General features: G+C 57.5%; 50 protein-coding genes and 1 pseudogene (1 of these 51 running past the window's edge). 27 read left to right on the top strand and 24 right to left on the bottom strand.

Annotation, left to right across the window (positions count from 1 at the left end; translation table 11 throughout):
- Window positions 1-122 precede the first annotated feature (122 nt).
- The 5 genes from ACR0AZ_RS20230 to glyA form a co-directional block, all read right to left on the bottom strand.
- Window positions 123-545, bottom strand: a complete 423-nt coding sequence (locus ACR0AZ_RS20230) for a universal stress protein (RefSeq protein ID WP_480659608.1) — start codon at window positions 543-545, stop codon at window positions 123-125.
- A gap of 78 nt (window positions 546-623) precedes the next feature.
- Window positions 624-1,997: an alanine/glycine:cation symporter family protein gene (locus ACR0AZ_RS20235; protein WP_480472021.1), complete on the bottom strand. Its 1,374-nt coding sequence runs from the start codon at window positions 1,995-1,997 to the stop codon at window positions 624-626.
- Window positions 1,998-2,022: 25 nt separating this feature from the next.
- Window positions 2,023-2,967 (bottom strand): lipoyl synthase, encoded by a 945-nt coding sequence (gene lipA, locus ACR0AZ_RS20240; RefSeq protein ID WP_480472022.1) that lies wholly within the window; start codon window positions 2,965-2,967, stop codon window positions 2,023-2,025.
- Between the two features lie 14 nt (window positions 2,968-2,981).
- Entirely contained in the window at window positions 2,982-4,361 is a 1,380-nt protein-coding gene (lpdA, locus tag ACR0AZ_RS20245) for a dihydrolipoyl dehydrogenase (protein ID WP_480472023.1), read from the bottom strand.
- An 11-nt stretch (window positions 4,362-4,372) separates the two neighbouring features.
- Window positions 4,373-5,626: a serine hydroxymethyltransferase gene (glyA, locus tag ACR0AZ_RS20250; RefSeq protein ID WP_480472024.1), complete on the bottom strand. Its 1,254-nt coding sequence runs from the start codon at window positions 5,624-5,626 to the stop codon at window positions 4,373-4,375.
- Window positions 5,627-5,773: 147 nt separating this feature from the next.
- Between glyA and ACR0AZ_RS20255 the strand changes: the two genes are divergently transcribed.
- Together ACR0AZ_RS20255 and speB are read left to right on the top strand one after the other, a co-directional pair.
- On the top strand, window positions 5,774-6,376 hold the full coding sequence (locus ACR0AZ_RS20255; protein ID WP_480472025.1) for a helix-turn-helix domain-containing protein: 603 nt from the start codon (window positions 5,774-5,776) through the stop codon (window positions 6,374-6,376).
- A gap of 349 nt (window positions 6,377-6,725) precedes the next feature.
- Window positions 6,726-7,691: an agmatinase gene (gene speB, locus ACR0AZ_RS20260; RefSeq protein WP_480472026.1), complete on the top strand. Its 966-nt coding sequence runs from the start codon at window positions 6,726-6,728 to the stop codon at window positions 7,689-7,691.
- Between the two features lie 131 nt (window positions 7,692-7,822).
- Here the strand turns inward: speB and ACR0AZ_RS20265 are convergent, their stop codons facing one another.
- The 5 genes from ACR0AZ_RS20265 to ACR0AZ_RS20285 all read right to left on the bottom strand — a co-directional run bounded on the left by ACR0AZ_RS20265 (window position 7,823) and on the right by ACR0AZ_RS20285 (window position 14,233).
- Entirely contained in the window at window positions 7,823-9,157 is a 1,335-nt protein-coding gene (locus tag ACR0AZ_RS20265; protein WP_480472027.1) for an NAD(P)/FAD-dependent oxidoreductase, read from the bottom strand.
- 199 nt (window positions 9,158-9,356) lie between these two features.
- Window positions 9,357-10,658 carry an NAD(P)/FAD-dependent oxidoreductase gene (locus ACR0AZ_RS20270; RefSeq protein WP_480472028.1) on the bottom strand — a complete coding sequence of 434 codons (1,302 nt, stop codon included), beginning with the start codon at window positions 10,656-10,658 and terminating at the stop codon, window positions 9,357-9,359.
- A 13-nt stretch (window positions 10,659-10,671) separates the two neighbouring features.
- A complete protein-coding gene (locus ACR0AZ_RS20275; protein ID WP_480472029.1) occupies window positions 10,672-12,066 on the bottom strand; it encodes an aspartate aminotransferase family protein in 1,395 nt (464 codons plus the stop codon).
- A 14-nt stretch (window positions 12,067-12,080) separates the two neighbouring features.
- A complete protein-coding gene (locus ACR0AZ_RS20280; protein WP_480472030.1) occupies window positions 12,081-13,460 on the bottom strand; it encodes a glutamine synthetase family protein in 1,380 nt (459 codons plus the stop codon).
- Window positions 13,461-13,582: 122 nt separating this feature from the next.
- Entirely contained in the window at window positions 13,583-14,233 is a 651-nt protein-coding gene (locus tag ACR0AZ_RS20285) for a GntR family transcriptional regulator (protein ID WP_480472031.1), read from the bottom strand.
- Between the two features lie 140 nt (window positions 14,234-14,373).
- On the opposite strand from ACR0AZ_RS20285, the gene ACR0AZ_RS20290 reads away from it, so the two are divergent.
- The 12 genes from ACR0AZ_RS20290 (at window position 14,374) to ACR0AZ_RS20345 (ending at window position 26,190) form a co-directional block, all read left to right on the top strand.
- Window positions 14,374-15,462, top strand: coding sequence for a polyamine ABC transporter substrate-binding protein (locus tag ACR0AZ_RS20290; protein ID WP_480472032.1), 1,089 nt, complete (start codon window positions 14,374-14,376; stop codon window positions 15,460-15,462).
- A 73-nt stretch (window positions 15,463-15,535) separates the two neighbouring features.
- On the top strand, window positions 15,536-16,675 hold the full coding sequence (locus tag ACR0AZ_RS20295; RefSeq protein ID WP_480659599.1) for an ABC transporter ATP-binding protein: 1,140 nt from the start codon (window positions 15,536-15,538) through the stop codon (window positions 16,673-16,675).
- A gap of 12 nt (window positions 16,676-16,687) precedes the next feature.
- Complete coding sequence (locus ACR0AZ_RS20300; protein ID WP_480472034.1) at window positions 16,688-17,584, top strand: ABC transporter permease subunit; 897 nt, start codon at window positions 16,688-16,690, stop codon at window positions 17,582-17,584.
- A complete protein-coding gene (locus ACR0AZ_RS20305; protein ID WP_480659598.1) occupies window positions 17,581-18,399 on the top strand; it encodes an ABC transporter permease in 819 nt (272 codons plus the stop codon). Before ACR0AZ_RS20300 ends, ACR0AZ_RS20305 begins: the two co-directional genes overlap by 4 nt.
- Window positions 18,396-19,736, top strand: coding sequence for a glutamine synthetase family protein (locus ACR0AZ_RS20310; protein WP_480472036.1), 1,341 nt, complete (start codon window positions 18,396-18,398; stop codon window positions 19,734-19,736). The genes ACR0AZ_RS20305 and ACR0AZ_RS20310 overlap by 4 nt, the downstream gene beginning before the upstream one ends.
- 166 nt (window positions 19,737-19,902) lie before the next feature.
- Window positions 19,903-20,634 carry a type 1 glutamine amidotransferase gene (locus tag ACR0AZ_RS20315; protein ID WP_480668139.1) on the top strand — a complete coding sequence of 244 codons (732 nt, stop codon included), beginning with the start codon at window positions 19,903-19,905 and terminating at the stop codon, window positions 20,632-20,634.
- Between the two features lie 176 nt (window positions 20,635-20,810).
- Entirely contained in the window at window positions 20,811-21,362 is a 552-nt protein-coding gene (locus ACR0AZ_RS20320; protein WP_480472038.1) for a TetR/AcrR family transcriptional regulator, read from the top strand.
- Window positions 21,363-21,394: 32 nt separating this feature from the next.
- Window positions 21,395-22,498 carry a mandelate racemase/muconate lactonizing enzyme family protein gene (locus tag ACR0AZ_RS20325; RefSeq protein WP_480472039.1) on the top strand — a complete coding sequence of 368 codons (1,104 nt, stop codon included), beginning with the start codon at window positions 21,395-21,397 and terminating at the stop codon, window positions 22,496-22,498.
- Between the two features lie 10 nt (window positions 22,499-22,508).
- On the top strand, window positions 22,509-23,603 hold the full coding sequence (locus ACR0AZ_RS20330; protein WP_480472040.1) for an alcohol dehydrogenase family protein: 1,095 nt from the start codon (window positions 22,509-22,511) through the stop codon (window positions 23,601-23,603).
- Window positions 23,600-24,724, top strand: a complete 1,125-nt coding sequence (locus tag ACR0AZ_RS20335; RefSeq protein WP_480472041.1) for a mandelate racemase/muconate lactonizing enzyme family protein — start codon at window positions 23,600-23,602, stop codon at window positions 24,722-24,724. The genes ACR0AZ_RS20330 and ACR0AZ_RS20335 overlap by 4 nt, the downstream gene beginning before the upstream one ends.
- Window positions 24,725-24,727: 3 nt before the next feature.
- Window positions 24,728-25,459 carry an SDR family NAD(P)-dependent oxidoreductase gene (locus ACR0AZ_RS20340; RefSeq protein ID WP_480472042.1) on the top strand — a complete coding sequence of 244 codons (732 nt, stop codon included), beginning with the start codon at window positions 24,728-24,730 and terminating at the stop codon, window positions 25,457-25,459.
- Entirely contained in the window at window positions 25,456-26,190 is a 735-nt protein-coding gene (locus tag ACR0AZ_RS20345) for an SDR family NAD(P)-dependent oxidoreductase (RefSeq protein WP_480472043.1), read from the top strand. Before ACR0AZ_RS20340 ends, ACR0AZ_RS20345 begins: the two co-directional genes overlap by 4 nt.
- 10 nt (window positions 26,191-26,200) lie before the next feature.
- On the opposite strand, the gene ACR0AZ_RS20350 is transcribed toward ACR0AZ_RS20345, so the two are convergent.
- Genes ACR0AZ_RS20350 through ACR0AZ_RS20365 form a run of 4 tightly spaced genes read right to left on the bottom strand, consistent with a single transcriptional unit; the run spans window position 26,201 to window position 32,513 of the window.
- Window positions 26,201-27,439 carry an NAD(P)/FAD-dependent oxidoreductase gene (locus tag ACR0AZ_RS20350; protein ID WP_480472044.1) on the bottom strand — a complete coding sequence of 413 codons (1,239 nt, stop codon included), beginning with the start codon at window positions 27,437-27,439 and terminating at the stop codon, window positions 26,201-26,203.
- An 11-nt stretch (window positions 27,440-27,450) separates the two neighbouring features.
- Window positions 27,451-28,464 (bottom strand): Ldh family oxidoreductase, encoded by a 1,014-nt coding sequence (locus tag ACR0AZ_RS20355; protein WP_480668140.1) that lies wholly within the window; start codon window positions 28,462-28,464, stop codon window positions 27,451-27,453.
- Window positions 28,465-28,523: 59 nt separating this feature from the next.
- Window positions 28,524-30,044, bottom strand: a complete 1,521-nt coding sequence (locus tag ACR0AZ_RS20360) for a trimethylamine methyltransferase family protein (RefSeq protein ID WP_480472046.1) — start codon at window positions 30,042-30,044, stop codon at window positions 28,524-28,526.
- Between the two features lie 15 nt (window positions 30,045-30,059).
- Window positions 30,060-32,513, bottom strand: coding sequence for a GcvT family protein (locus tag ACR0AZ_RS20365; protein ID WP_480668141.1), 2,454 nt, complete (start codon window positions 32,511-32,513; stop codon window positions 30,060-30,062).
- Window positions 32,514-32,776: 263 nt separating this feature from the next.
- Here ACR0AZ_RS20365 and ACR0AZ_RS20370 point away from each other — a divergent pair, with 263 nt between their 5' ends.
- On the top strand, window positions 32,777-33,661 hold the full coding sequence (locus ACR0AZ_RS20370) for a LysR substrate-binding domain-containing protein (protein WP_480668142.1): 885 nt from the start codon (window positions 32,777-32,779) through the stop codon (window positions 33,659-33,661).
- Window positions 33,662-33,686: 25 nt separating this feature from the next.
- Here ACR0AZ_RS20370 and pbfA read toward each other — a convergent pair whose 3' ends face one another.
- From pbfA to ACR0AZ_RS20405, 7 genes are all read right to left on the bottom strand, one after another.
- The gene (gene pbfA, locus ACR0AZ_RS20375; protein ID WP_480668143.1) at window positions 33,687-35,042 is read right to left on the bottom strand and encodes a (R)-1-hydroxy-2-aminoethylphosphonate ammonia-lyase; all 1,356 of its coding nucleotides are present in this window, start codon (window positions 35,040-35,042) and stop codon (window positions 33,687-33,689) included.
- A gap of 98 nt (window positions 35,043-35,140) precedes the next feature.
- On the bottom strand, window positions 35,141-36,583 hold the full coding sequence (phnY, locus tag ACR0AZ_RS20380; protein WP_480668144.1) for a phosphonoacetaldehyde dehydrogenase: 1,443 nt from the start codon (window positions 36,581-36,583) through the stop codon (window positions 35,141-35,143).
- A gap of 17 nt (window positions 36,584-36,600) precedes the next feature.
- The gene (gene phnA, locus ACR0AZ_RS20385) at window positions 36,601-37,848 is read right to left on the bottom strand and encodes a phosphonoacetate hydrolase (RefSeq protein WP_480472051.1); all 1,248 of its coding nucleotides are present in this window, start codon (window positions 37,846-37,848) and stop codon (window positions 36,601-36,603) included.
- A gap of 22 nt (window positions 37,849-37,870) precedes the next feature.
- Window positions 37,871-39,058, bottom strand: coding sequence for a 2-aminoethylphosphonate--pyruvate transaminase (locus tag ACR0AZ_RS20390; protein WP_480472052.1), 1,188 nt, complete (start codon window positions 39,056-39,058; stop codon window positions 37,871-37,873).
- Between the two features lie 207 nt (window positions 39,059-39,265).
- A complete protein-coding gene (locus tag ACR0AZ_RS20395; protein ID WP_480472053.1) occupies window positions 39,266-40,954 on the bottom strand; it encodes a Na/Pi cotransporter family protein in 1,689 nt (562 codons plus the stop codon).
- Window positions 40,955-41,039: 85 nt separating this feature from the next.
- Window positions 41,040-41,816, bottom strand: coding sequence for a DeoR/GlpR family DNA-binding transcription regulator (locus tag ACR0AZ_RS20400; protein ID WP_480668145.1), 777 nt, complete (start codon window positions 41,814-41,816; stop codon window positions 41,040-41,042).
- Between the two features lie 181 nt (window positions 41,817-41,997).
- A complete protein-coding gene (locus ACR0AZ_RS20405) occupies window positions 41,998-42,948 on the bottom strand; it encodes a GlxA family transcriptional regulator (protein ID WP_480472055.1) in 951 nt (316 codons plus the stop codon).
- A gap of 234 nt (window positions 42,949-43,182) precedes the next feature.
- Between ACR0AZ_RS20405 and ACR0AZ_RS20410 the strand changes: the two genes are divergently transcribed.
- The 5 genes from ACR0AZ_RS20410 (at window position 43,183) to ACR0AZ_RS20430 (ending at window position 49,553) form a co-directional block, all read left to right on the top strand.
- Window positions 43,183-43,893: a GntR family transcriptional regulator gene (locus ACR0AZ_RS20410; RefSeq protein WP_480668146.1), complete on the top strand. Its 711-nt coding sequence runs from the start codon at window positions 43,183-43,185 to the stop codon at window positions 43,891-43,893.
- An 8-nt stretch (window positions 43,894-43,901) separates the two neighbouring features.
- Window positions 43,902-44,819: a dihydrodipicolinate synthase family protein gene (locus tag ACR0AZ_RS20415; RefSeq protein WP_480472057.1), complete on the top strand. Its 918-nt coding sequence runs from the start codon at window positions 43,902-43,904 to the stop codon at window positions 44,817-44,819.
- 5 nt (window positions 44,820-44,824) lie between these two features.
- Window positions 44,825-46,321: an aldehyde dehydrogenase gene (locus ACR0AZ_RS20420; RefSeq protein ID WP_480472058.1), complete on the top strand. Its 1,497-nt coding sequence runs from the start codon at window positions 44,825-44,827 to the stop codon at window positions 46,319-46,321.
- Window positions 46,318-47,658, top strand: coding sequence for an NAD(P)/FAD-dependent oxidoreductase (locus ACR0AZ_RS20425; RefSeq protein ID WP_480472059.1), 1,341 nt, complete (start codon window positions 46,318-46,320; stop codon window positions 47,656-47,658). The genes ACR0AZ_RS20420 and ACR0AZ_RS20425 overlap by 4 nt, the downstream gene beginning before the upstream one ends.
- 68 nt (window positions 47,659-47,726) lie before the next feature.
- On the top strand, window positions 47,727-49,553 hold the full coding sequence (locus ACR0AZ_RS20430; RefSeq protein WP_480472060.1) for a BCCT family transporter: 1,827 nt from the start codon (window positions 47,727-47,729) through the stop codon (window positions 49,551-49,553).
- A 121-nt stretch (window positions 49,554-49,674) separates the two neighbouring features.
- On the opposite strand, the gene ACR0AZ_RS20435 is transcribed toward ACR0AZ_RS20430, so the two are convergent.
- Window positions 49,675-51,228 carry a trimethylamine methyltransferase family protein gene (locus ACR0AZ_RS20435; RefSeq protein WP_480668147.1) on the bottom strand — a complete coding sequence of 518 codons (1,554 nt, stop codon included), beginning with the start codon at window positions 51,226-51,228 and terminating at the stop codon, window positions 49,675-49,677.
- Between the two features lie 368 nt (window positions 51,229-51,596).
- Here ACR0AZ_RS20435 and ACR0AZ_RS20440 point away from each other — a divergent pair, with 368 nt between their 5' ends.
- The 3 genes from ACR0AZ_RS20440 to ACR0AZ_RS20450 all read left to right on the top strand — a co-directional run bounded on the left by ACR0AZ_RS20440 (window position 51,597) and on the right by ACR0AZ_RS20450 (window position 53,933).
- Complete coding sequence (locus ACR0AZ_RS20440; protein ID WP_480472062.1) at window positions 51,597-51,896, top strand: DUF2218 domain-containing protein; 300 nt, start codon at window positions 51,597-51,599, stop codon at window positions 51,894-51,896.
- 12 nt (window positions 51,897-51,908) lie between these two features.
- Complete coding sequence (locus ACR0AZ_RS20445) at window positions 51,909-52,967, top strand: DUF3500 domain-containing protein (protein ID WP_480668148.1); 1,059 nt, start codon at window positions 51,909-51,911, stop codon at window positions 52,965-52,967.
- Between the two features lie 423 nt (window positions 52,968-53,390).
- Entirely contained in the window at window positions 53,391-53,933 is a 543-nt protein-coding gene (locus tag ACR0AZ_RS20450) for a cytochrome b (RefSeq protein WP_480668149.1), read from the top strand.
- A gap of 90 nt (window positions 53,934-54,023) precedes the next feature.
- Here the strand turns inward: ACR0AZ_RS20450 and ACR0AZ_RS20455 are convergent, their stop codons facing one another.
- Window positions 54,024-54,929, bottom strand: a complete 906-nt coding sequence (locus ACR0AZ_RS20455) for a LysR family transcriptional regulator (RefSeq protein WP_480668150.1) — start codon at window positions 54,927-54,929, stop codon at window positions 54,024-54,026.
- A 97-nt stretch (window positions 54,930-55,026) separates the two neighbouring features.
- Here ACR0AZ_RS20455 and ACR0AZ_RS20460 point away from each other — a divergent pair.
- The 3 genes and pseudogenes from ACR0AZ_RS20460 to ACR0AZ_RS20470 all read left to right on the top strand — a co-directional run.
- Window positions 55,027-55,200: pseudogene (locus tag ACR0AZ_RS20460) on the top strand (putative quinol monooxygenase); the annotation flags it as partial.
- Between the two features lie 151 nt (window positions 55,201-55,351).
- Complete coding sequence (locus ACR0AZ_RS20465; RefSeq protein ID WP_480472066.1) at window positions 55,352-55,900, top strand: thioredoxin family protein; 549 nt, start codon at window positions 55,352-55,354, stop codon at window positions 55,898-55,900.
- 3 nt (window positions 55,901-55,903) lie between these two features.
- Window positions 55,904-56,281, top strand: a complete 378-nt coding sequence (locus ACR0AZ_RS20470; RefSeq protein ID WP_480472067.1) for a VOC family protein — start codon at window positions 55,904-55,906, stop codon at window positions 56,279-56,281.
- 117 nt (window positions 56,282-56,398) lie between these two features.
- Here ACR0AZ_RS20470 and ACR0AZ_RS20475 read toward each other — a convergent pair whose 3' ends face one another.
- The gene (locus tag ACR0AZ_RS20475) at window positions 56,399-57,055 is read right to left on the bottom strand and encodes a GntR family transcriptional regulator (RefSeq protein WP_480472068.1); all 657 of its coding nucleotides are present in this window, start codon (window positions 57,053-57,055) and stop codon (window positions 56,399-56,401) included.
- A gap of 136 nt (window positions 57,056-57,191) precedes the next feature.
- Between ACR0AZ_RS20475 and dctP the strand changes: the two genes are divergently transcribed.
- Window positions 57,192-57,671, top strand: partial view of a TRAP transporter substrate-binding protein DctP gene (dctP, locus tag ACR0AZ_RS20480; RefSeq protein WP_480472069.1) — the 5' end (the start) only. The gene runs 507 nt beyond the window's last position; the window shows 480 of its 987 coding nt (coding positions 1-480); the start codon lies at window positions 57,192-57,194; its stop codon lies off the right edge, out of view.

A 57,671-nucleotide genomic window follows, 5' to 3' on the forward strand; every position in this document is an offset into this window, starting at 1 on the left:
TCCCCAAGGGATACTGAACAGGCATCTCCCAACCAGCAAAATCAACCAACTTACCTCCCAACTCAACATGCAACGCGTGAAGGGGAGTGCGCTTAATCTCTGTCATAACTTGCGCCTTTCAATCAGCGGGACTGGTCGCGAACGACCGTGACGGTGCAATGCGCGTTGCGCACGACACGGGCGAGGTTCGGGCCGATCTCATAGTTCGGGAAATCGCCTTTGGTCGACGCCATGACGATCAGGTCAAAGCCGTCCTTGTAGGCAAGCTTCAGGATCTCGCGGTAAACGCTGCCTTCTTCGACGTGGATTGTTACGTCAGAGGCATCGCCATGATCCAGAATGGCCTGAACCGCATTGCGCACGTGCTCTTTCGCGCCAGCGCCATAATTGGCGGGCAGGTTCGGCAGCTGGATGATCTCAGGGATGACGGCAACCGCGTGCAGCTCAGCCCCGTAGAATTTCGCCTGTTCCAGTGCGAGAGGCAGGGCATTCTTCCATGAGCGGTCGTCGGTATGATCAATAGGCAGCAGGATTTTCGTGGCCATCACGTCTCTCCTCGAGATAGGGAATTCGGTTTCAAACCGGAGGGCCGAGATGGCCCTCCGCATTCTTTAGACCCGAGATTACTCGGCAGCCGTTGCGCCCGGCTCTTCGGACTTGCCGCCCGAGGCGAAGAACTCTTTCGTCAATTTAAAGACGATTGGGCTCAGCAACGCGAGGGCGATCAGGTTCGGAATGGCCATCATGGCGTTCAGCGTATCCGCCAGCAGCCAGATGAAGCCCAGATCTGCAGTTGCGCCGAAGTAGATCATGACGATCCACAGGACGCGGTAGGGCATCAGGGATTTCACACCCAGCAGGAACTCCACACATTTCTCGCCGTAGAACGACCAGCCCAGGATGGTGGTGAAGGCAAAGATCGACAGAGCGATGGCGATCAGATACCCACCGATACCCGGCAGCGACAGTTCGAACGCGTGGCTGGTCAGCGCCGCACCGGATTCACCCGATGTCCACGCACCCGAAGCGATGATTGCCAGACCGGTGATCGAGCAGACGATGATGGTGTCGATGAACGTACCCAGCATAGCGATCAGGCCTTGGTTTACCGGACCTTTGGTCTCGGCGGCGGCGTGCGCAATCGGTGCCGAACCCAAACCGGCTTCGTTCGAGAAGACACCACGTGCCACACCGAAGCGGATGGCGGCCCAGACGGCTGCGCCCGCGAAACCACCTTCGGCGGCCGATGGGGTGAAGGCGTAGGTAAAGACCAGCGACAGGGCGGAACCGATATTGCCGATGTTAATCAGCAGAACCAGCAGACCGGCGATTATATAAGCGACCGCCATGAAGGGAACCAGCTTACCGGCAACCGCACCGATGCGGGTGATACCACCCAGAATCACGGCTGCGGTGAGGACCATCAGCACGACACCGGTGACCGAGGTGTTGAGGCCAAAGTTGGCTTCCAGTACCTGCGCCACACCGTTGGCCTGTACGCCGTTGCCGATGCCGAAGGCAGCGATCGCGCCGAACAGAGCGAAAGCAACGCCCAGCCAGGCCCATTTCGCGCCCAGACCGTTCTTGATGTAGTACATCGGGCCGCCGACATAGTTACCAAGCTCGTCCTTTTCGCGATACTTAACCGCGCAGACGGCTTCGGCATATTTGGTGGCCATGCCCACCAGGGCGGTCATCCACATCCAGAACAAGGCGCCCGGACCGCCCAGGAAGACAGCAGTGGCCACACCGGCGATATTACCCGTACCGATGGTCGCCGACAGCGAGGTCATCAGCGCGTTGAACGGGCTGATTTGCCCTTCGCCCTGACCTTCACGGCCTTTGAACAGCAGGCTGAAACCTGTGCCGACGCGCAGGATCGGCATGAATTTCAGGCCGACCTGCAGGAAGAAGCCGACGCCAAGAATGAGAACCAACATCAGCGGCCCCCATACGACGCCATTGATGGCCCCTACGATTGAGTTTAACGCTTCCATGGATTTCCTCCCATATGCGTTAGAGTTATGCCCAGTTCGCCAAAGCCCGTTGGCGGGCTTGCTTTAGGGCGACAAAATCTTCGTCCGCGTGGAACGACGAACGGGTCAGCGGAGTCGCCGACACGTGCAAGAAGCCCTTGGAACGCGCGATCTGTTCCAGTTGGGCAAATTCTTCCGGTGACCAGAACCGGTCGATCGGATGATGTTTCGTGGTGGGTTGCAGGTACTGGCCGACGGTCAGAAAATCGACATTGGCAGCACGCAGGTCGTCCATGACTTGCCGCACGTCGTTCAAGCTTTCGCCCAAACCAACCATCAGGCCCGATTTCGTGAAAATCTCGGGATTGGTGCGCTTTGCATCGTCGAGCAAGCGGAGCGACGTGTAATAGCGAGCACCCGGGCGCACCGTCGGATAGAGATGCGGTACAGTTTCCAGATTGTGGTTGAAGACATCCGGTGCCGCTTCAAATACAATATCTGAGGCGCATCCTTTTCCCAGAAAATCCGGTGTCAGAACTTCGACTGTGGTTCCCGGATTTTGATGGCGCACGGCGCGGATGGTTTGCGCGATATGCTCGGCGCCGCCATCTTCCAGATCATCCCGGTCAACTGACGTGATCACCACATGGCGAAGACCCAGCTTCTTGACGGCGGCAGCAACTCGGCCCGGTTCGAATACATCCAACTTATCTGGCCGACCGGTGGCTACATTGCAGAAGGAACAACCACGCGTACAGATCTCGCCCATGATCATCATCGTGGCATGGCGTTTGGACCAGCATTCACCGATGTTCGGGCACGCGGCCTCTTCACAGACCGTTGCCAGATCATGCTCGCGCATCAGGCGTCGGGTTTCATAGTATTCTGCGCTGTCGCCCTTTTTCTTGCGAATCCACTTAGGCTTGCGCGGGATTACACTGTCTGCCTTCTTGGCTTTTTCCGGGTGGCGAGGACGAAGCTGGACGGTCATCTGGCTATTCCCCCTTACGCGTGGATCGCGCGGCCCATGGCGTCGAGGCAGGCTTCTTTCACCGCCTCTCCCATGGCCGGATGTGCGTGACAGGTTGCGGCTACTTCGGACACGGTTGCGCCCTTGGTCATGGCCAGAACTAGTTCGGCAATCAGATCACCGCCATGTGCACCGCAGATATGAGCGCCCAGGATTTTGCCGTTCGGGTCAGCCAAAACCTTGACCGCCCCATCGGTTTCTCCGGTAGAACGCGCGCGAGAGTTGGCCATGAAGGCAAACTTGCCCACCAAATACTCGGCTCCGGCCTCTTTAAGCGCCTCCTCGGTCAATCCGACAGAAGCAACCTCAGGATCGGTGTACACGACGCCGGGCACAGTGTTGTAATCCACGTGACCGCCCTGCCCTGCCAGCATCTCGACACAAGCAACACCGTCCTCTTCAGCCTTGTGCGCCAGCATCGGGCCCGGAACACAATCGCCGATGGCATAAACACCCGGCACCGATGTCTGAAAGGCATCATCAACCTCGATAAACCCGCGCGCGTCTACCGCAACACCAAGGTCCGCAAGACCAAGACCCCGGGTCACCGGCCGACGACCAACTGCGATCAGGACTTTATCGGCCTCGATCACTTCTTCTTTGTCCTTGCCTACACGATCCACGGTCAGGGCCAGGCCCGCATCCGTTTTCTCGACCGATTTCAGAGCACGGCCCAGCTGGAACTTCAGCCCGCGTTTGGACAGGGCGCGCTGCGCCAGCTTGGCAATTTCGCCATCGATGCCCGGCAGCACACGGTCCAGATATTCAACAACCGTCACTTTGGCGCCCAGACGGGCCCAGACCTGCCCCAGTTCCAGCCCGATCACACCAGCACCGATCACCACCAGATGCTCGGGCACAACGTCCAGCGCAATCGCGCCGGTTGAGCTGAGGACGTCCTGCTCGTCAATCTCGATCCCCGGCAGCGAGGTGGGTTCGGAACCGGTGGCGATCAGTATATTCTTTGCCTCATGGACGTCATCCCCCACCTTGACCTGCCCGACCGCCGGAATGCTGGCCCAGCCCTCGATCAGATCAATGCCGTTTTTCTTGAACAGGAACGCGATGCCATTGGTCAGATCGCCGACGATCTTGTCCTTGCGCCCCATCATCGCGGATACATCAATGCTGGCCCCCTCGACCGCAATACCGTGGGAGGAGAGATGTGCAAGTTCGGCATATTTGGCCGAAGAGGTCAGCAACGCTTTGGAGGGGATGCACCCCACATTCAGACAGGTTCCACCCAGTGCCCCGCGCCCTTCGACGCAGGCCACCTTCAAGCCCAACTGAGCCGCGCGAATGGCTGCAACATAGCCGCCCGGGCCGCCGCCGATGACGATAAGATCGTAAGTCATCTGGTCTTCTTTCAGTAGATCGGGTGGTTTGCACAGAGGGCGTGAACCTTCTCGCGGGTTTCTTTTTCGACAGCTTCATCTCCGCCTGGGGATTGTGCCAGTGCGTCCAACACATCTCCAATCAGGTGGCCAATCTGCTTGAACTCTTCCGGTCCAAAGCCGCGGCTGCATCCGGCAGCGGTGCCCAGACGGATACCACTGGTGATGGTCGGCTTCTCAGGATCGCCGGGAACGCTGTTCTTGTTGCAGGTGAACCCGGCGCGTTCCAACGCGGCCTCGGCGTCCTTGCCCGTCACACCGATGGGGCGCAGATCAACCAGCATCAAGTGGTTCTCGGTGCCACCCGAAACGATGTCGCAACCACGTGCCATCATCACGTTAGCCAACGCGGACGCACTGTCGACGACGCGCTGCATGTATTCCTTGAATTCCGGCTTCAGAGCCTCGCCAAAGGCAACTGCCTTGCCCGCGATCACATGCATCAGAGGGCCGCCTTGCAAGCCGGGGAAAACTGCCGAATTGATCTTCTTCGCCAGCGCTTCATCATTGGTCAGAATGATGCCGCCGCGCGGGCCACGCAGAGTCTTGTGCGTGGTAGAAGTAACCACATGAGCGTGTCCAATCGGCGAGGGGTGCAGACCCGTGGCTACCAACCCAGCGATATGCGCCATGTCGGCCAGCAGCCACGCCCCGACCTCATCAGCAATTTCGCGGAATTTGGCAAAATCGATTTTCTGAGAATAGGCCGATGCCCCGGCGATGATCAGTTTGGGTTTCTCAGCCCGGGCCAGCTCTGCAACCTGATTGTAGTCGATCAGACCTGCATCGGTCAGACCGTACTGTACCGGACGAAACCACTTGCCTGATTGCGCGGGCTTTGCACCATGGGTCAGGTGACCGCCGGCATCCAGCGACATGCCAAGGATCGTGTCTCCGGGGCTAAGCAGCGCCAGCTTCACCGCGCCGTTGGCTTGCGCGCCCGAATGCGGCTGAACATTTGCATATTCGCACCCGAAAAGTTTCTTGAGGCGATCGATCGCTTCGCTTTCCACTTCATCCACATATTCGCACCCGCCATAATAACGGCGACCGGGGTAACCTTCGGCATATTTGTTTGTCAGAACAGAGCCTTGTGCGTCGATGACAGCCTGCGAAACGATGTTTTCCGACGCAATCAGCTCAATCTGCTCTGCCTGACGTTTGCCTTCACGCGCAATTGACGCAGCAATGACCGGATCGGCATCTTTGATCGATTTTGTAAACATGGTCTCCTCCAGCAATCCCGAATCCCAAGTACGAAATTTTGTTTCCTATAGTGGATTTTTATCTCTTATGGCAACATTAATCTCATTTTTGTGAAGTTGTGTGAGTGCGGGGAAACAGGTAACCTGAAGAAAAACAGGGGGATTTTCATGGCAGATGATACTTCGAACGAGGCCTCCGGTCCGGAGGAACAGGATGAAGGCGCTGCACTGGGGCGCTCAATCCGGGATGCGCGCCGGGCAAAAGGATGGACGTTGGAAGAAGCAGGACGGGCTGCAGGAATCGGTCGCTCGACACTTTCCAAGATCGAAAACAATCAGACACGCCCCAGCTTCGACATTGTTCGCAGGCTGACGCAGGCGTTGGACATGAGCACACCGCAATTGTTCCTGCAAACCAACCAGACCGGAATTTCAGGACGCCGCGATTTCACCCCAAAAGGTGAAGGCGAAATGAAGGACACTCCCACCTATCTGCACGAATTGCTTTGCCCTGAGCTGACCACCAAGCGCATGTTGCCCTACATCGCAACGATCAAAGCCCGCGATTTGTCAGAATTCGAGACCTGGATCCGTCATAGCGGCGAAGAGTTCATGTACGTGATCAGTGGCGAGCTCACATTCGTTTCTGAGCACTATCGGCCTCTGAAAATGAAAGCAGGTGACTCTCTCTATTACGACAGCGGCATGGGCCACGGCTGCATCTCGACCAGCGAAGAAGACGCCAGAGTTCTCTGGGTCTCGCTGGAGTGATCTGGGGCATCGATCGGGTAAGACCTGGGCTGAAAGGACCAGTGCCATCAACGGCGTGGTTTCTAACATGCCGATGTCGCGATTGTTTATTGCCAGTATCTTGCATCAGTTGTCGATTGTAGTGTTAATCTCGGCCTACTGCATGCTCTACATCTATTGTCACGATAAACCGATATCGCCCCGCGAGGGATGCTTTGTCCATTTGTCCGCAGCGCGCCGAGCGCTACGGCTCATGGGATTTTCGGTGTTCCTCATGCTGATCGCGACCAGTTTACTGTCCGCCACCTCTCAAATCGCCTCGTTCCCGCCGGAACGGGCTCATCACTAAACTCTCGGAAACGGAGAAATCATGTCAGGTCATGGCTACGAATCTGGACGCTTGAATCTACCCTTTGTCGGTATTTCAACATTCGGCAAGAAACCTTATGTCGAGAATTGGGACAAGATCGACGCAGATGTCGCCATCCTTGGTGCGCCATTCGACTTCGGATGCCAGTTCCGACCGGGCGCACGGTTTGGCCCGCGGGCCGTACGCGAGGCATCGACCTTGTTCAGCTTTGGTCATGCTGGAGCCTATGATCACGAGGATGACGCCACCTATCTGGGTGAGGACGTGCGCATCGTCGACATAGGCGACGCAGACATCATCCATACCAAGACCGAAGAAAGCCACGACAACATCGAATTCGGGGTGAAAAAGATCCTCGATGCGGGTGCTATCCCGGTAACGATCGGGGGCGATCACTCGATCAACATCCCCTGCATCAATGCCTACGCTGAAGATTGCGCCAAGAATGGCCCGATCCACGTCGTTCAAATCGACGCGCATCTGGATTTCGTCGATGAGCGTAAAGGCGTGACCCTGGGCCACGGAAACCCGATGCGCCGAGCTATCGAGAAAGACTATGTCTCAGGCATGACCCAATTGGGCATTCGCAACGTGTCTTCGACCGCGAAGGAAGGGTACGACGATGCGCGCGCGCGCGGTTCGGACATCATCTCTGTGCGGCAGGTACGCAAGCTGGGGACAGAAGGCGTTCTAGATCGTATCCCTGAGGGCGCGCGGTACTATGTCACCATCGACATCGATGCCTTCTGCCCGTCAATCGCGCCGGGAACCGGTACACCCAGCCACGGCGGGTTTCAGTACTACGATGTGTTGGAAATCGTGCAGGGCCTCACCAAGCGCGGCGATGTGGTGGGCATCGATCTGGTCGAGGTTGCCCCAGCCTATGATCCGACCGAAAGCACCCAGATCCTGGCTGCGCAGCTGCTGCTAAACTTCATCGGATTCATCTTCCGCAACAGAACCTGAAGATATCGGCAACCAGCGGAGGCCAAGATCGGCCTTCGCCACGACCGCAGGGGAATCCTGCCTAGTCTTTGAGCTGGCTTTGAATGAAGTCTCGGGGGTCTTTCTGCAATCCTGCGCGCGCCTTGGCGGGATCAAAGGTTGTCTTTGATCTTGTACCACGTGAAGGCCAACGGCAGCGAGGCGCGCCGCCATGAGCCAAACTCGAACCGGCGCATCGGGCGCTTCATCAGATCAGGATGGGGTCGGGTTGCACGGCCCAAAGCCTGATCGGCGATCAGCGCGCCCGCATAAGGAGCCATCGTTACACCACCGCCGTGATACCCCAGCGCAGCCCAGGCGTTGTCCAACCCGGGAACCGCGCCGGCGAAGGGCACGAGATTGCGGGTCATACAGATCAAACCCGACCAGAAATACGCAATTTCCACATGCCTCCATTCGGGAAACATCCGCTTGAAATCAGCGTGAGCTTTGGCCTCGGTCGCGGCGATGTTGGTCTCCGTTACACGGACCGAACCGCGTAAGCCAAGCAGCATTCGTTTGTTCGGAAGCAGACGGAAATAATGAAGCAGCGTGCGTGTGTCACAGACCATCTGCGCGCTCCACCATCCCTGCGCATTGATCTCGTCATCACTCAAGGGTCGAGTGACCAGAATGTTCGACTGCACAGGCAGATAGCGACCCGCAAATGCCATTGGAAGATCGTCTGAGGAATAACCGTTGGTTGCGATCAGAAGCTTCTTTGCACGCACAATCCCGTTGGGCGTATGCAGAACATGGCCGTTGTCCTGCGCGATCCTTGTGACCGGAGAATGCGAAAACATGCGCACTCCGGCAGCTTCGGCCTGCCGGGTCAGGCCTAGAACGAACTTCATCGGATTAAGTGCAAATCCGATCGGCAGATGCACAGCACCGTGAAAATCAGGACTGTTCAGGCCATGCGCAGCCATCTCTTCCTTTGGAACGAACTCATAAGGCAGCCCATAGCGGTTCGTATACTGTTGCCCGTATTGCTTGAGCCCCTCAACAGCGGCAGGCCGATGGGCGACGTAAGTGTAACCCTTGGAATGACGATCCACGTCCAGATTGTACCGATCCAGATACTCCTCGACCAAATCGACCGAAGCACGTTCGGCATCGAAGAACACGCGCGCGTCATCTTCGCCGTATTTCTTGACGATCTGATCGTGTTCCATCTTGCCACTGCCGACCGAGACCAACCCGCCATTGCGACCAGAGGCACCCCAGCCGGGCCCTTGCCCGTCCAGCAACACCACATCCGCCCCTGCCCCGGCCAGAGTCAGTGCCGCTGACAGACCGGTATAGCCGCCACCGATGATTGCGAATTCACACACCGTTTCACCAGCCTGAACCTGATACTCAGGCATAGGCGCATCAACCGTGCTGTCCCAATACCGGTCACGGATCGGGCGATCGCCATAGGCCAGGGGTTCATAAAGTCTCTTCATCCGCTGTTACCCGGGTCGGATGCAGATGTTGCAGGTCGCAGCGAGGCAGGACACCGCAAAGCAACCAACGGCTGCCATCGGGGTATCGGAACGCTTTGCCGCGCCGCGCGTCATGCGCCTATCTGTTTTCACCGTCACCGCCGACATACCATACTGTTAGCTTCTCAAAAGCATGATCTACGCGGGTCGAGCACAAAGTCTACAACTTATCGCGCAGGCTGAACCAAAGCATCGCCAGCACCAGAAGCGGTGTGCGAAACATCGGACCGCCGGGGAAGGGTTTGGTCGGAACTTTGGCCATGATGTCGAAACGCTCTGCCTGACCTGCAATGGTCTCTGCCGCTATCTGACCCGACAACGTACCCAGAGCCACGCCTGCGCCCGAGAAGCCCGACAGCGTCAGAATATTACCTCCGATCCGTTCGTAATGCGGCATCCGGTTCATGGTAATGCCCAGCGTTCCACCCCAGGCATGATCGATGCGGGCGCCCTTCAGCTGCGGGAATATCTCGGTCATCGGCTTTCGCACCGCCGAGGCGATGTCGGACGGGAACCGGTAACCATAGCTTTCGGTGCCGCCAAACAGCAGGCGGTGGTCGTCAGAGAAGCGGAAATAATTGATCACGAACTTGCTGTCAGCGACCGCATAGTTGTTACGTATGATCTCTTCCTGCGCTGCCGGGTCCATCGGCTCGGTGGACACGATGAAATTGTTGATCGGCATGACACGTTGCGCCACATGTTTGTGCATTTCACCCAAATAGCCGTTACAACCCAAAACCACATAGCGCGCCTTGACGCTGGCCTCCTCGGTCTTGACCACCGCGGGCTCACCCTCCAGAACCTTGTTGACTTTCGACCGTTCGAATATCCGCACACCTGCTTTGACGGCCAGCCGCGCCAGACCCAGCACAAGCTCAAACGGGTTCACGTGACCCGCACCCATATCCAGCGTTCCGCCGTAATAGGCAGGTGAGTTCACCAAATGGCGACATTCATCCTTGTCCAGAAGTCGGATTTTGTCATAGCCATATTTGGTGTTCATGTGCTCGACGTATTCCACATTGTGCTTGTGGTACCGTTCCCGGTGCACTGTGTGGATCACGCCATCGTGGAAACTGGTGCGGACCTCATCCTTCTTGGTTAGTTCGCGCACCAGATCGACAGCCTGCGCGCCAATATCCCACAACTGGCGTGCATGCTCGTCCCCGACCATGCCTTCAAGCTCTTCCTGATCGACGCGCTGCCCCATGCTGACCTGACCGCCATTGCGGCCGGATGCGCCAAAACCGACACGCTGTGCATCCAGCACAATCACGTCATAGCCACGTTGCGCCAGATGATAGGCCGTTGAAAGGCCCGTGAATCCCGCACCGACAACGCAGACGTCGCATTCCAACGATCCCTGCGCCCGGGGTAACGGGTCAAGGGTTTCGGCCACATCGGCATAGTATGAGCCGGGGTATTCCCCCAACCGGTCATTTGCGGTCAGCAGATCCATTGGAGGCTCGCATTCACGCCGCTTCGAACATTCCGTCCACGCGGATCTGTTCAAGACATTCGTCCAGCGATTTGCGGGCCCGTTCGATCAGGACATCGATTTCATCCAGCGTAATGGTCAGCGGCGGAGAAATGATCATCCGATCGCCCACATGACGCATGATGACATTGTTCGCAAAGCACCGTTCACGGCAGATATACCCAACGGTTCCAGCGTCCGACGCAAACGGAGCACGGGTCGACTTGTCCGGGGTCAGCGCAATTGAGGCCATCATTCCAACGATCTTTGTTTCGCCCACCAGCGGATGATCGGCCAGAGCCTCCCATTTTTCCTTCAGATAAGGGGCGGCTACGTTACGCACGTGTTCGATGATCCCGTCCTCTTCCAGAATACGAAGGTTCTCCAACGCTACGGCGCAGGCTACAGGATGGCCGGAATAGGTATAGCCATGATTGAACTCGGTCCCGTCAAGAACCTTCGCAATTTCGTCCGACACTATCGACGCACCTATGGGCGCATAGCCCGAGCTGAGCCCCTTAGCTACTGTCATAATGTCTGGATTGATGCCCAGTGTTTGTGAGCCAAACCAATTGCCAGTCCGGCCAAAACCGCAGATCACCTCATCAACGATCAGCAGGATATCGTATTTCTTACAGATGCGCTGAATCTCGGGCCAGTACGTCGATGGTGGCACGATGACTCCGCCCGCCCCCTGAATCGGCTCGCCGATAAAGGCCGCGACTTTTTCCGGCCCAACCTCTTTGATTTTGGCTTCCAATTGGCGCGCGCGTTCGAGGCCGAATTCCTCGGGCGATACGTCACCACCTTCAGCCCACCAGTTCGGCTGATCAATGAACTCGATGCCCGGGATCGGCGGGCTGCCCTGCTCATGCATCCCTTTCATTCCACCCAACGACGTGCCACCAATGGTCGAACCGTGATAGGCGTTCCAGCGCGAGATGATCACGTCCCGCTCGGGCTGGCCCTTCTCGGCCCAGTAAGTGCGCACCAGACGAATGTTGGTGTCATTGGCGTCCGAGCCGCCATTGGCAAAAAACACATGGTTCAGATCACCGGGTGCCAGCTCAGCCAGCTTCTTAGCCAGCATTAGCGCAGGGACATGTGTAGTCTGGAAGAAGGTGTTATAATAAGGCAGCTCTTTCATCTGCCGTGCTGCGACCTCGGCCAACTCTTCCCGGCCATAACCGATATTGACGCACCAGAGACCGGCCATGCCGTCCAAAATCTCGGCGCCTTCGCTGTCGCGCAACCAGACACCTTTTGCACCGGTAATGACGCGGGCGCCTTTTTCATTCAACTCATCCCCCTTGGTAAAGGGATGCAGGTGGTGGGCAGCGTCCATCGCCTGCAGTTCAGCAGTGGGCAGATGGTTTGCGAATGCCGTCATGTTAGGGTCTCCAATCAAACGTTCAAAAGTAGGTGCTGCCGTTCCCAGGGTGAGATTTCGCGCTGGTATTCTTCGTTTTCAGCGCGTTTGATATCTGCATAGAGCTGGCAGAATTCCTCACCCAGGACCGAACGGATTTCGGTTGCATCATCGAACTGGTCAAGCGCCTCACGCAGGCTGGCAGGCAGCGGCTCTTCCGCCTCCCAGACTTCCTGCTTGGCTTCGGCGCGTGGCTCGATCTTGTTCATCATCCCCAGATACCCGCAGGCCAGCGACGTGGCGATGGCGATGTAGGGGTTGCAGTCCATCCCGATGACCCGGTTTTCAAGTCGACGCGCAGCAGGGCTGGAATGCGGTATACGCAGACCGGTCGTACGGTTGTCGCGCGCCCACTCCAGGTTGGCTGGCGCGCTTTGGCCATCGACCGTAATCCGGCGGTACGAGTTGACATAGGGCGCCAGCAGCGGAACAACCTGCATCATATAATGTTGCGATCCGCCGATGAACCAACGGAACAGGTCCGAGGCAGAGCCATCTTCGTTCGAAAAGATATTCCTGCCGCTCGTCGTGTCGATCACACTTTGGTGGACATGCATGGCACTGCCGGGTTCGTCCCGGATCGGCTTTGCCATGAAAGTGGCAAAGACACCGTTTTTCAGCGCCGCTTCCCTGATCGTGCGCTTGAAGTAGAACACCTGATCGGCCAAACGCTCTGGATCACCATGCATCAGATTGATTTCAATCTGCCCCGCGCCGCCTTCCTGAATGACGGTATCAATCTCGAGGCCCTGTAGTTCGGCATAGTCGTAAATGGTGTCGATCACCGCCCCATATTCATCGACTGCGGCCATCGAATAAACCTGACGGCTCGCACCTTTACGGCCAGTCCGGCCCAGTGGTGGCTCGATCTCCTCATTCGGGTCGAGATTGGGTTTGGTAAGATAGAACTCGAGCTCTGGCGCGATGATCGGTGCCCAGCCTTTGTCGCGATACGCCTGCATCACGCGTTTCAACACGTTGCGCGGTGCGACGCTCAGCGCCGAGCCATCGCGGTTGAACATGTCACAGATGACCTGAACCGACACATCGTCACCCGACCAGGGAACCGAGCAGGCCGTGCTCATATCCGGGCACAGCACGATATCCTTTTCAAGCCACTGGTTCTCGATTTCCATATCGACATACTCACCCGAAATCGTCTGATAAAAGAGCGAGATCGGAAGTGCGAGGTCCTCTTCCGGCCTGAACTTGATGGCGGGCATCGCCTTGCCACGCGAGGTCCCTGCAAGGTCCGGCACAATGCATTCGACCTCATCGATTTTGCGCCCCTGTGCGTATGCCATGAATTCATCCGACAGGTTCTCCTGCCAGTGATCACTGTTCGCATTTTTCATCAAAACCTCCGCGACACCGCTAAACAAGCGATACCTTCTTCAACGCAAACAGTTTTGATCAAATCTGAGGTGATAGTCAATCACCACGTTTCACCAGCCCCAAACAAGCGACTTAAATCACGCTAAGCCGGAAGGGTTTGGCGAACAAAATCCATGCCCTGACTGATATCTCGCTCAATGGCGGTTCTGACCTTTTCCGGGTCTCCTCCTCGCAGCGCTTCAGTCGCCTCGCGGTGGTGGTCCAACAGGTTCGCTGTCCCGGAGCGACCGCAAACGACACGCAATGACGGCCCGATCTGCAGCCAAAGCGACTCTGCAATTCGCTGCAGAATCTGAGCGTCGGCAGCGGAATACAGCTTGAAATGAAACTGATAGTTTGCCTCGAGATATCTTCTTATGTCGCCAGCCTCAATGGCTCGGTCAACCATGGCATCTATCTGTTCTAACTCACTTATTTGATATTCTTTGAAGTTTTCAGCCGCCATAACCGCAAGGTTCGGCTCGACTGACATTCGAACCAATTCGATCTGCTGCAAGCGATGGACACTCATGACCGGAACTTCCACCCGACGGTTTTCTTGCGCCACCAATGCGCCCTCGGCGGTCAATCGTCGGATCGATTCCCTTACAGGCGTTACCCCGGCCCCTATCGCCTCGGCAAGACCATGAATGGTAAGCGGCTGTCCGGGCACAAATTCACCATACAAGATCATTTCCTTGATCTGAACGTAGATCGTTTCGTGCTCCGGCTTTCTGCCTGTCAACCGGTTCATTCTTCTCTTTTCGCTCCTATCAATTCGTGCATCGAAACCTAGTTCACCATCATAAAATTATCAAATTTTGACGAGGCGCTTGCAAAGAATCATATTTTGATCAAAATTGCAACGCAGTACCGACAGATGGGGAGAAAAGAATGCTAAAGCATAAGTCGAGTGCGCTGTTCGTCATTGCGGCAGTCGCAGCACAAACCGCGTGGGCGAGTGAAGTGCGCGTGTACAACTGGTCAGATTACATAGACGAAGAGCTTTTGACCAAGTTCGAAGAAGAAACCGGAATAGATCTGATCTATGACGTATTTGACAGCAACGAAGTTCTGGAAACCAAGATGCTGGCCGGTGGCTCGGGTTACGATGTGGTTGTGCCAACCGGCACCTTCCTGCAACGCCAGATTCAGGCCGGCGCGTTCCAACCTCTGGACAAGTCGCAATTGTCGAACTCAGGCAATCTTTGGGATGTTATTCAGGATCGAACTTCGGGTTATGACCCGGACAATGCTCATTCGATCAACTACATGTGGGGAACCACCGGGCTTGGCGTGAATGTGGGCAAGGTCAAAGAAGTGCTGGGCGAGGATGTGGCGCTTAACAGTATGGATCTGGTCCTGAAACCCGAGAACATGGAGAAACTGGCCGAGTGCGGTGTTCATTTTCTGGACGCACCAACTGAAATCATCCCGATGACACTGCAGTACATCGGAGAAAACCCGGACAGCCATGACACCGACGTCATCGCCAAATCCGAAGAACTTCTGACCGCTGTGCGCCCTTATGTCCAAAAATTCCACAGCTCGGAATACATCAACGCGCTGGCCAATGGTGATATCTGTGTCGCCGTGGGTTGGTCGGGTGATGTCCTGCAGGCCCGTGACCGCGCCGCCGAGGCCGAAAACGGGGTTGAGATCGAATATCACCCGTTCGCCGAAGGCTCGCTGATGTGGTTCGACCAGATGGCCATCCCTGCAGATGCGCCGAACCCGGAAGCTGCACATAAGTTCCTGAACTTCATCCTGGACGCCAACAACATGGCCGCCGCTTCGAACTACGTTTACTACGCCAACGGCAACAAAGCCTCGCAAGAGTTTCTGGAAGAGGACGTGATCGGAGACCCGGCGATCTATCCGGATGAAGCGACGATGCAGAACCTCTACATCACGACGCCCTACCCGGCGAAAACACAGCGGGTGGTGACCCGTTTGTGGACCAAGATCAAATCAGGGACCTGACTAGGGCCCGTGATCAATCCGGACCGCCCGACCCAAATCTGGGCCGGGCGGTTTCCGTAAGGAGGGACTCAGTATGAACCAACCGGCAAGCGCATCGGTCTTTGCACCCTGGACAGATGCGGATGAAACCCCACTGATTTCGTTTAAGTCGGTGACCAAGAATTTTGGCGCATTCACCGCGATCAACGACATCACACTGGATATCTACCGCAAGGAATTCTTTGCATTGCTTGGCCCTTCGGGTTGCGGCAAGACAACTCTGATGCGGATGCTGGGCGGTTTTGAAACACCCACAAAAGGTGTAATCACGATTGATGGTCAGGACATGGCCAGCATCCCCCCAAACAAGCGTGCTGTGAACATGATGTTCCAAAGCTACGCCCTTTTCCCACATCTTTCGGTCTGGGATAACATCGCGTTCGGCCTGAAACGCGACAAGATGCCAAAGGATCAGATTGCCGCGCGCGTTGAGGAGATGCTGAGCCTCGTTCAGCTTGGCAAATTTGCAAAACGAAAACCACATCAGATTTCTGGCGGTCAGAGACAGCGGGTCGCGTTGGCTCGATCGTTGGCCAAGGCGCCCAAGCTGCTTTTGCTGGACGAACCACTGGGCGCGCTGGACAAGAAACTGCGCCAGGATACCCAATTCGAACTGATGGACATTCAGGAGCAGACCGGCACCACCTTCGTGATCGTCACGCACGATCAGGAAGAAGCAATGACGGTCGCCAGTCGCATTGCAGTCATGAACCATGGCGAACTGGTGCAGGTCGAAACTCCAGATCGCATCTACGAAACTCCAAATTCGGTTTATGTGGCGGATTTCATTGGCGACGTGAACCTGATCGAAGGAAACGCCAAACCTCGAGGAGACGGCAAGACCGAGCTTCACTGGTCCGAAGGACAGGCCCCACTTGTCGCTGAATGCCCGCACGCACCCGAGCTTGAAGCCCGATGCACCTTCGCCATCCGACCCGAGAAAGTGGCGATCAGCAAAGAACGCCCGGATGGCCGCACCAATGTGGTTCAGGGCAAGGTCCATGACATTGCATATCTCGGCAATATTTCGACCTACAAGGTTGAGCTGCCCAACGGCGCAATGGTGAAAGCGCAAACAGCAAATAATCGTCGTATCGCCCGACGGGATCTCACCTGGGACGATGAGGTCTGGCTGTCCTGGACCGAAACAGCCGGCATCGTGCTGGATCGGTAACGGGGACGAGACATGAACTATAGGCGTTTGTTCCTGATTTCAGTGCCCTACATATGGCTGTTGGTGCTGTTCCTGATCCCGTTCGGGATCGTTCTCAAAATCTCCCTGTCCGATATCGCGCTCGCGATACCCCCATACACACCGACTCTGGATTTGGCGGGCGGCTGGAGCGCGATAAAAGAGTTCTTCTCGGAACTGGATTTCGAGAACTTTGTGTTCCTGACCACAGACGATCTTTATTGGAAAAGCTACCTGTCCAGCCTTCGGATCGCGGCGATATCGACCTTCCTGTGCCTGTTGATAGGCTTTCCGATTGCCTACGCGATGGCCAATGCCCCGGACGAATGGCGCCCGACCCTGATGATGCTGGTGATCCTGCCGTTCTGGACCAGCTTTCTGATCCGCGTTTATGCCTGGATGGGAATCCTGAGTCAGGAAGGGCTGCTGAATCAATTTCTGATGTGGCTGGGTATGATCGGTGAACCGCTGACGATCCTGAACACCAATTGGGCGGTCTATATCGGTATCGTCTACACCTACTGCCCGTTCATGATCCTACCAATCTATTCAACGCTGGAAAAGCTGGATGGTTCACTGCTTGAAGCCGGAGAAGACCTTGGCTGCTCGCGCACATCAGCGTTTTGGCTGATCACGGTTCCCTTATCAAAATCCGGCATCATCGCGGGATGCTTCCTCGTGTTCATCCCGGCTCTGGGTGAGTTTGTCATCCCATCGCTTCTGGGTGGATCCGGAACCCTGATGATCGGTAAGGTTCTGTTCGAAGAGTTCTTCTCGAACCGCGACTGGCCAGTGGCAAGCGCTGTGGCTGTGGTCTTGTTGCTGATCCTGATCATCCCGATCGTCCTCTATCAGCGCAACGAGCAAAAGATGATGGAGTCCGAGCAATGAGACGTTTGACATGGTTCAACGCGACCTCGCTTACGCTTGGGTTTGCATTTCTGTACCTGCCGATGATCATCCTGATCATCTACAGCTTCAATGAATCGCGGCTTGTCACCGTCTGGGGCGGGTTTTCGACCAAATGGTACGGAGAGGTCTTCAGAAACGAGGCGTTCCTTGATGCAGCCATCGTGACGCTGAAGGTTGCGCTCGCGTCCTCTATCGCAGCGACTGTATTGGGCACGATGGCGGCCTACGTACTGGTGCGCGGAGGGCGGTTTTTTGGACGCACCCTGTTTTCGGGCATGATCTATGCGCCGCTTGTGATGCCCGAGGTGATCACCGGACTGTCATTGCTGCTGCTCTTCATCTCGATCGGGCTGGATCGCGGTATCCTGACGATCGTTCTGGCGCACACCACATTTTCGATGTGTTACGTGTCTGTCGTTGTCAGCTCGCGTCTGGTCAGCTTTGACCGGTCCGTGGAAGAGGCGGCGCTCGATCTGGGCTGTACTCCCTTCGATGCGTTCAGATCGGTGACGCTGCCGATCATTGCCCCGGCGGTCATTTCTGGCTGGCTGCTTGCCTTGACCTTGTCGCTGGACGATCTGGTGATCGCTTCGTTCGTGGCTGGCCCGTCGTCGACCACATTGCCGATCAAGATCTTCAGCTCGGTCCGTCTGGGCGTGAGCCCCGAGATAAACGCGCTGTCGACAATTCTGATTTGCTTGGTCACCGTCGGCACGATCACTGCATCTCTTCTGAACAAACAAGCGGTCAGAAAGCGCCAGAAAGAAGAACAAATGGCGGAGCAAGCAGCATGAGTTTTGCCAAAGAATATGCAGATCATTGTCAAACTCATGGCACCCCCGACAGGATCGAATTGCTGTTATGCGACATCAATGCGGTCCTGAGAGGGAAATGGTTGCCCGGCGATGACGTGGGAAAACTGGAGAAAGGGGCCGTTCGTCTACCCCTTTCGACTTACGCACCCGCGATCATGGGCAATGAAGTCGAAAATACCGGTCTTGGCATTGAGGTCGGCGACCCCGACGGCCTTCTGACACCTGTCAAAGGCACTCTGCGTCCAGCCCCATGGCTTAACGGAAACGTGGCTCAGGTCCTGGTGGAAATGACCGATATGCAGGGAAACATCAGCCCGCATTCCCCGCGCGAGATTCTCCGCTCGGTCTGGAACCGATTTGATGAAAAAGGTTGGCGCCCGGTCGTTGCAACCGAGTTGGAGTTCTACGTCCTGCGCGCCCGCAATGAACGGTTCGAGGCACCTACCCCACCCGCTTTCAGCCCTGACGCCCAGAATTACGACATGGAACTTCTGGCGCGGCGCGAAGCGATCCTGAACGATATCCTGTCTGCCAGCGCAGCTCAGGGCTTGGCCACCGACACCCTGATCGCAGAATATGGCCCCGGCCAATTCGAGATCAACTTTCACCATACAGACGACGTATTGGAAGCAGCCGAAACCGCGATCCTGTTCCGCCGTTTGGTACGCGGTGTTGTCGCCAGCCACGGGTTCGAGGCCACCTTTATGGCCAAGCCCTATCTGGATTACCCCGGTAATGGGATGCATGTGCATGCGTCGGTCGTGGACAAGGGCGGCAACAACATCTTCACGCCGGGCGACGGGGAACAAATTTCGCAGACCCTGCGCAACGCTGTGGCAGGTGTGGTGGACAGCATGCGCGACCTGCAGGCCATCTTTGCGCCTCATGGCAATTCCTATCGCCGGTTCCGCCCCAACAGCTTCGCCCCGGCGGCACCTGACTGGGGTCTGGACAACCGGGCTGCCTCGGTCCGCCTACCCGAAACCAACGGCCCGAGCGCGCGTCTGGAGCATCGGATCAGCGGCGCGGACACAAACCCCTACCTCGCTATGGCCGCCATTCTGGGTGGCATGATGCATGGTCTTGAGAATGCGCCTGCCTTGCAGCGCCCACTGGATGACCCCGAATGCGTGCCCGCCAATCCGCTGGATCATGACTGGCTATCCGCAGTTGCACGTTTCGAGGCCTCATCAATTGCGCAGGACATATTTGGCGATTATCGCAATCTCTACGCGACCGTGAAACGGAATGAGATCGCTGCCATTCAGGATCCCATCACACCCGCAGAATATACCTATTACCTCAGCCGGTTGTAACCACGCAACTGTTTGCAGAGATGCGATGCAACGCAGATATTGAACGCGGCCCCCAAGCCCCAGATGTAATGATTCTACCCTTTCGAAAATTTGAACCGGAACACTTTCAACCTGCGATGTTCACGCTGATCTATGCATGGTATGGGCTGCCGGTCAGGAGAGTATGATGAGCGATCACAGAATTCGCATTGGTATCCTTGAAACCGGCCGACCGCCCGAAACGCTGGCCCCGGTACATGGCGACTATCCCGGCATGGTGCAGCAATGGCTTGGCGATGTGGATGCCGAATTCATTTCTTATGCCGTTCTGGACGAGGAATTTCCTGCCAGCCCGGCAGAGGCCGATCTCTGGGTGATCACCGGATCAAAGTTCGGCGCCTATGAGGATCACGCCTGGATCCCGCCGCTGGAAGAGTTCATTCGCAATACGCGCGACGCCGGCAGGTTGATGTTCGGCATTTGCTTCGGCCACCAGATCATCGCGCAGGCCCTGGGTGGAGTGGTACGCAAATCCAACAAAGGTTGGGGCCTTGGTGTGCATGAGTATCCAACCACTGCCGACTGGCCGACCGAACTGGGCGAGGCACCCAATAAGATTGCCATCCAAGCCTATCATCAGGATCAGGTCGAAGAGAAACCCGAAGGTGCGGTGACCATCGCATCAACCGAATTCTGCGAGAACGGCGCGCTGTGGTATCCCGGCTTTGCCGTGACTGTGCAGGGCCATCCGGAATTCGCAAAAGCTTACGCCAGCAATCTGCTGGAGACCCGGCGCGGCACTGTTCTCACGGATGAAGAAGCCGATAAGGGTCAACGCAATATGGCGATTGAAGACAACCGCTCGATGCTGGCCGGTGTGGTGCGTGATTATCTGTTGAAGCAAAAAACACCAGCCTGACGATACAAGTCTGAAACGCCAAGCGGCGATCTTGCGTACCTTCTGGATGACCAACTGCATCGCGCTGCCGTGCCCAGAAAACCTGCCGTGTTGAAGCGGTTCTCTTGTCGGTCGCGTAGAGGTCCGTGTCGTAATTCTTCAAGTCAAAGGTAGAACGATCACTCTACCATGATCTCATGAACGACACACAGCATCAGATCGCGGAAAACCTGGACCGACAGTTCTCTGAGATGGGCTTTGCGACGCAAGGTGTAGAAGCGCTGCGCGAAGGTGCAAACGTTTCGCTGCGGACGCTTTACAAATACTTCCCCAGCCGCGAGGCGATGGTCATAGGCGCGCTGAAGCACAGGGACGCGACCTATTCTGATTGGATCGGTCAGGACGATGCAACTGGTGCAGAACATGTGCTGCATGTCCTCGTTCGACTGTCGGATTGGCTGCATGAGATTTCAAACACCGGCTGCCTGTTTCGCAACGCACTGGCGGCCTATCCCGAAAGCCAGGCGATCCGGATGGCAGTCGAAACGCACAAGGCGCATGTCCGCGACATGTTCCGCGCACGGCTGTCACGAGTCGCACCAGATTGCGATATCGAGGCCCTGTCCGAAGCTCTGTTTATTCTGCACGAAGGGCTGACTGAAGGCGCCCGATTGCTTGGCGTCGAACCCGCAACCATTGCCACGATACGCTGCGCTCGTGCGCTGCTGACTTCTGCCGATATTAGATAGACCGGCACCCGGACAAGGACAAAGGAACCGACGTGAAGATCAAGGAAATCCACATCTACGCACATGATCTGCCGGTGAAGAACGGTCCATACACCATGGCCAATGCCGAGGTCTGGGCTCTGGACACTACGCTGGTCAAACTGGTGGCTGAGGATGGAACCTCTGGCTGGGGTGAGACCTGTCCAGTAGGTCCCACCTATGCCGAGGCGCATGCGGGTGGGGCCCGCGCCGCTCTGACAGAGATGGCCAGAGGTTTGATCGGAGCCGACCTTTGGCCGGTTGCGCTGCATCACCGGATGAACGGGCTGCTGAATGGGCACAACTATGCCAAAGCGGCCATCGACATTGCCGCCCATGACCTGATCGGCAAAAGACTGGACGTCAATGTTGCCGACCTGCTGGGTGGGGCGCAGACAGATCGGGTACCATCCTACTACGCTACGGGTGTAGGCGCGCCAGACGATATCGCAGGTCTCGCCAAAGAGAAGCTGGCCGAGGGTTATCCCCGCCTGCAGATCAAGGTCGGCGGACGCCCCGTCGAGATCGATATCGAAACCATCCGCAAAGTCTGGGAAGTCATCGGCGGAACCGGTATGCGCCTTGCCGTGGATGGCAACCGGGGCTGGACCACCCGCGACGCCCTGCGCGTCAGCCGGGAATGCCCCGACATCCCGTTCATCATGGAACAACCCTGCAACACCTATCAGGACCTGCAGAAAATCCGCCCGCAAGTCACCCATGGCATCTATATGGATGAAAACAGCGTTGACCTGAACACTGTGATCTCTGCCGCCGGAACAGGGCTGGTCGACGGGTTTGGCATGAAGGTGACACGCATAGGTGGCCTGCAACATATGCGAACGTTCCGGGATATCTGCGAAGCCCGCAACCTGCCACATACCTGCGATGACAGCTGGGGCGGCGACATCATCGCGGCTGCCTGCACTCAGATTGCAGCAACTGTTCGCCCCACCCTGATGGAAGGCGCATGGCTCGCCGCACCTTATATCGAAGGCAACTATGATCCCGAAAACGGCATCTCCATTGTAGGCGGCCATATTCAGTGCCCGACTGGACCGGGCCTGGGCATCATCCCGGATGAGACCAAATTCGGCACGCCAGTCGCTTCGTTCTAAGGAGAGCTTCATGATCCCCGAAACCATGCACGCCGTCCTGTTGACCGGTCATGGCGGTATCGAGATGCTAGACTACCGGTCCGACATACCCGTCCCGCAACCCGGTCTCGGTGAGGTCCTGATCCGGGTCGCAGCAGCGGGTGTGAACAATACAGACATCAACACCCGGATCGGCTGGTACTCCAAGGCGGTGACCGAGGATACAAACACAGGCGGGGCCTCGGGCTTTGACACGGTTGATGATAGCGACGCCAGTTGGTCCGGCACGCCCCTGACCTTTCCCCGCATCCAAGGCGCGGATGTCTGCGGCTATGTCGCCGCGATTGGAGAAGGCGTAGATCCCACCCGCATCGGTGAGCGCGTGATCGTGCGGAACATGCTGCGAACCTACGTAGATTACCGTCCATACGAGTGCTGGACCCTCGGCAGCGAATGCGACGGCGGCTTTGCCCAGTTCTGCGTGGCACCTGCGCAGGAAACCCATGCGGTGAACTGTGACTGGGACGATGTGGAACTGGCCGCAATCCCCTGCGCCTATTCCACCGCCGAAGGAATGCTGCATCGTGCAGGTGTTGAGGCAGAAACTGTTCTGATCACCGGCGCTTCGGGCGGTGTGGGTTCGGCTGCCGTGCAATTGGCAAAGCGACGCGGCGTACAGATAGTTGCGCTGTGCTCGGCTGCGAAGGCTGAAGCGGTGCGGGCGCTGGGGGCTGATCGTATCCTGGATCGCAATGCCGATCTGGTGGCGGAATTGGGTGAAGGATCAATTGACGTCGTCATCGATCTGGTGGCCGGTCCGCAATGGCCCAGCCTGCTGGATGTTTTGCGCCGAAGTGGGCGCTATGCCACGGCCGGAGCTATTGCAGGTCCCATCTGCGAGATCGACGTGCGCACGCTTTATCTAAAAGATCTCACGCTCTTTGGCTGTACCTTTCAGGAAGACATCGTGTTCGAAAACCTCGTGAAATACATCGAAGCCGGAGAAATTCGCCCCGTCGTTGCCAAGACCTATCCGCTGCGCAACATCGCTGAGGCTCAGGAAGATTTTCTGGCCAAGAAGCACACTGGGCAACTGGTGCTGATCCCGCCGCAGGTGACGTCATGAAGATAAAAACGATCGAGCTTTTTGAACTGCACCTGCCCTATACGGGCGGCTCGTACGAGCTGTCCGGCGGGCGCATCTATACTGGGTTTGATAGTGTTATCGTCTGCATCACAGCGGATGACGGCACCGAGGGTTGGGGCGAGTCCACCCCCTTTGGCCCCAACTACATCGCTGCACATGCGCGCGGCGCCCGCGCCGGTATCGAAGAAATCGTGCCCTACCTGATCGGACGCGATCCGCGCGATGTGGACCGGATCAACGACGCGATGGACGAGGCCCTGCTGGGGCACAATCACGCGAAATCGGCGATCGATCTGGCCTGCTGGGATCTGTTCGGAAAATCGGTCGGCTTGCCGGTCTATAAGGTGCTGGGTGGTGCGACAGGAAATCGGTTGCCCGTGATTAGCTCAATCTATGCGGGCACGCCCGAAGATATGCGCACCCGTGTCGCCGAGCATCGGGCGATGGGTTATATGGGCCATTCGGTCAAAGTGGGCGCGCTGGATTCTGAAGGGGGGCCCGCACTAGATGCGGAACGTATTGCGGCCGCGCTGGCAGATCGCCAGCCGGGTGAGTATTTCATCGTAGATGCGAATGGTGGCCTGATCCCTGAAACAGCCTTGCGGATGTTACGTGCACTTCCGAACGGGCTGGATTTTGTGCTGGAGGCCCCCTGTGCCACATGGCGCGAGACCGTGTCTTTGCGCCAGCGCTGCAATGTTCCGATCATTCTGGACGAGCTGGCGCAGGACGACGGCGATATTGCCAAGCTGGTCGCGCTGGACGTGGCCGATGGCATCGGGCTGAAAATCTCAAAGGCGGGAGGCCTGACCCCCGCGCGCCGCCAGCGTGATATCTGCCGCGCAGCTGGGTTGACGATCAGCGTACAGGACACCGTGGGATCGACGCTCTCTGCCGCATCAATCTTCCACATGGGTGCGACCGTCCCTGAACGCCTGTTACGCTGCGTGCTGGACCCGCGTGATATGGTGACGATCCAGACCGGAGCTTTCAACGCCCCTATCCAAAACGGCGGTGTCCTGCCGCCCGATTTGCCGGGCCTCGGCGTGACGATGCACCGGGACCTGCTGGGACAAGCCGCTGCAAGCTGGGAGGAGTAAGACGTGTTTCAGGGTAAGAAAGCGCTGGTCACTGGTGCGGCCGGTGGCATTGGGCAAGCCATCGTCAAACAGCTGCGCGCACAGGGTGCGCAGGTGGCAGTCGCTGATCGGTGCACCGACGGCATTGAAGCGGATGCCCATCTGCCCGGCGATCTGCTCGAACCAACCTATTGCGACCAACTGGCCGCCAAGGCACGTCAGGCTTTGGGTGGGCTGGATATCGTCATAAACAATGCCGGTGTGATCACGCGGGGGCCCGTCACCGAGACCTCGGATGCGGATTGGGCGCTGTCCATGGGCGTGAATGTCGAAGCTCCGTTCCGGGTCTGCCGCGCCGCCATCCCATTGATGGCTGAGACGGGCGGCGGGGCCATCGTCAACACTGCATCGTGCTGGGGTGGCAAGGCTCCGGGGCCGAACCATGCGCTCTATTGCATGACCAAGGCAGCGATTGCCTCGCTGACCGAATGCATGGGGATGGACCACGCGCATCAGGGTATTCGCATCAACGCCGTCTGCCCGAATGAGGTGAACACACCAATGCTGCGCTCGGGCTTCGCCAAACGTGGGTTCGACCCCGACGAGGCGGTGACTGAGCTGGGCAAGACCGTTCCTTTGGGACGGATTGCCGAACCTGAGGACATCGCGGATGTTGTTCTGTTCCTCGCTTCAGATGCGGCGCGCTATATGTGCGGCACGCTGGTCGAGGTCAATGGCGGGAAGCCGGTTGCATGAGGCGCTTTGACGGCAAGGTAGCTCTGGTCACAGGTGGCCGCTCCGGGATCGGGCAAGCCATCGCGGTTCGGTTGGCCGAGGAAGGTGCGCGCGTGATTACGGCGCAACGCGGCAACGATGACAGGTTCGAGGGGATCGCAGCCGACTTCACCGACCCCAACTCTCCCGGTCAGGTGGTGGTAGAGGTGATCGCTCGCACAGGGCAATTGGATGTTCTGATCAACAACGCGGGGATGATGCAAGAGGCCTGCGTCGAGGATATGAGCCTGGAAGACTGGCAGAGAACCTTGACCGTCAACCTGACTACACCATTCCTGATGATCCGGGCTGCCCTGCCCCATCTGCGGAAGACGCGGGGCAGCATTGTCAATACCGGGTCCATCGAAGGGCTAGGCAGCAATCCCGGCCACGCGGCTTATTGCGCCTCGAAAGCAGGGTTGCACGGGCTAACGCGCGCCGTTGCCATCGATCATGGGCATGAGGGCATCCGATGCAATGCCATCGCCCCGGGATGGATCGATACCGATCTGAATCTCGACTTTATCGACTCCATGCCCGACCCAAAGGCATTTCGCCGCGACATCGGAAAAATCCATCCGGTTGCCCGGACCGGAAAACCCGAAGAGGTCGCTGCGCTGGCTGCGTTCCTCGCAGCAGATGAAAGCGGGTTTATTACCGGCCAAATCTACACGGTCGACGGTGGACGGATGGCAAAGCTGAGCCTGCCCTGAGAACTGGGCCTCAGAACCTGTCGGGGCTAAACGCCTGAAGGTCGATCCCCGGCCTCCGACCCGCGATCTCATCCGCAACCAGACGCCCGGTTGTTGCACCCAGGGTCAGCCCCAACTGGCCATGTCCGGTGGCGAAGGTGACGTTCGCCAACCGTCCGCTGCGCCCGATAATGGGTCGTGTATCCGGAGTGAACGGGCGACGACCCATGCGACGTTCGGCATTTTCGACTCTAAGGTCCGGAAGCACGCGTTTCGCGCGCTTGACCAGAATGTCTGCGCGGTTCCAATTTGGTTTCGCTGTCAGCTCGGCAAATTCGATGGTTCCGGCCACTGCCAGCGCATCCTCATAAGGCGTAATACCGAAACCGCCCTTGGCGTAAAAAACTGTGTGCGCCAGATCGCAGCCAGTATCGTGCAGCGCGGTGGAATAGCCGATAACGCCTTCCAGCTGGATCGAAACGCCCAATTGCTGCGCTAGGTAACGCGAATGCGTGCCCGCCGCGAGGACAAACTCATCCGCTTGCAAGGCTTGGCCATCGCGAAGTTTTACGGCTTTAACCGTTCGGCCCTCGCGCTGAAAAGTATCTGCCGCGCCATGCGCAACCGTGCCGCCGCGGCTGACAAGGGCCCGATGCAGCGCTTCGACCAGCTTCTTGGGGTCGGTCACGAAACTCCAGTCACGCAGCAGAGCAGCGTGTTTGAAATCAGGCGCAATGGCGGGATCAATGTCATGAGCCTCGCGGCCAGAAACCTCATCTATCGTGCACCCCAACTCTCGTGCCAGATCGAAAGCTGCTGCCATGGTTGCGCGATCGGTATCATCGTCAAACAGCTTGATCACCGGTCGCTCAACCAGAAGTTCTGGCTGACCGATATCTGCCAGCTGAGCCTTGAAATCATCGGTGGCGGCAAAGGTCAGGCGCGCCAAATCTGCCGCGATGGCCCGCATCTTGGCGGGGCGCGCATTGGCAGCGAAACGAGCAAACCATGGCAGCAGACGAAGAGTTGAAGCCGGACGCAGGGCCAATGGCCCCTCCGGATGCAGCAACCAACCGGGGACTTTCATCAGCATGCCCGGTTGGGACAAAGGCACAACTTCACCAACAGCGATGCACCCGCACGAGGCCCAACTGGCCCCTTCACCGACCGGCCCGGGTTCAACAACCGTGACCGCATGCCCCTGCGATTGCAGCGCCAAGGCACAGGAAATGCCCACGACGCCACCGCCGATTACCACCACGCCCGTCATTTCGTAACCCTTTACCGCAGCGCATCCAGTTGAGATAGCAATTCGGTGCTGACGCGAACGCCCTCGGCTTCTGATGCAGCACGGTTCTTCAACCGTCCATCGCCGGGCACTCGGGCCGCGCCGTTGCCTTCGATCTCGGCGCAGATACGCTTGACGTAGTCGTCAAACGCTACGTTCCCGAACCGTTTCGGGTCAATGGCAATCAAGGTGGATCCGCCCTTGATATTCAGCGCTCCGTGCGCTTCGCGATCTGCGTTATCGACCGACAGAGTGCCCCCTGCCAAGGCTGCTCCCATAACCTCGATCAAGAAGGCAATCGCGGCCCCTTTATGCTCGCCAAATGGCAACAGGCTACGGGTTTCGAGGATGGCGTTCGGATCGGTGCTGGGTTGGCCTTCGGGGTCGAGCCCGGCTGCATGCGGCAGGTCGTGCCCTTCGGCCGCGGCCATGCGGATATCCATCAATGCCACCATCGAAGACGCCTGATCCCAGACAATCGGCGCCGCGCCTTCGCGCGGACAGGCAAACGACATCGGGTTGGTACCGAAGACCGGGCGCACACCACCCTGCGGCACCACCATCGACAGAGAGTTCACGACGCCCAGCGCAACCAACCCGGCCTCAGCCAGCGGTTCGGTATCAAAGCGCAAACCGGCAAGGTGATGGCTGTTGGCACAAGTAAACGCTGCGATGCCGTTCTCGCGGGCCATTCCGATCAGCTCGCCCAGAGCCAACGCCGCAGCAATCTGGTAATAGCCGTTATCTGCATCTCCGCGCAGCACACCGGGTGCGATGCGTTCGACTTTGGGATTGGCGGCGGGGTTGGCATAGCCCGAGGTGAAGCTTTGTACATAGACCGGCAGCATGCGCAAACCATGGCTGCGCGGTCCATCACGCTCGGATTTGGTGACGATCTCAGAGATCAGCTCACTGCCCCCATCGTCCATCCCGGCAGCCACAAGGACGGATTTGGCAAACTCCCGCACCTCTTGAAGTGAGAGCGTTTTCGTCGAGATTTCGGTCATTCGCTGAATCCTGTCCTTGTGTGGCTGAAAGAGGCACCGATGTGCCTCTTGTTATCGCGTCACGCGCTGTATTCCGCACGTTTTTTGGCGACAAACTCGTCCAGCGCCCCGCGTCGATCGTCGGGCATCGGAGGCTGAACATAGTTTCTCAGCATACGCTCTGCTTCTTCCGTGCCGACAATCTCAGCCGTTTTCGAACCCTCAGCTTCCCACTGTTCAAAACTATCGTTGTTTTGCAGGTGGTTCATATGCATCGGATTTTCGCGCGTGTGGTCGGTTCCCAAAAAGTGCCCGCCGGGTCCGATCTGATCAATATCGCCTAGAAGCGCATCCAGATTCTCATCTTGCAAGCCGCTAAAGAAGCGGTGGAAGTTTTCCAGCTGCAGCGCGTCCTGCACCCATTTGGAATAACTTACGCCCAGCGCGCCCTCAAGGAACCCCGCCGAATGGACAATATAGTTCGCGCCGCCTAGCAGCACCGGCCACATGGTGTTTGCGGTATCAAACGCGGCTTGCATGTCCGGTGACTTCGATCCGGTCCACATCGTACAAGTTCGCCACGGCACCCCGTAGAACCGTGCCATCTGCCCCACCAGTAAGTTCATCAGACCGGGTTCAGGTGAGCCCATCATCGGCGCGCCTGTCTTCATTGATACACCCATAATCGCGACACCAAGCACCATCGGAGCTCCGCGCCGTATGATCTGGCTATAAGCCATGCCCGCCAGAGATTCCGCAATTAGCAGCGCCACACCCCCCTGCGGGCTTGCAGGTGTGCTGGCACCGGCCAGAACAAAGGGCGAAAGCAGACAGGGCTGGTTGGCCGCCGCATAGACGCGCAGGCTCTGCAACATGGTCTCATCCCAGACCAGAGGCGTGTTGCAATTCAACAGGGCGGCCATCACCACGTTCTCGTCCACGAAATCCACGCCGAACACGATGCGCGCCATCTCAACTGAATCGCGTGCCGCCTGCTCAGACAGGACCGAGCCTTTGATCGGCTTGTCTGTCAGTGTGAGCGCGGCGTGAACAAGCTCCAGATGGCGTTGCGGCACTGGAACATCCTGCGGCTCCACCGGCAGAATACCGGGCACCATCATCGACTGGCTCATCTGGCTGAGCTTGAAGAAGTTATGGGCATCTTCCAGCACCGAGGGACGGCGCACGCCGTCCAGACCATAGACAAATGGTGCCCCGTAGGCGTTGGCAAACACCGAATGCTGGTTACCCACCCGCAATGAGCGATCCGGGTTGCGCGCAGCATAGCCCCATTCCGACGGAACAGCCGAGATCAGGTCCATCAACATCTCACGCCCGATACGCACGCGTTCGCCTTGCACATCGGCACCGTATTTCTTCCAGTCAGCCAAGGCGACGGGATCGCGGAACTCGATGCCGGTGGTTTCCAGGATCGTCATCGCAGCGTTGTGGATCTTCTCGACGCCTTCGGGGCCGAGCAGATCAATCGGGCCAACCTTGCGGTTCAGCGTCGACAAGTAGACCGGAGGCGGGTTGGTGCGGGCCTGAACCCGTGCCGCGCGCCCTCCGCCACGGCCTGAGCGTGCTCTTGCTTCTGCCATTTCAAATCCTCCGGATCAGGCGCGCGCACGGGCGCTGGTGGGGTCAACGGCGCAGGTGTCGATCACTTCTGCCTCGCGCATTTCATTGTGAATCAGCACCTGCATCCTGGTGCCGGGCGCCGTCATATCCTGCGGCACCAGCGCCATCGCGATGTCATGGTTGCAATAGTACGAGAACCCACCAGAAGTGACCCGCCCGATGAGCTTGCCATCGGCATAAACGCCTTCGTCGAACATCACCGAGGTGTCGCAGAACGGCAGCTTCAGCGTGACCAAGGTATTGTATCCACCCTCTTCCTGCTGTTTCTGTAGCGCCGCTTTGCCAATGAAGTCCCGTTCACAAACCTGCCCGCCAACCTTTTCGGTCATGGCCACGAACCGGCCCAATTCTGCCTCGTATGGCGTCAGATCCTTGCAGATCTCACGGTTGATCGCGCGATAGGATTTCTCAAGGCGCATCGACTCCAATGCCTCGAGGCCAAATGGCTTCACGCCCGCCTTCAGCAACAGATCAACAAGATGGCGGTTATATCCGACCGGATGGTGCAATTCCCATCCCAACTCACCGGTGTACGAGACACGCAACAGGTGCACACCCTTGGCATAACCCACCTCTCCCATCTGTGCCGAAAGCCACGGGAAAGCCTCGTTCGACAGATCGTTGTCGGTCAGGGGCTGCAGGATCTCACGTATCTTGGGTCCGGCCAGAGCGATCACGCCCAGTTGCTCCGAGATATCTTCCATGATGACCGAGCCATCTTTGGGCAACAAACGCTGCATCTGATCCCAGTTATAGGCGCGCCAATTCGGGGTAGAGATCAGATAGAAGTCATCCTCGGCATACCGCACAACGGTATACTCCGCATCCATGCCGCCTTTTTCATTCAGCATCAGCGACAGGGTCATGCGGCCCACTTTGGGCAGCTTGTTAGCCATCAAACTGTCCAACCATTTAGCGGCCCCCGGCCCGCGTACGGTGAATTTGGTCATCGGGGACATTTCGATGAACCCAGCCTCTTCGCGCGTGCGGCGCACCTCTTCCTGCACCAGTTCCATATGGTTGGTGCGTCGGAAGCTGTGTTCAGGGATTGCCTCTTCGGGCGATTTGGCAAACCAGCGCGGGAATTCGTAGCCATTGAAACTGGTCCAGACCGCGCCCTGAGCAGTCAGAAGATCATAGCTGCCCACGGTCTTCATCGGACGCGCATTAGGAAAATCCTCACCCGGTACGTGCGCATCCATGTGCGTGCCCCAGGTCTCGCGCACCTTGTCCATGGTCCATCGTTTCGACGCGTAGTCCGAGAACCGGCGCGGATCGAGTTCCGACATGTCCATACCTGGATCGCCATCGACGATCCACTTGGCAAGACGGTTGCCGACAGTGCCGCCCCACAGGATGCCGCCGGGCATGCCTTCGGCCAGCCACAGGTTCTCGTGCCCCGGTGCGGGACCAGCCAGAGGCAGCTCGTCCGGGGTCATCTGGAACGGACCACGGGTGTTGGCCTTGATTCCGACCTCTCCCAAAGTGGGTACGCGTTCAATGGCGCGCTCCCACTGAGTTTCCACCGCATCGAAATCTTCGGGCAACAGGTCGGCCCCGAACTCAGGCGGCACGCGGTCTTCGGCAAACAGTTTGAGGTCTTTGGTGAACTCATAGGGGCCGAACTGGATGCCGCCCACATCTTCGCGCAGATAAGCGCCATAGTCCTCATCCCGCAGGATCGGGAATTCGGGCAGACCCTGCGCCCGGCGCTCCTTCAGAAGCGGCACAGTCTCGGTCGTCCAGTACTGATGGACAATCGGGATACAGGGCAGATCCAGCCCCACGCGGCGCGCATTTTCGCGGGCGTAATTCCCGGTCGCAAAGATCAGATGCTCACACGTGATCTCGCCCTGATTGGTGGTCACTTTCCAATGACCATTCTCAAGCTTCTCATAAGCCTGAGCCTCGGTATTCTGGTAGACAGTCGCCCCCGCATCACGCGCCAGCTTGGCCAGCGCCATAGTGATATCGGCTGGGTTCACATAGCCGTCCTCGGTGTGCAAAATTCCGCCCCGGATATCCGGGCTCTGGTTCAGCAGCGGATGCACCTCGGCAATCTCTTCCGGGGTCAGCAGCTTGCAGGGCACCCCAGCGGCTTCGGCAATCGAGATATAGGACTGAAACTCATCCCAGCGCTTCTCGGTATTGGCCACTCGCAGCTGGCCAACCTTCCGCAGCCCGACCGAGCTGCCCATCTTCTCTTCTACCTCGGTATAGATGCGGATGGTTTCCATCGTCATCTTCGACACGTTGTGCGAGCGCACGAAAGTCACAAGCAAACCGGCCGCGTGCCATGTCGAACCAGAGGTCAGCGTAGTTCGCTCCAGCATAACCGCGTCCGAGCATCCATGCTCGGTCAGCCCATGGAGGATCGAGGCCCCGACGCACCCGCCTCCGACAACCACCACTTTGGCATGTGATTTCATTTTGTTTTCCTTCAAAAGCTCTTTGGCAACGCCGGTGTCACCATAGGTTTCGTTTCTGCACAGGAATCGTCAGGCATAGCTCCACAACGCCCTTCGTGAATCGGCCTTATTCTGGTTGGTCCTGCGATCTGCGCAATTGCAAAAAATCTCACCTTGGATTACTTGAAATAACTCTAAACTACACTCTGTGCTTGTAATACAAGCAACCGCAGCAGACGTTATACGAGGTGAAATTGCCCAAACGACCTTACGATATGCCTCCGATGACGTCTTTGGTCAGTTTTGAAGCTGCCGCGCGCTACGTCAGCTTCAAAGCCGCAGCAAAAGAGTTGAACGTGACCCCTGCGGCCGTGAGCCATCAGATCAAAAGCCTCGAACAGGAGCTGCGCTGCGATCTTTTCCATCGCTTTCACCGTGGTGTCGAACTATCGGAAAGCGGGGCTTACTTGCTGGTGGCTTTGCAACGCGGTTTCGAGGGTATCAATGAGGCCGTTGGGCAACTGCGGGCACATCACGGGCGGTCATCGGTTACGATACGTTCAACCACAGCTGTCAGCTCGCTATGGCTGACACCCCGTCTGGCGCAGTTCTGGAAAAGCCATCCGCATATTTCGGTGGCCCAGATCGTCAGCGATCAGGACATCAGCCCATCCGATTGCGACCTGAGCATCCACTACGGTCACATGGATCAGGATTCCGGCCTTTGCCGTGCCCTGTTTCACGACCAGATCATGGCCCTTGGCAGCCCGCGTTTTGCCGAGCAACATCAGCTTGGGTCTCCTGCGGACGTCGCGGATATCCCCCTGATCTATCTTGAAGCGGCTGACAGTGGCTGGACGGATTGGCAGGAATGGCTACGCGCGCTCGGGCACACGGCGAAACTGAAGGCCGCGCACCGCGTCAACAACTATGTCATCGCACTGCAGGCCGCGCAGGATGACATGGGGGCAGTGTTGGGTTGGGAAGGCCTTACGTCCGAGCTGATCGCATCGGGCAAGCTGGTCAAACTCATACCCGAGACGGTTTCGTCCCCATTGGATTTCTATGTCGTTCTGCACAATCAGGCCTCGGATCGCGCCAAAGTGCTATTTGACTGGCTCTCTGAGGCCGACAAGCCAAACGCGCACCGACCGGCACAGCTGCGCTAACGACAAAACGTGCGACCCCACAACGTCAGGTCTGATCCCGAATTGCGGTGATGACAATATCCAGAGCATGATCCAGATCGTCCCGCCCAATGGTCAATGGCGGGGATAGAGTCAGCACGCAGCCCTGGCTGATCTTAAAACTGACCCCAGCGTTCAGGCAGGCATAGTAGATACGCTCGGCGCAGGCATTGTCGGCTTCGCGGGTGGCACGGTTTTTGACAATCTCGATCCCGAACATAAGGCCGCGCCCGCGGATATCTCCTGCGATCTCAACCTGCGCCAATTCGCTTTCAAGCCGGTCCATCGCGTGGGCACCTAAATCGGCGGCGCGATCGACAAGCCCTTCTTCCTCAATGATCTGGATCGTAGTCAGAGCAGCGCGGGCAGTGACCGGGTTCTTCTCATGCGTATAGTGCCCAATAGCAAAATCTCCGCACACATCGAGATCGCGGCGGGCGACACAGGCAGCGATGGGCAGGATGCCTCCGCCCAGTGCTTTACCAAGGGTCACGATGTCGGGCACGATGTCGTCATGCTCAAAGGCAAACATTTTGCCTGTTTTGCCCAGACCCGTGGGAATTTCATCCATGATCAGCAGCGCGCCGTGTTTGTTGCACGCCTCGCGCACCGCTTGCCAGAAGCCCGCCGGGGGGACATAGGGCACTGCCCGCATCGGTTCCGCGATAACGGCGGCAATATCGCCTTCGCGCTCAAGGACGTATTCGACCATCTTGGCGCAGGCCAGACCGCAGGTTTCGGGACCCGCATGGTTATAAGGGCAGCGATAGCAGGCAAAAGGCGCGACATGTTCGGCCCCAGGAATCAAAGGCCCCGCGATATGACTGCGGAAGGTCGCCTCACCTCCCACCGACGCCGCACCGAAACCGGCCCCGTGAAATGCATCCCAGAAGCTGACTGTCTTAAACCGGCCAGTCGCGGCGCGCGCAATTTTCAGAGCCACTTCATTGGCATCCGAACCACCGGTGGTGAATAGCGTCTTTCCAAGGTCACCGGGCGCGATTTCAGCCAGTTTTTCGGCCAGCTCCACCGCCGGATCATTGGTGAACCGGCGCGGTGCAAATGGCAGGTCATCCAGCTGCGTCTTGATCGCTTCGACCAGGCGCGGGTGGCCATAGCCGATGTGATGGACCGAGTTGCCGTGAAAATCCATATACCGGCGGCCATCCAGATCCTCGATCCAAATGCCCTCGGCCTTGGCGATCGTGCTCACACAGGGACTGGACAAGCTTTGATGCAGGAACACATCCGCGTCGCGTTTCAGCAAAGGCGCAGATCGTGGCCCGATTGAGGACTTCTGCCACGATTTACGCGCACCCGAAGTGTTGGACTCTCCTTCGGTGTGGGTAATTCTGACAGACATATCATCCTCGATTTTGATTTGATCCGCAGAGATCGACAGCGCGAAGCCCCATGACGGGCCTCGCGCCGTAGTGAGAGGTACAGACTTCCTCTATGTCCTTACCTTGGCCACGGCATCGAATACGTCTTCACATTAGTGAAAAACTTCATCGCCTCGATAACACCTTCTTTGACGCCGTTCCCGGAGTCTTTGATGCCGCCGAAGGGGGACATTTCGATGCGGTATCCGGGTTGTTCCCAGATGTTGCAGGTGCCCACGTTCAGCCCGTTGATAAAGGCAATTGCGCGGTTCAGGTCGTTGGTGCAAACACCTGAAGACAGGCCGAACTCGGTGGAGTTCGAGATCGCCATGACTTCCTCATCATTGTCCGGCACGCGAACGATGGGGATGATGGGGCCGAAAGTTTCCTCCATCACCAGCTCACTGTCATGGGGCACCTTGTCGACCACGATGGGGGGCAGCAGCGCGCCTTGACGGCCGGGGTGATAGAGGATTTCTGCCCCCTCTTTCTCGGCCATGTAAACACGGTTCTCAAAGAGCTCTGCCGCCTTATCGTGGATGACGCAGCCCAGTTCGGTCTCGGGGTCTTGTGGATCGCCGTACTTGATCTTCTTCGCCTTCTCCAACACCAGCGGCACGAACTTGTCAGCCACGCTCTCCTGCACCAGAATGCGCTTGATCGCAGTGCAGCGCTGACCCGAGTTGCCGGTGGCACCGGCCACCGCAATGGTCGCAGCCTTGTCCAGATCGGCATCGTTGAGGTCGTTCAGAACGATCAGCGGGTCGTTGCCGCCCAGCTCCAGCGCCTGACGTTTGTAAACCGCCTTGGCCGCGATCATCTTGCCCACTGGCACGCCGCCGGTGAAGGTGATGATGTCGATATTTTCATTGACGATCATCTCTTCACCAATGTCCTGCGGCCAGCCAGTGACCACCTGGAACATCTCGGGCGGCAGGCCCGCTTCATAGAGGATATCCGCAAGCGTCAGCGCCGTCAGCGGCGTCAACTCGGTCGGTTTGCACACCATGCAGTTGTTCGACGCAATCGACGGCGCGATCTTGTGGCTGACCATGTTCAGCGGGTGATTGAACGGCGTGATCGCGCTGATCGCGCCCACAGGTTCCCGCGTGGTGAAGATTTTGCGATCCTTGCCATTGTGGGTCAGGTCGCACGAGAAGATCTCGCCATCATCCTTCAGCGCCTCGGCAGCGGCGAACTGATAGACATCCTGCGCACGTTTGGTCTCGTAGATCGCGTGTTGGTGGCAGATGCCTAGCTCCAGCACCAGCCATTTGGCCAGATATTCGCGGCGCTCACCGATCAGCTCTCCGGCCCGTTGCAGGATCTGGCTGCGCTCGTACCGGGTCAGCTTGGATTTGTAGTTTGCCGCGATCTCGAACGCGCGGCGGGCGTGCTCGGCCTTGCCCGCGGGGACATGGCCGATCACCTCATTGGTGTAGGGATAGAGAACTGGCACGGTCTCGTCAGTAAAGACGATCTCGCCGCCGATGCGCATCCCTTCGTTTCTGATCTCAGTCATTGCCTGATCTTTCATAGTTACTGCGCCGCCGCCGTGGTGGCATAGAAGAATGCATCGAAGTTGCGCAGTTCCTCGGGTTGGCCCGGCAGGTCAATCACGCGGTTGACGATGAAGGGCACTTCCTGCTCGGTCAAGCCGCCATGGCTGCGCAGCGGCTCTTTCAGCGCGGCCAGATCGTGGCGGTCTGCCGAGGTGCCAATGGTCATGTTCTCGCCCGAGATCATCACGATATCGCCGATCCGGTCGGCGGGCAGTTCAAAGCGGCGGATCGCCTCTTCCTTGTCGATGACAAGGATAAGCTCATCCCGTGCTTCAAGTTTCGTCATGATGTCCGTGCGGTCCGCACCTTCGGGCAGATAGGCGGTGGCAAAAGCTCCAAGCGCACCGTGGTGAACCACATAAGGGTCGGTGATCGGCAGGATCACACGGGCCTGACCCTCGCCCAGCCATTCGTCCATCAGGTCCTGCGCATAGATCACATTGGGCTCGCCCGCTGCGTTATGCTTGGGCTTCATGCCGTGGTCTGCAGTGACGACAATGGCCGCACCCAGCTCATCCAACTGCGCGAGGTATTTGTCGAACATGGCGTAAAAGTCCAAAGCGCCCTGCTGTTCGGGGGCGAACTTGTGCTGGATGTAGTCGGTGGTCGACAGGTACATGATGTCAGGCTTGAACTCTTTCAGCAGCTTCACGCCCGCGGCGAATACAAATTCCGACAGCTCTGCCGAATAGACCTCGGGGACATCCATGCCCAGCCACGCGCTGGCATTATCGATGCCGTGTTCCGCCTTTGTGGTCTCACCCGAGCGCTCCGAGGAAAACGCCACCGCGCGGTCTTCGTCAAACTTGAGGCCCGCACCCAGCAGTGCGCGTAGCTTGTCCTTGGCGGTGACCATGGCAACGCGATAACCCGCCTCGTAGAACTGCGAGAAGATGGTCGGTGCGCGCAGGAAACGCACATCGTTCATCATCACCTCTTCGCCGCTATCGGGATCGATCAGGTAGTTGCCGCAGATGCCATGCACGATCGGTGGACGACCGGTGGCGATGGACAGGTTGTTTGGGTTGGTGAAGCTGGGGATCACCGAATGCGCCAGTCGGTCGGTGCCAGTCTCGCGGATGCGCTTGAGCGTCGGCATCAGGCCCTTGGCGATGGCCACTTCCAGATATTCCGGCTCACAGCCGTCCAGACAGATGGCGATGGCCGGAACTTTTGGCGCGGGATAGACGCGCTCATTCGCGGTCACAGGGGTATGGATGGTCATTTGAGGAGTGTCCTTTGTCTTTTCAGGCGGCCAGTTTGGCGCGTTCTTCCAGTGCCCGTGCCGGAGGCGCCGCGCTCGCGACCCCCATCTCGGCCAGGCTGTCCTTGGCGGCGGCCACAACCTGCCGCATCACATGTTCATCCATTTGCCCGATGCAGCCGACGCGGAAACTGTCCACAACCGTCAGCTTGCCGGGATAGATGATAAAGCCTTTGTCCTTCATCAGCTCATAAAAGCGGTCAAAGACGAAGTTCTCGTCCGCAGGGCAGAAGAACGTCACGATGATCGGGCTCAGCCAGCGGTTCTGCAGCAAGGTCTCGAAGCCCAGCTCGCGCATGCCCGCGACCATTACATCGCGGTTGTGAGCATAGCGTGCGCCACGGCCTGCAACACCGCCTTCGGCCTCATGCGCGCGCAGCGCTTCAAGGAAGGCCGCAACCACATGGGTCGGCGGCGTGAACCGCCACTGGCCGGTCTTTTCCATATGCGCCCATTGCGCGTGCACATCCAGAGACAGCGAGTGGCTGTTGCCGTTGGCCGCCTCAAGTTCATCCTTGCGGGCGATAATGAAGCCAAAGCCTGGCACGCCCTCGATGCATTTATTGGCGGAGGAAACCATCGCTTCATACCGAATCTCAGACGGCATGAGTTCAATCGCGCCAAAGGCCGACATCGAGTCGATTAGCAGCTTGCGCCCTGCCCCGTAGACGGCTTCCGAAATCTCCTCGACCGGGTTCAGAATACCCGATGAGGTCTCGCAATGGATCGCAACTACATGGGTGATCGCAGGATCCTGGGCCAGAATCTCGGCCACTTCCGACCCTCGCGGCGGCAAGTAATCGCCTTTGTCCAGCACCACATGATCGCGTCCCAGATAGGCCAGCGTCTGCGCCGAACGCTGACCATAAGCCCCGTTCGCCAGTACCAGCGCCTTGCCATCCCGCGGAATGAACGCCGCCAACATCGCCTCAACCGCAAAGCTGCCCGAGCCTTGCATCGGAACGCAGTCAAACTCTTCGGCACCCTCGCCCAGCAACGCCAGCAACCGGCTGCGCATCTCGCGCGTCATCGCGCGGAAATCTTCGTCCCAGCTGCCCCAGTCCTGCAGCATCGCCTGTTTCACCGGATAAGATGTCGTCAAAGGCCCCGGCGTCAGAAGATAAGCTTCACCCAAACGGGGTGCTTCAATCTTCCGGTCACTTCTGTTCATCCTTCACCTCCGATACCGCGTTGTGATCAACCCTTTGCAATCCGGAGGCCCATATGTAAAATCGATAATATCAATCTTATCATAGGATTTATTTATAGATGTCGAGCGGCCGCAAAAAAGCCGCCCCGCAAATGCGCGACGTGGACCAAAATGTGGGCAAAGCAGCGCCGATATACGACCGAAAATCTTGCGAAACGCAGGTGGCTCTCAGGTCTCCGCTTCGCGTTCTCGTTGCGACAAGGTTTCAATCAACCGCGTTTCCAGCAACTGGCCATTCGAATACAGAATCGGTGTCGAGATCGCTGCGATATGACTGTTGAACTCGCGCAATGCGCGCAGGGTCTCGAGATGCACATCGCTGGTTTCAAAGCTGTCGATCATACCGTTCTGCAACCTGCGGAAATGCCGCTTGCGACTGTCACGCTCGGCCCGTTTGATCTCTGTCTTTTCGAGATTTAGCAGACGCGCGCTCTCAAGGTCTTCCGAGAGGATCACGTTCGTTGCCAGTTTGAGATTCGCAAGGATTTTTTCGTGCATCTCCTGCAGTTCCGCCCAGCCTTCCGGCGAGAACTGCTTACCGCTCTCGCGCAACTCCGATGCCAGCACGGTCAGTCGTTTGGCCACAACGTCCCCTGCCGTTTCAAGACGCACCGCGTATTCCAGCACGTCGCGGGCAACATCCGCATGCCGGGAGTCCATGTTCTCGGACGGCAGTGAGGCCACGAAGGTGCGAATATCCGTCAGGCACTGGTTCACATCCAGATCGATATCCTGAATGGCCTTGATCTGTTCTTCATCGCCAGATCGGTAAAGGCCAAGCAAGGGGCTGAACATCATCTGCACCAAATCAGCCATGCGCAGAAGCTCACGCTTGAGCGCCGAGACGGCCAGTGTCGGCGTTTCAACCAAGCCGGGATCCAACGCGCTGACCGGGCGCGCCAGCGGATCGGCCTGACTGTTTGGCGCAGCATCGGGGAAGAGGCGTTCGAACGGAAGTTGTAGCAACGTGCAGAACGGCAGCGACAGGATCAGCAAAGAGGCATTGAACATAAGATGCGCGTTCACCAGCATCTGACCTTGGTAATCGCCACTTACCAACCCGGAACGCAAAGCCAGATTTGCAGCAAACAGACAGAGCACCGCCCAAACCCCGCGCAACGCCAGATTGGCAAAGGGGATGCGACGGGCGCGCGCCTCCATACCACGGGTCAGCCAGACAGGTATCAGCGCACTGCCCATATTCGCCCCCAGAACAAGGGACAGACCGGCGGAAAATGGCAACGCACCGATTTGCACCAATGTGACACACATCAGGATTGCCGCCACCGAGCTGTGCATGACAAATGCCAGAGCACCGCCGACAAGAAATGCAGTCACGTAATCACGCACCAGATAGTCGGCGATTGCAGGCAGGAAGGCGCTGTCACGGATCGGATCCATTGCCTCGCGCAGGAACCGCAGCGAGATCAGGATAAAGGCAATCCCCATCAGAATGCGCCCGATCTGGCGCGGCTTCTTGCGTTCGGTCTTGACGAACAGCCAGCCGCCTACTGCCAGCAATAGCGGAACCAACCAATCCAGTCGGAACGACAGAATCTGGATCACAAGTGCCGAGCCCAGATCCGCGCCCAGCACAACAGCCAGACCGGCGGGAAAGGCCAGATATCCACCGGCGGCAAAGCCCGAGGCCAGCAGCGCAACCGCCGCCGACGATTGCAGCACTACCGCCAACAGCAGGCCGGTAAGGCTCGAACCCACCATGCTTTCATTCCGCGTCAGCACCCGCTGAAACGACGCGCCATAGCTGCGCTCGATCCCGGTGCGGACCATACGAACCGCAAACAGCAAGAGCATTGTGGCACCGGCCAGTTGCGTCAAGAATACTAAAATTGCCATTCTGCGCGATCTTTCTGCCGGTTTGAAATGCGGGCTTTTTGGTCTGCTCCGTATTTCCTAATTTCTGATAAAGAGGTCAGTGACATCAGGCGGCCACCTCAACTTCGATCTGCCAATGCTCCAGCCTGGCGGACAGCTTCTTTCCCGGCTCAGCATCGATCACGAGTTTCGAAATCAGCCGTGGATCAAGCCCTTGATGTGGGGCGAGAGCCCCGAGTTTCTGATGAACCATCGCCATGATCGTCATCTCGGCACGCTCCGCGACGACGGCAGCAAGCTCAGCTTCCGTCGGGTCGAGATACATGAAGCCCGCCTTGGCGCTCAAGGCATCCGCGCTGAGGATAGCAAAATCATAAAGATACCGTCTGGCCTGACTTTCCGCGACGAAGCCGAACGCGCCCAGACTGTCACGATGCATCTCGCCGCCCAGCAGAAACACGCGGTTGCCCTGACGCGCAAGCAGCGTGTGCGCCACGTTCGAGGAATTAGTGACTACCCTGAGGCTACTTTTGCCTCGCAATGCTTCGGCCACGAAGGCCGTGGTGCTTCCAACATCCAAAAACAGAAATGCGCCATCGGGAACCAGATCTGCGATTGCTTCAGCAATCCTGCGCTTTTCGTTGATATGCGCACCCAGTCGCTGGAAGTAATTAGTATCATGCTGCGCCCCGGTCAGGCGCGCGGCACCGTGGGCGCGCGAAATCAGACCACGCTTGGAGAGCGACTTGACCGTACGCCGGATCGTTTCTTCCGAAACATCAAGAAAACTCGCCAACTCGGCGTTGCGCGCATCGCCTCCGAGGCTACGTAAGGCTTCTAGCAATTGCATCTCTCGCGGCGTGAGAGAGAACTGGTCCGTCATCTAATTATTCCATCCTTGAAGGACGGGTGTAACAAAATAGCTAAAGAAGTCCACATAATTGTTGGATTATGACAAAAATACCCACATAAACACAGGCTAAGAATTCGTATCCTGACCAGAGTCAGGCGTCAAACCCGCAAATCGCAGGATTCACCTGCTGTTTTGTGGGCATAGCAGCATTTCAATCAATCTTGTTTTTCTGCATCTGTGGCGTGATGCCGAAATTGGCGCGGTACACCCGCGAGAAATGCCCGGGGTTCTCAAATCCACAAGCGATCGCGACATCCGTGACAGAAGCCTCAGTCTGCAGCAGCAACTTCCGAGCTCGATCCAGTCGCATCTCCATGAAATACTTCTTCGGCGACGCATTCAGGAATTTTCCGAATAGTCGCTCAAGTTGGCGTGTGGAGATCCCAAGTTCTGACGCAATCTCAGTCGGAGAAATCGGGGCTTCGAGGTTCCGCTCCATGATCTGGATCGCCTTTGCCAGATGAGCGTTGCGCATCCCGTTACGCGACTGCAATGAAACGCGCTGCTCAGCGGTTGAATTGCGAACGGCATTATACACCATCTGATCCGACACCGAGACCGCCAGGTCATGGCCGTGATCCTGCTCGATTAGATGCAGCATCAGGTCAGCAGTCGCTGTCCCCCCCGACGCGCTGATGTATTTGCCATCCGCCGTGAACACGCTGCGCACCAGATTCACTTCGGGGAAAGCTTCCATGAAACTGTCATGATATTCCCAGTGGATCGCAGCCTCTGACCCATCCAGAAAACCCGCCTCGGCCAATAGCCAGGAACCCGAACACAACGCCCCGATAGGAGTTCCCAACGCCCGTTCACGCCGTAGCGCGCCCAATAAAGGGCGGGTCACGTGGTTGCGCATGTTAATGCCGGACAGAACAAACAGCCGATCACATTTCGGGATGTGCGAGATTCCCCCATCCACAATCGTCACGATGCCGTTGGAGCAGGTTACCCTTTCTCCATCCTCGGACAAGATCGACCACTTATATAGCTCTTCGCCCTGAACCAGATTGGCGATCCGCAGGGGCTCGACCGCGCAGGAAAAGGCCAGATGAGAGAACTCCTCGATCAGCAAGAACGTAAAATGCTGGGTTTTGGACATGGTGACCTTCGTATCAGAATTCCAGCAGACAGCAAAAATATCTGTCCTCTGGTTTGAGTGAGCCTTGGGGTTGGCGATTGTCGGCGAACGCACATCCCAATCTGTCGCTTAGCCCGTTCGGAAGAAATTGCATACTCCTATTTTTTTCATTGTACTCAAATTGTATTTTCTTGTAAGGCTGCGCAATCGACCTCGCACACAAGAGACTCGGAGCCACGAAATGGAGCAGTTTTGATGAAAGATGCAGCCCGGCGCCGGAAGTCGGAACTCTATGAACACCTCAAGACCGAAATCCTGACTCTGGCCATGAGCCCCGGTGCGGATCTGGACGAAGCGACATTGTCGGATGAGTTTCAGATATCACGCACGCCGTTGCGCGAGGTGTTCCGGCAGCTTGCAGGCGAAGGCTATGTGGAGCTGCGGGAAAATCGGGGCGCGCGAGTCTCTGGCATGTCCTATACCACTCTGCGAGATTTTTTTCTAGCGGCACCGATGATCTACGGCGCCATCCTGCAGCTGGCCGCCAAGAACGCAAAACCCGCCCAATTAGATGAGTTAAAGCAAGCGCAAGACATATTCAAAACGGCGCTGCGATCCGGTTCGGGTGCGGATCGGGCGATGGCGAACAACCGGTTCCATGAGGTTACCGGAGATATGGCGGATAACATCTATCTGTTGCCATCCTTCAAACGGCTGTTGATCGACCACGCCCGGATCGGCATGACCTTCTACCGTCCGCAAGATGCGACGATGGTTGAAGATCTCTCTGAAGCCAGCTCCCAGCATGACGCCATCATCACCGCCATCGAGGCAGGTGATGAGGCGGCTGCTGCGCAGCTGGCCATCGATCACTGGAATCTCTCGCGCGACCAGATCGAGCTGTTCGTCACGCCCACCGGGCTTGACCTGCCGCTGGGGACAGTGGCGCGCAAAAACCCTGCATGAGGATGTAAATGACTCCCCTGTTCAAGTTTGAAGGGATCTACACCCCGGTGGTGACCCCTTATCATGAAGATGGCAGCGTCAATTGGGATGCCCTGTCTGATGTGATCGAATACCTGATCGAAAACGGCGTGCACGGCCTGATCTCAGGCGGATCGACCGGCGAAAATTATTCCCAGACCGTGGCCGAGCGGCTGGAGCTGGCCAAGTTCACCCATCAGCGTTTGCAGGGTCGTCTACCGCTGGTCGTAGGGACCGGCGCGATGATGACACCGGATTCGATCGCTCTGGCCGCTGGCGCGCGCGAGATTGGCGCGGATGCGATCCTGCTCGCCAGCCCGGCCTATTCGGTGCCCACCGATCGGGAAAACGCGCTGAACGCGCTGGCCATCGACAAGGCCGCTGATCTACCGGTGATGCTGTACAACTATCCACACCGCACCGGCACCATGATGGGCGAAGAGTTTCTGGATCGCGTCGGCCGCAGCCGCAATTTCTGCGGCATCAAGGAAAGCTCAGGCGATATCAATCGGGTGCATCTGCTGGCACGCGACTATCCACATATCCAGCTGGGCTGCGGCATGGACGATCAGGCGCTGGAATTTTTCGCCTGGGGCGCGCCCTTCTGGGTCTGTGGTGGGTCGAACTTCCTGCCTGCCGAACACGTGGCGCTCTACAATGCCTGTGTGGTCGAGGGCAATTTCGACAAAGGCCGCCGCATCATGTCAGCGATGCTGCCGCTGATGCACGTGCTGGAACAGGGTGGCAAGTTCATCCAGACCATCAAACATGGCGTCACCATGAACGGGATCGATGCAGGCGTCATGCGCCCACCGCTGCGCGGGTTGAACAAGGATGACAAACGCGCGCTGGAACAGGTCACGCGTGTGTTGAAACGCAAAATCGCCGACATCGTGGCAGAAGGATAATAGACATGAATCTGCTGACTCAGGACGAATACAAATCCATTGCCGCGGGTCTGGACCTGCCTACCGGCGCTTTCATCGATGGCAGCTTCCGCCCGGCGATGTCCGGCAAAACCTTTACAACCGTCAATCCGGCCACAGGCGACAAACTGGCCGAGATTGCCGCCTGCGATGCCGCAGACGTGGATTTTGCGGTCGAAAAGGCGCGCGAATCCTTTGACGATGGCCGCTGGTCGAAACTGCACCCGTCCGAGCGCAAGGATGTGCTGATCCGCCTGTGCAAACTGATGACCCGCAACGCGCGCGAGCTTGCGATGATGGAAAGCATCGACAGCGGCAAAACCATCTATGACTGTGAGACCGTGGATGTACCCGAGACCATCCACTGCCTGAAATGGCACGCCGAAGCGATCGACAAAATCTACGATCAGGTCTCGCCCGCCTCCGATGATCATATCGCAATGGTCATCCGCGAGCCCATTGGCGTCGTAGGGTTGGTGCTACCATGGAACTTCCCGCTGTTGATGCTGGCGTGGAAGATCGGCCCGGCCCTGGCTGCGGGCTGCTCGCTGGTTGTCAAACCGGCGGCAGAAACCACCCTGACTGCGCTGCGTGTGGCAGAGTTGGCGATGGAGGCTGGTATCCCGGCCGGCGTTCTCAACATCGTGCCAGGCGGAGGGGCGGATGTCGGAGAACCGATTGGCCGTCACATGGGTATCGACATGGTCTCGTTCACCGGCTCGACCGTGACAGGCAAGCGCTTTCTGACCTACTCGGCGGAGTCGAATGCCAAAGAGGTTGTGCTTGAGATGGGCGGCAAGAACCCTGCCATCGTGATGGACGATGCCGAGAACCTGGACCGCGTGGCCCAGCATCTGGTCAATGGCGCATTCTGGAACATGGGTGAGAATTGCTCGGCCAGTTCGCGCCTGATCGTACACAAAGACGTGAAAGGCGAATTGCTGGACCGAATCGCACATCACGCCAAGCAGTGGAATATCGGCGACCCGTTGAACCCGGAAACCCGCATGGGCGCGCTGGTGTCCGAAGGACATTACAACAAGGTGTGCGGCTATCTGGATCAGGCCGAAAACGTCGTGATCGGTGGCAAGGCTGATAACGGCTTTGTTGAGGCCACAGTTGTCGAAGTCTCTGATAACAATGCCGTCCTTGCGCGCGAGGAAATTTTTGGCCCGGTGTTGTCGGTTATCGAAGTGTCCGGGTTTGATGAGGCAATCTCGGTTGCCAATGACACCGAATACGGGCTCTGCGCATCGATCTTCACCGCCAATGCAAAACGCGCGATCCGCGGCGCCCGTGCATTGCGCGCTGGCACCGTAACAGTGAACAGTTTTGGCGAAGGCGACATCTCGACGCCGTTTGGAGGCTTCAAACAGTCGGGTTTTGGCGGACGTGACAACTCGGTTCACGCCCATGATCAGTATACCCAGTTGAAAACCATCTGGATTGATCTTGCCGATGACGCAGACGAGGCTGTGAATTGACACGCTACACTGCACATACCCTACCGGTCCAACGAGGGCCTGCCGCCTGGAGTGTCATTCTGGGCGACCAGGTCCCTGCGGCAGTGCTGGATGACGATCAAAGCGCCGACTTCGCAATCATCGGTGCAGGATATGCTGGCCTATCCGCAGCCCGGCGCATTCTGCAGTTGCAACCCAATGCCCGTGTCGTGGTAATCGAGGCCGGGCGCGTAGCAGAGGGAGCTGCAGGAAGAAACTCGGGCTTCATGATCGACCTGCCGCATGATCTGGCCTCGGACGACTACTCCGGCGGTGGTGATGATCAAAAAACGATCGCATTGAACCGGCAGGCCATAAGCTTTGCCCGGTCGGCGGTGGAAGAATACCAGATCGATCCGAATTTCTTTGATCCCTCTGGCAAGGTGAATGGGGCTGCCACTGAAAAAGCCGAGGCCCACAACAAAAGTTACGCTGAGCATCTCGCCTCGCTGGGTGAGGAGAGTCAGGTGCTGGACCCGCAGCAGATGTTCGAACTGACCGGCTCGCGCCATTACGTTTCCGGGCTTTACACGTCTGGTACAGTGATGCTGCAACCCGCTGGTTACATCCGAGGGATGGCAGACGGGCTTGTCGGACAAGGCGTGCGCATCTTCGAAAACAGTCCCGTTACCGGTTTTGCCCGCAAGGGTGAAGGCTGGCAGGTAATGACCCAAAAAGGCGCGGTGACTGCTCCGAAAGTCATACTGACCGTCAATGGTCATCTGGAAAGCTTCGGGATCGAGCGCAACCGACTGATGCAGTTGTTCCTGTTTGCCGCGATGACACCCGAGCTGGATGATGACGCACTTCGCAAACTGGGTGGGCAGAACCGTTGGGGCGTGACCCCGTCTGACCCGATGGGCACGACAGTGCGCCGCATAGACACCGGTCAGGGCGGCAACCGGATTATCACCCGCACCTGCGCAGCGCTGCGTCCCAGAATGGCGGCCTCCGCAAGCGACTTGCGCCGGGCTGGCAGAGTCATGCAACGCAAATTCGACCAGCGCTTTCCGCAACTAGCGGGCTATCAGATGGAATATCAATGGGCCGGTCACCTTTGCCTGAGCCTGAACAGCGTCTCTGTGGCGCGGGAAATCGATACCGGTGTCTATTCGGGCTGCGTGCAGAATGGGCTGGGCACAGCGCGCGGCACATTGACAGGCATCGCTGCCGCCGAGATGGCCTGCGGCCATCAATCCGAAATTTCACGACATTTCAACGCCGAGGCTGCGCCCAAACAGCTGCCTCCGCAACCGTTCCGCGAGATTGGAGCGAACCTGATCCTGAGATGGAAGGAATGGAAAGCAACCGACGAATAAACCGATTTGCGATCATGCCAATAAGAACAGCCAGTGAATGGCGGGAAACTCGACACGGGAGGAATTAGATGTCGATAAAGGACCCTTTTACGGATTTGGAGATAAAGACGGCGGATGCCGGATTTTATGAGAATTACAGCGTTCCGATTGCGCTTATCAGTAAGGCGATCATGGTTGCGCTGGTGCTGTGGGCTTTGGTGTTTCCGGCCAATGCGAACGGCACGCTGGGCAGCTGGAACGGCAAGCTTCTGGAAAGCTTCAACGGCTTCTACGTCATCATCGTCGGGCTGTTCTTCTTCTTTCTGGCCATAGTGGCCATCATTCCGGGCACCGGCAAACGCGTCATGGGCACACCGGGCGAAAAGCCCGAGTTCTCGAACTTTTCGTGGTTTTCGATGATGTTCGGGGCCGGTCTGGGCGTCGGCCTGATGGTCTTTGCCACAGCCGAGCCTTTGGGCCTTTGGGGCTCGAACCCGGTGGTGGTGTCGGAAGATGTGGCCGGCAACACGCCCGAGGCGCTGCAGTCGGCCTATCGCTTCACCTTCCTGCATTATGGCTTCCATGCTTGGGCGATCTACGTGGTGACTGGCCTGTCGCTGGCCTACTACGCCTATACCCGCGACATGCCGCTGACCATCCGCTCGGCCCTGACGCCGCTGTTCGGCAAGCTGATGAACGGCTTTCTGGGCCATGTGGTTGACGTGCTGGGTGTTGTTGCAACGATCCTGGGTGTTTCCGTCACCATTGGTTACGGCGTCAGCCAGTTCATCGACGGTGTCTATGCCATCACCGGCATGGAATGGGTGATGGATCTGGGTGGTGAAGTGCCAACCCCGTCCAAAGTGGGTCTGATCACGGGTCTGGTTGTCATCATGTGCCTGTCGATCATTTCGGCGGTATCGGGTGTTGGCCGGGGTGTGAAATACCTGTCGAACCTGAACCTGGTTCTGTCGATCATCCTGCTGGGCACCTTCGTTGTGTTCGGCTCGTTCGTCTTCGCCATGACCACTTATGGCACGGCAATGGTCGACTATATCCTGCACTTCATCTCGCTGAGCTTCGGTGCCTATGGTCCGCTCTCGGCCGAAGCCTTCGCGGCAGCTCTGCCTGCCGAGGCACAAGCCCACGCGGATGCCCTGATGGGCGGTGCAACCAATGCCTGGGGCAGCTTTGACGGCTTCAAGAGCGGTCTGGAAGGGGCAGCGGCGGAACTGGATGAGGCCACACTGGCCGCAGCCTATGCCGCAGGCGAGCAAGGTCGTCAATTCGGCTGGCAAGCCGGCTGGACCACCTTCTACTGGGCTTGGTGGATTGCGTTCTCGCCGTTTGTGGGCCTGTTCCTGGCACGCATCTCGAAGGGACGTACCGTGCGTGAGTTCATCCTTGGCTGCGTCTTCGCACCTGCGCTGGTCTGCTTTGCATGGATGACCGTTCTGGGCGGAACGGCGATTGACCTTGAGCTGGCAGGCGCGGCCGAGGGCGCGATCATCGGCGCATCGAACACCAACAAGCTGTTCGTGACGCTGTCCTACATGATCGACGGTGGCCTGCTGTCGATGCTGAACGTGATGTGCGTGATCCTGATCATGACCTTCCTGGTGACCTCTGCGGACTCAGGTATTCTGGTGATGAATACGATCATGTCAGGCGGCAGCCAGGAGACGGGCATCAAGCACCGTATCATCTGGGGTGTGATCCTGACGGCAGTCATTGGTGCGCTGATCCTGGCAGCGGGTGAAAACAACCCGATGGACGCATTGCGCAACGCGATGATCATCGGTGCGTTGCCATTCACCATGGTAATGGGCCTGATGTGCATCTCGCTGTGCAAAGCGCTCTACCGTGACGGTCTGCGTGACAAGCACGAAGGCACCGCTACACAGGCTGCTGAATAAGCCACAGCGCTCAAATCCAAACCAAGAACGCCGCCCAATTCGGGCGGCGTTTCGCGTTTGAGAACTCAAAAAAGAAGCCGTCTCAAAAGAAAGACGGGCCAGTTCGGGGAGTGTATCCGGCTCAGTAAGACTGGTTCAATTCATCCGCCGCCGGTATCTCACGTTCACGACGCGCGATATAATCCAGCAGCGCTTCATTCTTGGCATCGTCCAGCTTGGGTTCCTGATACTCGGCCAGCAGCTTGCGCGCATGTTTGAGAGCGCGCTCGGTGATCTCGATGCTGCCCTCGGCCTGCCATTGCTCGATCGAATTGTTGTCGAAGAGCTCAGGCATGAAGAAAGCCTGCTGGAAGTTCTCCTGCGTGTGCGGATGGCCCAGATAGTGACCTCCGGGGCCTACATCAGGAACCGCTGCGACAGCTTGATCGAAGTCGGCCCATTTGGGGCCTTCCGCCATGCGATAAGCCATTGCGCATTGTTCGGCATCGACGATGAACTTCGCGACCGAGCAATGCATCCCGGCCTCATTCCAGCCCGCCGAATGCCAGATATAGTTTGCTCCAGCGTGGATCACGGCGCTCAAGGTGGTAGCGGATTCGTACCCGGCCTGCGCGTCAAAGGTCTTGGCCCCGCCCAGCGTGTTCGAGGTCCGCCATGGCACGCCATAGTATCGCGCCATCTGGCCGATCATGAAATTCATGAGGCTGATCTCAGGCGTACCTGCCATCGGTGCACCGGACTTCATCGAGACCGTGGATAGGTAATGCCCGTAGATCGCGGGCGCCCCCTTGCGGATGACCTGAGTATAGGCCAGCGCGCTTAACGCTTCGGCGTTCAACTGCGCCACTGTGGCCGGTACACTGGCGGGTGTGTTGGCACCGCCCAACACGAAAGGCGAACACAGCACCGGCTGCTTACGGCGGCAGAACGCGCGCATCGCGCCCAGCATGGTTTCGTCCCACACCAGCGGGGAGTTTCCGTTACAGTTACCCGTGGTGACAGGGTGATCCTCAAGATAATCCTCACCGAACAGGATCGCGCACATCTCCATCACATCCTCGGCGTTCTTGGGCGATGTCGTCATGCCCATGAACGTCTTGTCCGAGTGCTTCATGGACGAATAGGTGATCCGCAAATGCCGCTGGCTGATCGGGTGATCATATGGCTCGACGATATGGTGTGCCGAAGAATGCAGCGCGGGCATCATATGTGCCAGCTTATGGAACATCGCCAGATCGTCCAGCGTCGGGTTACGGCGCACATCATCCAGATCGCGCAGGAACGGCGCGCCGGTCATCGGCACAAAGATTGAGTGATTTCCACCCAGCCGCACATTCTTATTCGGGTCGCGCGCGTGGTAGGTGAAATCCGAAGGGATCGTGGCGATCAATTCGCGCACCAAGCCCCGATCGAGGAAGACAAGCTCGCCCTCGACCTTTGCGCCCGCCTTCTTCCAGTCTTCCAGTGCAATCGGATCACGGAACTGGACGCCAACATTCTCCAATATATCCATCGAGGCCGCGTCGATCCGTTCGACATGCGCCTGATCCATCACCTCGCACAGCGGTATGCCGCGCGTCAGGCCCGGAAGCATGTCAAACTTGGGTGCGGTGCGGATGGCGCGGCGGGCCAACCGCCCACCAGACCGGGAACGAGTTACCGTTTCTGTCGTCATCAGGTTTCTCCAGCAGTTTCCACGATCCTTTCAGTTTTGACGACGGCTCACTTGACGATTCCCGAAACCCGCTTGCAGGAAACGACATGATCGGACTTTGAACGCTATCGACCAAATTCGCTTCGACCGCAGCCGCTGTTTAAGACCTCCAGAATGGGCACAGGCGCTCTTTCAGGGTGCCTAAACTTCCAACAAATCGCGCGCTGAAGCTGGATAAAGGTGGTCTGGTCAGCAGCCACTATGGAATAAACCTTCGGATACGGATATCCATTCATTCAATTCATCGAAGAAAGAAATCTGACAAAACGAACTAATCCAGCAAATATGGCGTTGCTATATCCGCTTCAGTACAAAGCGGAGATTGCCGGATGCCAGTGTCATCAAAAACCATGCTCTCAACCCCGAAGGCCGACGGGTATGTCGAACAGCTTTCCAAACATTTTGGCCACAAGATCAATGTTGAACGACAAACAGATGAGGTCGTGTTCCACTTTTCAGCTGGCACGGCGCGGGCACAGGCCGAGGGTGACATTCTGCGGTTGAGCGCCCAAGCCGAGACCTTTGAACAGTTGCAGAAGTTGCAAGAAATCCTTGGCTCTCATTTAGAGCGGTTCGCCTTTCGCGAGGATTTGCGCGTGATTTGGCCCGAAGCTACGGACATTGAATAAAGGATAATGACGATGAGAGCTTTGACGATAACCGCAGCGTTGTTCCTCGCCACGACCGCGTTCGCACATGAAGCCCCAACTCATGAACATGCGCAGATCTTCCCGATCCCAGCCTACGCGCAGCCTTACGGACCGGCATCGGGCGTCGCAGCCCTTGAGGCGGCCCAGACGTTTCTGGCCAGCATCGACGATGGCGCGAAGGCTCAGTTCATGTTTGATATGGGCAGCCCCAACCGCGCGCAATGGTCCAACCTGCCTGCGGGGATCGTTGAGCGGACGGGTATCTCGGTCGGCGAACTCTCGGACGAGCAGCGCGCGTTGCTGTTTGAATTCCTGGCGTCATCGCTGGGCGAGGACGGCTATCAGAGCGTGGTCGAGGCGTTGGCCGCTGAGACGTTCCTGAGTGCGGACAAGCGCGCCAAACAGCTGCAATGGGCACCAGAGAATTACTGGCTGTCTTTCTTCGGCATACCCTCAACCGACGGATCATGGGGATGGCAGTTCGGCGGGCATCATCTTGCCCTGAACATCTCGATCGAAAGCAACCGGATCGAAACCATGTCGCCCACGTTTGTCGGCACCGAACCGGCAATATTTACAGTCAACGGAGTTGACTATCAGGCTGTGCGCGACATGCACCTGTCCGGGTACGCAGTCTTTTCTGCTCTGAACGCAGCACAACAGACCGCTGCAGATGCGGGCACAATCCCCGAGGATGTGCTGACCGGACCGGGGCAGGATGGCACCATTCCGTCGGTGATCGGCTTGTCTGCCGCGGATATGGATACCGGGCAGCGAGAGCTATTGCTGGCTGCCATCAAGGAATGGGTTGCGATTCAGCCGGATGAAAACGCCATCCCGCGCATGGCCGAACTGTCTGATGGATTGGAAGACATCTCATTTGCCTGGTCGGGAACCGATGAGGTCAACACACCCACATATATGCGCATCCAAGGCCCGACGTTGATCATCGAGATGCTGTCGACCGGCGGCAATGTAGGCAGCAGCGCCGTGGGTTCGGGGCACTACCACACAATCTATCGCAACCCGACCAAAGAGTACGGCCAATAAACTCTCGCAACGCATAAGCCCATCAAGTCGAAATAATCATGATCGAAGACCGTCAATCTAGAACTCTGAAGCCGCCAAATAAATCACTGGGGTGAAGTCGAGTCATCGCCACATCAGGGCGGTCGAAACAGCGAGGATGATTTCAGCGCTTGCCTGCGCATTGCGCGTGTAGGTGTGTCAACGTCGCCGGATTGCACCTGGTCGCGAGAGGCTGGGTGTTCTCCACCAGTCCTGCACCGAAAGCTCCCAGCTATGCCCAGATACCAGCCGACTTCAGTGCCGCGACAGAAGACCGTGCTGGCCTGCTGCTCAACGACAATCGATCCGTTGAGCAAAATCTAAGGCGAACAGGTTTATTTCGCCGGAACCGCCCGGCTTGACCGTTTAGTCCTCAACGCTTGGCACATCACAAAGGAACGAGCCATGTCTACCACACCTCTGACCCGCACCGAGATCTCTCTGCACTGGATCATCGGGCTGGGTATGATCGCGGTCATTGCCATGGGTCTGTACCTGACCCGCACGGAACAGTTCGCCCTGTACGGTCTTCACAAATCCCTCGGCATGCTCCTTTTTGTCTTCATTCTATGGCGTGCGGTTCTGCGTCTGCGCATGGGATGGCCACAAGAGGTCAACTCTGACACCCGTATGGGACACGGTCTGGCGCGGGTGGTTCATTGGGTGCTGATCCTGGGCACGATCGCGATGCCGTTGTCGGGTATGCTGGATGCTTATATGTCCGGTCGCGGGCTGACACTCTTTGGTCTGGATCTGGTGGCGGCCAACCTTGGCGACACCGGGCGACCAATTGCCATCAATGAAAGCCTGGCAGAGCTTGGTGAGCTCATCCACATTCTAGCCGCCAAGATCGTTATCGCTGCAATCCTTCTGCACGTCGTCGGAGCGATCAAGCACCACATCATCAACAAGGACGGTACCCTGAGGCGGATGCTGGGAGCACGTTAAGCAAATTTTCTGCGCCCGGTTCGCACGGCCTGCTATCCGTGTGAACCGGTTTTCAGGGATAACATCTGACAATTTGAACTGGCTTCGGTCTCAGTCAATGTGCTGCTCCACGGAACGGCGCACAGCTTTCTCAAGATGATCCGCAAAGGCTCGCACACGCCGTGGCTGGGTTCGACTAGGTGGGAAGAGCATCTGCAGCGGCGTCGGTGATGGCGCGTAAGATGGCAGGATTTCTACTAGGTCTCCATTATCAATGTCGGCGCTGACATCCAGCGCAGATTTCAGGATGATCCCGCGCCCCTCCAACCCCCACTGCCGAACCAACGCGCCATCATTGGCGACGCGATCACCTCTGACGGTAACGACCTGCTGCTCAGAACCGTGCCCAAAGCGCCATTGATTATCGAGATGGGTACCAAATCGCATCACGAGGCAGTTATGCGTGCTCAAGTCCGATGGCGCGCTTGGGGTTCCCTGCCGCTCCAGATAGTTCGGTGCAGCACAGACCAGCCGCCGAAACTCACCCAGACTACGTCTTCGCAATGTGCTGTCACCGATCTCGCCGAAGCGCAAAGCAATGTCGATACCTTCACCCACCACGTCGACATAGCCATCCGAAAGCGACAGTTCGATCGAAATATCCGGATGCTCTGTCAGAAAATTCCCGATTGCCTTTGACACAATCGAGCGCCCCAGGTCATTGGGCGCGGACACTCGGATAGGTCCGCTGAGCGTTTGTGCACCCATACGGATACGCGCATCAAGCTCGTCAACGGATTCCAATACTTCGCGCGCACCTTCGACCAGTGCGCGGCCTTCTTCCGTCAAGCGGACGGAACGGGTCGTCCGGTTCAGCAGTACGACGCCGTAGTGTGCTTCGAGGGCTGCCAGTCGCTCGGACACTGTGGTTGCGGACAATCCCGCCTCGCGCGCGGCTGCGGTGAGTGAACCTTTTTCGACGATCTGCAGAAATAGAGCGATGTTCTTCAGAAGCATTATGCGGAATTTCCGGATTATCTATCCGATCAATACCCGTTTATCCGGCAGAGGCAACGGGATAAGTACTCCTCAGTACCGATTGAGGATAAATAACATGGCAAAACTAACCATCGTGGCCAACATCAAGGCCAACCCGGATCAGATCGAACTGGTGAAGGCTGAGCTGATCAAACTGATCGACATCACTCGCGCCGAAGAGGGATGTATCAATTACGACCTGCATCAGGATAACGACAATCCAGCGCATTTCCTGTTTTATGAGAACTGGGAATCGCGCGAATTGTGGCAAACCCATATGAATAATCAGCATCTGAAGGACTATATGGCCGCCACCGAAGGTGCGGTTGCGGAATTCACGCTGAACGAAATGACCTCGGTCGGCTGAACGCCACCCAGGCTCATCACAAAGGAAGGCGATCATGCTGTTGGACACCCCGATCTGCGACTTTGGCTGGAAGGCGCCGGACTTCACGCTAAAAACTCCGGCTGGCGTGCCGGTCAAGATGTCTGACCATCTGGGGAACGGCTTGCTGATCGCTTTCATTTGCAATCATTGTCCATACGTCAAAGCCATCGCTGCCCGGCTTGCAAGTGATGCGGATTACCTTATGTCCAAAGGCATTGGCGTTTTGGCGGTGATGTCCAACAATTATCAGGATTACCCTGAAGACGCGCCGCCCCGGATGGAGGAATTTGCACGTCGCAACGGTTTCGCCTTTCCCTATCTCGTTGATGAGGACCAGTCTGTGGGTCGAGCGTATAACGCAGTCTGCACGCCGGATTTTTTCGGACTGAACGCCAATGGTGAGCTGCAATATCGCGGTCGACTGGATGATGCACACATGGGAGCGACCGATAATCGAACTCCGGAACTGGTCAACGCCATGCTCCAAATCTCAGAAACCGGTCAGGGACCACGCGAGCAGATCACCTCGATGGGTTGCTCGATCAAATGGTCGCGCAGGTAAGACATGCCAATCGAGACTCTGAATCATGTGAACCTGCGGACTACGCGTCTGAGCCAGATGATCGAATGGTACCAACACGTATTGGGATTGAGGGTCGGTGAACGGCCGAATTTTCCGTTTCCGGGCGCATGGCTCTATGCCGGCGACACCGCTTACGTGCACTTAGTGGGGGTTGAGACCGAAGCGGTGGGTTCGGAAACAAGCCTGAAGCTTGAGCATTTCGCGTTCTCCGCAAACGGGCGCGCAACGTTCGAGGACAAGCTGCAACAGTTGGACGTCACGTATCGGCGCACGGATTTGGCTGCAGCAAATATTGTGCAACTGAATGTCTGGGATCCTGATGGCAATCACATTCATATCGACTTCGCCATGGATGAATAAGTGATAGCCAGTTAAGTCGCCCCTCACCCAACCAATATACAAAGCCGTCTGCTTATACCGCTAGACATCCCAGCCTCAAGGTGGCCCTGGGCACCGCCGCGCACTGCGCGAATGACGTTATTCGGATGTGTTCTTCAAAGAGGCCATGAGGTTGTGGAACTTCTCGCCCTGCACGGCGACGTGGGTGCGCAATGCATTCGCCGTTTCCTCTGGATCTCCTTTGTCGAGCGCATTCACGATATCCTCGTGTTCGGACATCGACTGCTCCATACGTCCACGGAACCGCAGCTGTTGCCGCCGGAAGGGTTTCAACCTTCTATGCAACTTCGACGCCTCTTGCTCCAGAAACGAGTTGCCGGACTGATTGTATATGATTCGATGAAACCGCTCGTTTTCGAGGTAGTAGGTATCCGGGTCCCCGGCATCCACCGCCATCTGGCACTTGTTGTTTGCGTCGGACAAATCCTCCAAAGCCTTGTCCGATATGCGCAGAGCAGCAAGGCGTCCGCAAACAGCTTCAAGCTCAGCCATGACCTCAAACATCTCCATCAGCTCCACCGGGCCGGGCTGTCGGACAAAAGCGCCACGGCGCGGGATGAGGTCAACCAACCCCGACAGGGCAAGCCTTTGAAATGCTTCTCGAAGTGGTGTGCGTGAAACGCCGAATTGATCAGCCAGGCGAACTTCGTCCAGACGATCTCCGGCTGGGAAAGTGCCGTCAAAGATCAGCTCTTCCAGGTCTTGGGCAATGGTATCCGCAAGGCGTTGGTCCATGGCTTATTGTTTTATTCACAAATTAACGAGAACTCAAGAATTCAATTCTTGTATACAAAATACTTGACTAAAAAAACATAAGCCCCCTATGATTTCCAGTATCCCCGGTCAGCCCGGGTTTCACAGGGAGGAAAAAATGAAAGCCATTCTCAAAACCGCCGTTGCCGCGATGGCGCTTGCATCTGCCGGTACGCTGGCCAGTGCAAAAGAACTACGTCTGTCGCATCAGTGGTCGAACAAAGACATCCGCCATCAGGTGGCGCAGATGGTCGCCGATGAGGTCGCCGCTGCCGATGTCGACCTGGACATCAAGATCTTCGGCTCGAAATCGCTGTTCAAACCGCGCGAGCAGTACAAGCCGCTCAGCCGGGGTCAGCTGGATATGACGGTTCTGCCGCTCAGCTATGCCGGTGGCCAGCAGCCCGCCTATAACCTGACGCTGATGCCGGGTCTGGTGAAGAACCACGATCACGCAGCCCGCCTGGCGGATTCCCCCTTCATGGACGCGCTTGAGGCCAAGATGGCCGACGATGATGTAATGGTTCTGGTACACGGCTATCTGGCTGGTGGCTTCGCCGGTAAGGACAAATGCATCACCAACCCCGAGGATGTGGCG

This window comes from Ruegeria sp. BE3 (assembly GCF_056538865.1).

Bases quoted from the DNA above. Each gene is read 5' to 3' on its own strand.
- ACR0AZ_RS20285 (WP_480472031.1), bottom strand. From the start codon at position 14,233: ATGAACCGGTTGACAGGCAGAAAGCCGGAGCACGAAACGATCTACGTT.
- ACR0AZ_RS20435 (WP_480668147.1), bottom strand. From the start codon at position 51,228: ATGACGACAGAAACGGTAACTCGTTCCCGGTCTGGTGGGCGGTTGGCC.
- ACR0AZ_RS20320 (WP_480472038.1), top strand. From the start codon at position 20,811: ATGAACGACACACAGCATCAGATCGCGGAAAACCTGGACCGACAGTTC.
- glyA (WP_480472024.1), bottom strand. From the start codon at position 5,626: ATGTTTACAAAATCGATCAAAGATGCCGATCCGGTCATTGCTGCGTCA.
- ACR0AZ_RS20470 (WP_480472067.1), top strand. From the start codon at position 55,904: ATGCCAATCGAGACTCTGAATCATGTGAACCTGCGGACTACGCGTCTG.
- ACR0AZ_RS20445 (WP_480668148.1), top strand. From the start codon at position 51,909: ATGAGAGCTTTGACGATAACCGCAGCGTTGTTCCTCGCCACGACCGCG.
- ACR0AZ_RS20475 (WP_480472068.1), bottom strand. From the start codon at position 57,055: ATGGACCAACGCCTTGCGGATACCATTGCCCAAGACCTGGAAGAGCTG.
- ACR0AZ_RS20455 (WP_480668150.1), bottom strand. From the start codon at position 54,929: ATGCTTCTGAAGAACATCGCTCTATTTCTGCAGATCGTCGAAAAAGGT.
- ACR0AZ_RS20300 (WP_480472034.1), top strand. From the start codon at position 16,688: ATGAACTATAGGCGTTTGTTCCTGATTTCAGTGCCCTACATATGGCTG.
- ACR0AZ_RS20290 (WP_480472032.1), top strand. From the start codon at position 14,374: ATGCTAAAGCATAAGTCGAGTGCGCTGTTCGTCATTGCGGCAGTCGCA.
- ACR0AZ_RS20295 (WP_480659599.1), top strand. From the start codon at position 15,536: ATGAACCAACCGGCAAGCGCATCGGTCTTTGCACCCTGGACAGATGCG.
- ACR0AZ_RS20415 (WP_480472057.1), top strand. From the start codon at position 43,902: ATGACTCCCCTGTTCAAGTTTGAAGGGATCTACACCCCGGTGGTGACC.
- ACR0AZ_RS20270 (WP_480472028.1), bottom strand. From the start codon at position 10,658: ATGGATCTGCTGACCGCAAATGACCGGTTGGGGGAATACCCCGGCTCA.
- ACR0AZ_RS20350 (WP_480472044.1), bottom strand. From the start codon at position 27,439: ATGACGGGCGTGGTGGTAATCGGCGGTGGCGTCGTGGGCATTTCCTGT.
- ACR0AZ_RS20305 (WP_480659598.1), top strand. From the start codon at position 17,581: ATGAGACGTTTGACATGGTTCAACGCGACCTCGCTTACGCTTGGGTTT.
- ACR0AZ_RS20370 (WP_480668142.1), top strand. From the start codon at position 32,777: ATGACGTCTTTGGTCAGTTTTGAAGCTGCCGCGCGCTACGTCAGCTTC.
- ACR0AZ_RS20280 (WP_480472030.1), bottom strand. From the start codon at position 13,460: ATGAAAAATGCGAACAGTGATCACTGGCAGGAGAACCTGTCGGATGAA.
- ACR0AZ_RS20330 (WP_480472040.1), top strand. From the start codon at position 22,509: ATGATCCCCGAAACCATGCACGCCGTCCTGTTGACCGGTCATGGCGGT.
- ACR0AZ_RS20275 (WP_480472029.1), bottom strand. From the start codon at position 12,066: ATGACGGCATTCGCAAACCATCTGCCCACTGCTGAACTGCAGGCGATG.
- ACR0AZ_RS20430 (WP_480472060.1), top strand. From the start codon at position 47,727: ATGTCGATAAAGGACCCTTTTACGGATTTGGAGATAAAGACGGCGGAT.
- ACR0AZ_RS20465 (WP_480472066.1), top strand. From the start codon at position 55,352: ATGCTGTTGGACACCCCGATCTGCGACTTTGGCTGGAAGGCGCCGGAC.
- ACR0AZ_RS20420 (WP_480472058.1), top strand. From the start codon at position 44,825: ATGAATCTGCTGACTCAGGACGAATACAAATCCATTGCCGCGGGTCTG.
- ACR0AZ_RS20315 (WP_480668139.1), top strand. From the start codon at position 19,903: ATGAGCGATCACAGAATTCGCATTGGTATCCTTGAAACCGGCCGACCG.
- ACR0AZ_RS20450 (WP_480668149.1), top strand. From the start codon at position 53,391: ATGTCTACCACACCTCTGACCCGCACCGAGATCTCTCTGCACTGGATC.
- phnA (WP_480472051.1), bottom strand. From the start codon at position 37,848: ATGACCATCCATACCCCTGTGACCGCGAATGAGCGCGTCTATCCCGCG.
- ACR0AZ_RS20230 (WP_480659608.1), bottom strand. From the start codon at position 545: ATGGCCACGAAAATCCTGCTGCCTATTGATCATACCGACGACCGCTCA.
- ACR0AZ_RS20360 (WP_480472046.1), bottom strand. From the start codon at position 30,044: ATGGCAGAAGCAAGAGCACGCTCAGGCCGTGGCGGAGGGCGCGCGGCA.
- ACR0AZ_RS20365 (WP_480668141.1), bottom strand. From the start codon at position 32,513: ATGAAATCACATGCCAAAGTGGTGGTTGTCGGAGGCGGGTGCGTCGGG.
- ACR0AZ_RS20265 (WP_480472027.1), bottom strand. From the start codon at position 9,157: ATGAAGAGACTTTATGAACCCCTGGCCTATGGCGATCGCCCGATCCGT.
- lipA (WP_480472022.1), bottom strand. From the start codon at position 2,967: ATGACCGTCCAGCTTCGTCCTCGCCACCCGGAAAAAGCCAAGAAGGCA.
- ACR0AZ_RS20355 (WP_480668140.1), bottom strand. From the start codon at position 28,464: ATGACCGAAATCTCGACGAAAACGCTCTCACTTCAAGAGGTGCGGGAG.
- ACR0AZ_RS20400 (WP_480668145.1), bottom strand. From the start codon at position 41,816: ATGACGGACCAGTTCTCTCTCACGCCGCGAGAGATGCAATTGCTAGAA.
- speB (WP_480472026.1), top strand. From the start codon at position 6,726: ATGTCAGGTCATGGCTACGAATCTGGACGCTTGAATCTACCCTTTGTC.
- ACR0AZ_RS20405 (WP_480472055.1), bottom strand. From the start codon at position 42,948: ATGTCCAAAACCCAGCATTTTACGTTCTTGCTGATCGAGGAGTTCTCT.
- ACR0AZ_RS20440 (WP_480472062.1), top strand. From the start codon at position 51,597: ATGCCAGTGTCATCAAAAACCATGCTCTCAACCCCGAAGGCCGACGGG.
- ACR0AZ_RS20255 (WP_480472025.1), top strand. From the start codon at position 5,774: ATGGCAGATGATACTTCGAACGAGGCCTCCGGTCCGGAGGAACAGGAT.
- ACR0AZ_RS20345 (WP_480472043.1), top strand. From the start codon at position 25,456: ATGAGGCGCTTTGACGGCAAGGTAGCTCTGGTCACAGGTGGCCGCTCC.
- pbfA (WP_480668143.1), bottom strand. From the start codon at position 35,042: ATGTCTGTCAGAATTACCCACACCGAAGGAGAGTCCAACACTTCGGGT.
- ACR0AZ_RS20335 (WP_480472041.1), top strand. From the start codon at position 23,600: ATGAAGATAAAAACGATCGAGCTTTTTGAACTGCACCTGCCCTATACG.
- ACR0AZ_RS20410 (WP_480668146.1), top strand. From the start codon at position 43,183: ATGAAAGATGCAGCCCGGCGCCGGAAGTCGGAACTCTATGAACACCTC.
- lpdA (WP_480472023.1), bottom strand. From the start codon at position 4,361: ATGACTTACGATCTTATCGTCATCGGCGGCGGCCCGGGCGGCTATGTT.
- ACR0AZ_RS20310 (WP_480472036.1), top strand. From the start codon at position 18,396: ATGAGTTTTGCCAAAGAATATGCAGATCATTGTCAAACTCATGGCACC.
- ACR0AZ_RS20395 (WP_480472053.1), bottom strand. From the start codon at position 40,954: ATGGCAATTTTAGTATTCTTGACGCAACTGGCCGGTGCCACAATGCTC.
- ACR0AZ_RS20235 (WP_480472021.1), bottom strand. From the start codon at position 1,997: ATGGAAGCGTTAAACTCAATCGTAGGGGCCATCAATGGCGTCGTATGG.
- ACR0AZ_RS20390 (WP_480472052.1), bottom strand. From the start codon at position 39,058: ATGAACAGAAGTGACCGGAAGATTGAAGCACCCCGTTTGGGTGAAGCT.
- phnY (WP_480668144.1), bottom strand. From the start codon at position 36,583: ATGACTGAGATCAGAAACGAAGGGATGCGCATCGGCGGCGAGATCGTC.